The organism is Kocuria kalidii, from assembly GCF_044462225.1.
In the GTDB taxonomy this organism is placed as follows: Bacteria; Actinomycetota; Actinomycetes; order Actinomycetales; family Micrococcaceae; genus Kocuria; species Kocuria kalidii.
Genome location: NZ_JBISWJ010000098.1, coordinates 1 through 54,166 on the forward strand (window position 1 = coordinate 1; position 54,166 = coordinate 54,166).

Consider the following 54,166-nt stretch of genomic DNA (forward strand, 5'->3'; position numbering starts at 1 on the left):
GGTCCGCACGGACCGCTCGACCCGTGCCTGAGCGGTGCCCGGCCCCCGGGCCGAGGCGCAGGAGGAGAACCATGCCGATCGGATCCGACCGCACCCCCCAGGAGTCGGACACCCCCCGGGCGCAGCCCCCGCGCGTCTCGCTGCAGCCCTGGACCCGCCAGATGGACGCCTACACCGGCCCGGACACGCTGCTGGACTTCAACCAGGTCGACAACGTGTGCATCGACCTCACCGAGGCGAACGCCTCGGGCCAGGCGCAGCTGCTCATGGGCCGCCCCACCCGGCTGTCCACGATCGTGCACGACCCCGCGGCCTACGGGAACGCCTCCCGGGCCGCCCGGTCCCTGCGCACCAAGACCCACGAGCTGTCGGTCAACCACGGGCTGGACGCCGCGTACCTCGCCGCCGGCACCGCCTCCTGGCTGGCCCGGCCGAAGGGCACCGACCCGACCGGCGCCGGCCAGCGCCGCTGGATCGCCCCCGTCCTGCTCGCCCCACTCACCCTGAAGCCGCGCCCGGACCTGGACGACTTCGAGCTCCAGCTCGTCGGGCCCGCACGGCTCAACCCCGCCATGGTGCGCCGGCTGGCCGCGGACCACGGGGTGGACCTGACCTCCGGCGAGCTGGCCCGCCTCGCCTACGGCACCCGGCGGCTCGACCCGGCCCCCGCGCTCGAGGCGCTGCGCACGCTCGCGGGGACGGTGCCCGGGATGCACGTCGAGCACAAGCTGCTCGTGTCCACCTTCGCGGACCTGCACGACCGCCCCGCCGACCTGTCGGTCGTGGCCCGCACCGCGGTCGTGCGGGACCTCGCCCGGCTCAAGGACTCCGCGGTCGGGCGGATCCCCCAGGTCGAGGAGATCTCCCACGACGCGCCGCCCCTCGACGAGCGGAGCCCCGCCGACGAGCTCCTCCTGCTCGACGCCGACGGGCCGCAGCAGGAGGTCATGGACCTCGCCGCGCAGGGGCACTCGTTCGTGGTGACCGCTGCCCCGGGCACGGGTCAGCTCGACACCGCCGTGAACACGGTGGGCACCCTCGTGGCCGCCGGCCGGACCGTCCTGGTCCTGGGGGAGCGGCGCACCACGCTGGCCGCCTTCGGGCGGCGGATGGACGGGCTCGGGCTGGGCAGCGCCGTCCTCCCGCTGTCCTCCCAGCTCAGCGACGCCGACGTGGCCCAGCAGCTCGTCCGGGCCGTCGCCCGCAACGAGCGGGCCGAGCGCCCGGACCTCACCGACCTGCACGAGACGCTGCGCTCGAGCCGCGACCAGCTCGCCGAGCACGTGCGGTCGCTGCACACCGTCCGGCCGCGCTGGTCCGTCTCCCCGTACCGCGCCGTGCAGGCGCTCGCCGAACTCACCGCCCGGCGCCCGGCGCCGGACACGGCCGTGCGCTTCCCGCGCTCGGTGCTCGACGCCGTCGCCGACCGGGACGACGTCGTCGCCCGGCTCGAGCGCGCCGCCGAGCTCGGTGCCTTCGACGCCGGGACCCTGGCCGGGCCCTGGAGCGGCGCGCGCCTGGTCAACGAGGACGAGGCCCGCCAGGCCCACCGGCTCGCCCAGTCCCTGCTGCTGGAGCTCACGACCCTCGAGACCGGGATGCGGCACGTCCTGGCCACCAGCGGGCTGCGCGGCGGCACGACCGTCCCCGAGTGGGGCCGGCAGCTGCGCCTGATGCAGGAGGTGCAGGACTCCCTGACCCGCTTCACCCCGGACATCTACGACCGGCCGGTGACGGACCTGGTCGCCGCGACGGCCGGGACCGCCTGGCGGCGCGAGCACGGCGTCGAGATGACCGGACTGCAGCGCTCGCGGCTGCGCAAGGCAGCGAAGGAGTACGTCCGGCACGGCGTGCACCTCGCGGACCTGCACAGCGACCTGCTGCGCGTGCAGTCGGAGCGGGAGCGGTGGCGCGAGTGGGCCACCTCGACGAAGCACCCGCTCGTCTCCGAACGGGTCGAGGAGCTCGCGGCGGTGCAGGACCGCTTCGTGGAGGACCTCGAGGGCCTGGCCATCGCCCTGGAGGGCTCGACCACCGGCGACGGCCTCCTCGGGCTGCCGGTCGACCGGCTGCGGGAGACCCTGGACCTGCTCATCAACGACGAGGACAACCTCGCCGTCCTGCCCGAGCGCACCGTCCTGCTCGACGAGCTCCGCGGCCAGGGCCTCGGCGAGCTCGTGGACGACCTCGTCCGGCGCACCGTGCCCCGCGAGGAGGTCGCCGGGGAGTTCGACCTCGCCTGGTGGCAGTCCACGCTCGAGGCCATGATCACCGGTGACGACTTCCCGGCCATGCCCGGGGGGCAGGCCCTGCGCACGGTGGAGTCCACGTTCCGGCGCGCCGACGCCGCCCACGTGGCCTCCGGCGCCGGCCGTCTCCTGTGGGGGCTCGCCGACCGCTGGCAGCGCACCCTGCGGCGCTCCCCGCGCGCGGGGGCCGCGCTGCGCGGGATGCTCCGCGCCGGCGCCGCTCCGCTCGAGGAGGTCAGCGCCTCGGCCGGCGAACTGATCGGTTCGCTGGTGCCCGTCTGGACGGCCAGCCCGCTCGTGCTGTCCGCGGCACTGCCCGAGGACCACGACTTCGACGCCGTGGTGGTGCTCGACGCCGAGAGCAGCCCTCTCGCGGCCGTGCTGCCCGCGCTCACCCGGTGCGGGCAGGTCGTCGCGTTCGGCGACCCGCACCTGGGCCGCCCCCAGCCGTTCACGGTGGCGCCCACGGCCGTCGCCGCGCCGGGGTCCCAGCCGGTGGTCGAGGTGGACAGCGCCTTCGACGCCCTGTCCCGCGTGGTGCCGGAACGGAGCCTGCGGACCGTGTACCGGTCGATGGACGAGCAGGTCTTCCGGTACCTCAACGAGCAGTTCTACGACGGGCGCCTGAGCCGGCTCCCGCACGGCGAGTCGGTCACCGGGGCCACCCCGGTGCTCGACGTCGAGTACGTCCCGGACGGCGTGGGCGCCCTGACCGCAGGGATCGAGGGCATCCAGGCGCCTGCCGCCGAGGTCCGGCGCGTCGTGGAGCTCGTCTTCGAGCACGCCGCCCGCCACCCGCGCCGTTCCCTGGCCGTGGTGACGGCCAGCGCGGTGCACGCCGCACGGATCGCCCAGGCGGTGCGGCAGCGGATGCGCGAGGAGCCCGCGACCGCGGCGTTCTTCGCCCCCGGCCCCGAGTCCTTCCGGGTGGTCGACCTGCGCCGGGCGGCGGGCATCGTGCGGGACACCGTGATCTTCTCCCTGGGGTTCGGCAAGACGGCCAACGGTCGCACGGTGCCCTACCTCGGGGCGCTGTCCGAGCGGCACGGCCGCCAGTTCTTCGTGCTCGGCATGACCCGGGCCCGGCACACCACCCGGATCGTGACCTCCCTGCACCCGGGCGAGGTCGAGGGCAAGGGGCTCCAGCACGGTGCCCGGGACTTCGCCCGGGTGCTCGCTCTCCATCTCGGCGGGGCGGACCCGGAGGAGTCGCGCGCCCCGGACACCCACCAGGACGCCCTGGTCGTGGACCTCGCCCGCCGCCTGACGGAGCGCGGCGCCTCGGTGCGGCTGGACTGGGCGGGTGTCGTGGACCTGGTCGCCTGGGCCGCCACGGAGTCGATGTCCGCCGGAGCCGTGGTGCCGGGCCGCGCCCGCGCCGAGGGGCGTCCGCTGCGGATCCCGGTGGCCGGGCAGTCCGACGGCTCGGCGGAGGCGGCCGCCCTCTCCGTGCGGGAGCGCTCACGGCTGCGGCCCCAGCAGCTCGAGCGCACCGGCTGGAACTACCTGACGCTGTGGACGATCGAGGTCTTCACCGATCCGGACACGGTCGCCGAGCTGATCCGGCGCTACCTCGGCCTGTCCGCCGGCCCCCGGAGGGACACCCGTGCCGGCTGAGCAGGAGGGCGTGCCCGGGCAGGGGGGCGTGCCCGGGCGGGACGCCTCCCCGGACCCGCGGCCGCGCCGGCGCGGGCCGCGCCGGGCGACCGGCGGCACGTTCTCCGGGGAGGAGCCCCGCCTGCCGGATCCGGGCGGGCCGGCGCCCGGATGGGGCGAGGAGGCCGCGGAACGGGCCGGGGAGCCGGCGCACGAGGACTGGCTCAGGGCCCAGCGCCCTCCGCACTGGGGCTGACCGGCGCCGGGACGAGGACCACGGTGGTGCGCCCGGCGCCGGCGGTCCCGGCGAGCTGCGCGGCGTCCGCGTGCGGGGCCCCCACGACGAGGAGTCCCTCCTCCTCGGCGCCCCCGGGCCCCGCGAGCAGACCGCCGTCCCCGCCGGGGCCCCCGGAGGCGACCCACAGCACGGGCAGGCCGCGGCCCAGGACGTGGCGTCCGTCCGGGGCCGCGGCGTCCGGGAGGTGGACGACGTCCACGTGGTCGCCCGCCCGCACGTGCCGCAGCACGCCGGGGTCGTCGATGCGCAGGGTCACCGCCGTGACGCCGTGGTCCTGCCCGGTCAGCAGGCCCGGTCCCACGAGGGAGGTCTCCGTCAGCGGCTGCCCGGGACCGGCCGCGCCGGCCAGGACGCGCCCCGACAGCTCGGCGGGGTCGGGGACCGCGCCCTCCGGCGCCAGTCCGTGCGGGTACGCCGCCACCGCCAGCTGCTCGGGGGAGACCACCGTGCCCGCGGGCATCGCGGCCGCGGCGGTGACCACCGGCACCGTCCTGGTCCGGGGCGGGCCGAGCTGCAGGACCACCAGGCCCACGGACGCACCGAGGAGCAGGGCCGCCAGGACCCTGCGGCGCCGGGACAGCGCGGAACGCAGGTGCAGGGACAGCGGATAGCGGCGGCGGGCGGTCCGGGGTCGTCGGCTCATGGGCCGCACGCTACGGTCCGGGCGGCCCCGCGCGTGCGCGCCGCGGGCGACCGGGGACGGACCGGGGCCGCCCGCCCGCCCGGAGCGCCCCGTGCAGTCCGGACGCCGGGACGGGGCTCCGGAGTCCGGCCCCGGTCGGCGGGCCGCCTCAGTCGGAGGAACCGCCCGACGTCGCCGAGGAGGCTCCGCCCGACGTCGCCGAGGACGACGATGCGCCGGCGCCCGCCGTCGCCGGGGCCGTGTCCTTCGAGGCCGGGGCGGTCTCGGCGGGCGTGGACGTCGACGCCCCCGCCGTGTCGCCGGAGCGCGAGTCGTTGCGGTAGAAGCCGGACCCCTTGAACACCACGCCCACCGTGTTGAACTTCTTGCGCAGACCGCCCGCGCACTCGGGGCAGACGGTCAGGGCGTCCTCGCTGAACGACTGGCGGATGTCGAACGCGTGGCCGCAGTCCTTGCAGGCGTAGGCGTAGACGGGCATGGGTCCTCCTGGCAGGGGTCGACGGGTGCGCTCTCTGGCACTCGAAGGTTTCGAGTGCTGATTCTACCGTGCGCCCCGGCCCGTGCCCGCCGGTCCGTCGAGGCGCACGGGACCGTTCTCCGTCAGGGCGAGCGCCACCGGGGCGTCGAGCTCGTCGACGGGCACGCGTCCCGCGGGGAGGACCTCGTCGGCGAAGACGCACACCACGGTCCGCAGCTCCGGATGCGCCGTTGCGGGCAGCCCGGCCAGGAAGCGGTCGTAGTATCCGCCGCCGAACCCCAGCCGCGCGCCGCCGGGAGCCACGGCGAGCGCGGGCACGAGCAGGACCCCCACCGAGCGCATCACCTCGGCGCCGTGGCGGGCGCCCACGGGCTCGCGCAGTCCGCCGATCCCGCCGGTCCGCACGGGGGTGCCCGGGGACCAGCGCGCCCACGACAGCCGGCGCCCGGGTTCGCACACCGGCAACCAGATCCGGTGGCCGTGGTGGTGGGCGGTGGCGAGGGCGGGCTCGAGGGGAGGTTCGGTGGGCAGCGGCAGGTACGCCGCGACGTCGAGGTGCGGTCGGTCGGCGAGGAGCTCCGCTAGGTGCCGGTCGAACCCGACGGCCGCGTGCTCCCGGGCCGCCCGGGGTCGTCGTGCGCGGGCCGCCCGCAGCTCGCGGCGCAACCGGGCCTTCGCCTCGGCGGGGCCTCCGGGGTCGGTCATCGTGGGATCCGCTCCTGTCCGCGGCTCGGACCGGGGAGGCGCCCCGGACGCGGCGGCCCTCCCGGGGCCGGTGGTGCGAGGCTAGCCGCGGCCGCCGTGGCGGGCAACCGGGCCCGGTCGGCAATCCGCCGGCCCGGCACCCGGATCCGTTAGCCTGTGCGCATGAGTGGAAACAGCTGCCCCCGCACGGTCCGGAAGGCCGTCATTCCTGCCGCCGGGCTCGGCACCCGGTTCCTGCCCGCGACGAAGGCCATGCCCAAGGAGATGCTGCCGGTCGTGGACCGGCCGGCCATCCAGTACGTGGTGCAGGAAGCGGTCGACGCCGGTCTGCAGGACGTGCTGATGATCACGGGCCGGTCCAAGCGGGCGCTGGAGGACCACTTCGACCGGGTGCCCGCCCTGGAGCACCAGCTGGAGGAGTCCGGCAAGACGCAGCTGCTGCGGGAGGTCGAGCACGCCTCCGAGCTCGGGGAGATCCACTACCTGCGCCAGGCCGATCCCAAGGGGCTGGGCCACGCGGTGCTGCGGGCGAAGATCCACGTGGGCGAGGAGCCCTTCGCCGTGCTGCTGGGCGATGACCTCATCGATGCCCGCGACGACCTGCTCACGCAGATGATCGCGGTGCAGGAGCGCACCGGTGGGTCCGTGGTCGCGCTCATGGAGGTCCCGGCCGAGCAGATCGCGTCCTACGGCTGCGCCGACGTCACGGTCGTGGAGGGGGAGGACTTCGTGCGGGTCAACGGGCTCGTCGAGAAGCCGTCCCCGGAGGAGGCCCCGTCGAACCTGGCCATCATCGGGCGCTACGTGCTGCACCAGGACGTGTTCGCGGTGCTGGAGCGCACCGCTCCGGGGCGCGGGGGCGAGATCCAGCTCACGGATGCGCTGCAGACCCTCGCCGGTCGTGAGGGCGAGGGCGGTGGGGTCTACGGCGTGGTCTTCAAGGGCCGCCGCTACGACACCGGGGACAAGCTGAGCTATCTCAAGGCGAACATCATCCTGGCCTCGGAGCGTGCGGACCTCGGGCCCGAGCTGCGCGAGTGGCTCAGGGAGTACACCCGGTCCCTGCCGGTCGGCTGAGAGGCCGCGCTCCCGTGGCCGGACAGTCCCGGTGGCCCGTCACCGTCTCCTGGGGGGACCTCCGGCTGCGACCGCTGGTGCGGGGGGACCGCCGGGAGTGGGACGTCGTGCGCGCCCGCAACCGGGAGTGGCTCGACCCCTGGGAGGCCACGAACCCTGCACCGGGCGGGGTCCCGCCCACGTTCGGGCAGTTCGTGCGCACCCTGGACCAGCAGGCACGGCAGGGCACGGCCCTGCCCTTCCTCATCACCGAGCGGGTCCCGGGGACGGAGCGGTCCGGCCTCGTCGGCCAGCTGACGGTGTCCGGGATCGCCTGGGGATCGTTCCTGTCCGCGAGCCTCGGCTACTGGGTGGACCACGACCAGGCCGGGCGGGGCGTGGCCCCCATGGCGGTGGCCATGGCCACCGACTACTGCTTCCAGGGGCTCGGGCTGCACCGGATGGAGATCAACATCCGGCCGGAGAACACCAAGTCCCTGCGCGTGGTGGAGAAGCTCGGTTTCCGGGACGAGGGACTGCGCAAGGACTTCCTGCACATCGACGGTCGCTGGACGGACCACCGCAGCTTCGCGCTCACCGCACCCGAGGTGCCGGAGGGACTCGTGCGCCGGTTCACAGGATCGGACCGGCCCGCCGTCTGGGAGTGACCGGACCTGCCGCATCCACAGGGATACCCACAGGCCGGCCCTCGCGGTAGTAGGCTGTCGCTCACGGCCCGGACCCGGGCCCGGGCACGCCGGCGCAGCGCGCCGGCGCACCACCACGTCCGCTCGATCCCGCGAGCACGAGGAACAGGACCGCGACCATGATCTGGGTGAGCAGCTCGGCCGTGCTGGCCCTGGTGTGCGCGCTCTCCCTGTTCTGGGTCGTACCGCGACTGGAGCGCCGCCGGGAGGTCCCGGTCGAGGCGCAGGTCGAGATCGCCGGCACCGGCCTCGCCCAGGACGACGACGCTCTCCGGAGCGAGCCACCCGCCCCCGTGTCCCGCCGACGAAGGAACAGCATGGCGACCACCGACACCGTCTCCCGGCCCGCCGACCGGGCCCCCGGACACCCCGGCGACGGCGCACTGCACATCAGGCGCGACCGCGTCGGGATCCTCCTCGCAGGATGCGCGGCCCTGCTGGCCGCCCTGGTCACGGCCGTCGTCGCACCGTTCTCGGTCGCGGTGAGCTGGCCCTGGCCCGTGTTCCTGCTGCTGCTCGGCCTCGGGTCCGTGCTGGCCCTGCGCTACCTGGCCGTCCAGGACCGGGCCGCGCGCCGCGCCGCGCGTCCGGCCGTCCGGGCGACGGCCGCGGACCCGCACGCGCCGCGGGAGGACGTCGCGCTGTTCGACAACGAGCACGCGGTGGCGGAGGAGGTCCGCGAGCAGTCCCGCCGGTCCGACGAGGAGCTCGACCTGCCGGCCGAGGAGGCGCAGCCGCAGGCGCCCGCCCCGGCGGCCTTCACGGTCGAGGAGCTGCGGGCCGAGGCCCTCCGCGTGGCGCGCGAGACCGGGGGCGCCGGCACGAGCCGCACCTGGGAACCGGTGCCCGTGCCGCGGCCCACGTACGCCGAGGCCCCCGTGGTGCAGCGCCCGGAGCCCGAGCCGCTGCCCGTGCCGGAACAGCCCGCCGCCCGCTCCGCGAGCCTCAGGGACGCCGTGCGCGCGGGCGAGGAGCAGGGCCGCGCCGCCCTCGACCTCGACGACGTCCTCAAGCGCCGCCGCGCCTGACCGGGACCTCCGCGCCACCCTCCCTGCCGCGCCCTCCGCGCCGTACGGTCGGTCCGCGGGCCGGAACCGCCGCACGGCCCCGGCCGTGCGGCGGTTCCCGTTTCCGGGACCTGATCGTCCTGCCGGTATCATCGCGGCAACAGCGGGCCGTCGGAGTCGGCGGACCGCGGCCCCGACCGAGGAGGACACCCATGACCGCCGTCGCCCACCGCGAGGTCGAGCGCAAGTACGAGATGCCGGAGGGCGCCGAGGACCGCGTCGACTGGAACGGGCTGGGGGCCTTCACGGTCTCCACGGAGCCCGTGGAGCACCGCCTGGAGGCGGTCTACCACGACACCCCGGACATGGCCCTGGGCCGCCGGTTGGTGGCGCTGCGCCGTCGACGCGGCGGGGCCGACGAGGGGTGGCACGTGAAGTTCCAGGGGGCCGACGGCCGCCACGAGGTGCACGTCCCGCTGCTGCGCACGCCGGACCGGATGCCTGCGGCCGTGCGGAACCTGCTCGCCGGGCTGACCCGCGGGGAGGAGCTGCGCCCGATCGCGACCCTCCGCACCGTCCGGCGGGTGCGCACCGTGCGCGACGGCACGGGTGCCGAGGTCGCCGAGATCGCCGTCGACGTGGTCGAGGCCGTCGACGAGCGCACCGGGACCGCGCGCTCCTGGTCGGAGTGGGAGGTCGAGCTGCTCGACGGCACGGTCCCCGACGAGCAGCAGGAGCAGGTCTTCTCGGCGGTCGAGGCCGTCGTCCTCGCGGTCGGCGGGAGGCGGTCCGCCTCCCGGGCGAAGATCGCCCGTGCGCTCGGCGAGGAGGACGAGGGCACCTCGGCGGGTTCCGGGGCGGAGGGCCAACGGGCGTCGGCGGACGAGGCGACCGGCACCTCCCGGCAGGAGCTCCTCGCGGCACCGGGGAAGAAGCCCGGGAAGAAGCCCGGGAAGAAGTCGGGGAAGAAGCAGCGGAAGGCGCAGGAGAAGCAGCAGCAGGAGAAGCAGGAGAAGCAGGCACAGGAGCCGGGGAAGAAGAAGCAGGGCACGAAGGGCGGGAAGAAGCAGGGCCAGAGGTCCGAGCCGGACGTGCTGCGCGCCGTGCTGGGCGAGCTCGCCCAGCAGCTCGTGCTCTGGGACCTCCAGGTCCGCCTCGACGTGCCGGACGCGGTGCACCAGATGCGGGTGACGTCCCGCTCCCTGCGCAGCGTCCTCAAGGCGGCCGCGCCGTTCTTCGACGGCGACGCGGCGGAGGAGCTGGACGCGAGGCTGCGGGAGCTCGCGCGGTCCCTGTCCGCGGCGCGGGACGCCGAGGTGGCCGCGGACCTGCTCCCCGGGCGCGTGGCGGAGCTCGACGGCCGGGTGGGGCCGGCGGCGGCGGAGCACCTGCAGGGGACGGCCGAGGAACAGGCGCGGACCGCGGCAGGAAAGGTCCGCCGGCACGTCGTGACACAGGAGCACCTGCGGCTCCTCGCGGACGTCGAGGACTTCGCGGCCGCTCCACCCGTGACCGAGGACTGCGCCCGCCGGTCGGGGCGTGAGGTCTCGGACGCGCTGGTGCACCGGGCGCTGCAGAAGGTGATCCGGGTGGCCGAGCGCGGCGCCGAGGCGGAGCCGGGCGGCGGGACGAGCGCGGCGCCGCAGCTGGAGCAGCTGCACGACGTCCGCAAGGCGGTCAAGCGCGTGCGCTACGTCGACGCCGTCCTGGACCGGACCGGTCTGCGGCCGGGCAAGAGGCTGCGACGTGCCGCCCGGGACGCGGAGGACTACCAGGACGCGCTGGGCCGGATCATGGACGCCGCGGTCGTGGAGCGGTGGCTCGCCCGGACGGCGACGTCCCTCGAGCGCTCGACTGCGGACCGTTACGCCGTGGGCCTGCTGCACGGCGCCGAGGTCGTCCGGCTGCGCACCGGGGTCGAGGGCGGGGCCGACGTCGTGGGGGTGCTCCTGTCCCAGCTGCGCGAGGACCTCGCCTGAGGAAGTGCCGGCGAAGGTCCGGCAACGAGGCAGCACATCCCGCCGGGATGTGCCGCTGCCTCGTTCGTCGAGCCCGGGGACGCCCCCGGGTCTTTCCCGCGGGGGCCGCGGTCCCCACGACGTCCGAGGGGTGCCACGACCCGCGGCTCGGACCGGGCTCGGATCGGGCTCGGCAGGGTGCACCCGCTCCGGGCGTCCGGGGAGGGGCGCGGGCCGGGACCGTACGGGGGTGTGCGGTCCCGGCCCGGTGGTGCTGCTGAGCCGTCAGCGCAGGTGCTGGGTGATCCCGCGGTCGAGGATGCCGCCGAACTCGCCGGAACGCCCGTGTCCGACTCCGGCGGGCCAGGTGGCCTCGGTGTCGAAGCCCTGCTGGGTGTACCGGTCGTAGCCGCCGCGGGCCCCGTGGGAGGCGGTGCTGTACGCGGCGTCCGCGGTGCCGGTGTTCCAGACGAGCCGCAGGTCGTCCTTGTACGCGGCCGAGTAGTCGGCGCTGACGGCGGGTGCGCCGCCGTAGGCGATCATGACGGCGAGGTCGACGGACTGTGCCTCGCCGTGGGTGGGGAGGAACCAGCGGTGCCACTGCGCACCGGAGGAGTAGCCGCCGGTGACGATGCGCTCCTGGTCGATGGGGTACTGCCCCTTCACCCGGGTCATGAGGTCGGACGCCCACTTGGCCTTCGCCGGGGCGGCGCGGTCGTACCAGCAGTTGTCGGAGGGGCATCCGGGGGCGGGGGCCTCCGGGACGACGAGGATCATGTTGTGCTTCCGCGCCACTGCGGCGAGACCGTTGCTGCCGCCGATGAGGTAGGAGCTGCCCGGGTTGTCGAAGCCGTGGCCACCGGAGCCGTCGCCGTACATGAGGAGGCCGACCGGCTTCGAGCGGTCGATGCCTTCGGCATAGATGTGGTACCGGGAGGAGAGGCCGTTGGAGGAGAAGTTCTGGAACGTGCGGTTGGTGTAGGCCCCGCCGTCGCCTCCCGTGGTGCCGCCCGGAGCGGTCGCGCCGGGCTCCGTCGCAGCCGGAGGAGTGGGTGCGGGCGTGGGCTCGGCCTGTGACACGTCGCCGGCCGCCAGGACCTCGCCGTACTCGCGGGTCGAGCCGCCCGACTCCAGCTGCCAGAACCTCGGGTCGGTGTTGTTGAAGTCGACGACCTCGAGCCGGACCGTGCCGTCGGCGCCGGGGGTTCCCTGCACGGGGTAGCCGGCCTGTCCGGTGAGGCGGTTGGCGGACGCCCGGAAGGTCAGCTCGCCCTCGTGCCCGGTGATCCTGCCGGTGAGGACGATCCTGTTGTCGTCCGTGGCGACCACCTCGGCGTCGGTGAGCGCGGGGGCGGGGTTCGCGGTGGGCTCGGGTTCCGGCGTCGGCTCCGGTGACGGGGTCGGCTCCGGTGACGGGGTCGGCTCGGGAACCGGTGCGGGGGCTTCGCCGTGCTGCTCGGCGTGCCACAGCTCCAACCAGTCCTGCAGCTTGTCCCACATGTTGCCCTCGACCGTGTCCATGTACTCGGACAGGGACGGGGCTGCGTGGGCGGGGGAGGGGGAGAACACGAGGGCGGCGGCCAGGGCGAGGGCCGCGAGGGGGCGCGTGCGCATGGGGTTCCTTACGAAAAGGGCATGAAGAATCCACCCCGGGGAGGGCGGCTTCAGTGGTCGAGAGTGCGGTGCACCTGCTGTTGCGCAGGCGCACGGCCTTCCAGCGGTGTCGGAGCTACGCGCTCATGGGCGACCTCTTCACGGCAACCCGGCGGAGCCGGGGGAGCCGGACGGTGTCCGGCCGTCCCGGGGGCACGACGCGGCCGTCGCGAGAGGACGTCATGGCGTGACAGGCAGGCACAGGGACAGTGGAGCGCCCGTGAGGGGTGCCCATCCGAAGGGGGCGAAGGGTCGACGTCCCGCGGGGGGCGGTGGTCGGTCGCCGTCTCTGGTCCATGGATCGGAGTGTATTTGCAAATGCACATCATGCGGTGATGTGTCGTGCGGGCGGCGAGTTGCGCCGTCATCTTCCGCTCGGCCCGTCACCCGGAGCCGGGCGCGGGCGTGACCGGCTCCGGGTGACGGGCCCGCGCGGCGTCGTGCGGACGGCCGCGGCGCCCGGTCGGCCCGCCGTGCCGGAGCGGTCCGCGGTGACCGCCGGAACCGGGGACGGGGGTGGCCGTGGGGTCGGGTGGCGGGGCCCGGGCACGACGAAGGCCCCCGCTCGGCATCGTGCCGGGCGGGGGCCCTCTGTTCCGGTGGAGCTAAGGGGAATCGAACCCCTGACCTTTTCATTGCGAACGAAACGCTCTACCAACTGAGCTATAGCCCCGGAGCAACCGTTCCATCGTATACATGCCGCGCCGCTTTCGCACGTCGGGCTCCGGGCGCGCCGGGCGGGCTCCTGACGGGGTGGTCCGGGACCGGGTCCCGAGGTGGGTAGATTGGCCGCCATGGACGACGCGCCCGGACCCCAGGAACCTGCAGCCGACCTGCCCGCCGAGTCGGCGGACCTGGCCGTCGCCTTCGTCCCGGGCGTCATGCCCGGCAAGTGGTTCTTCCGGTGGCGGGACCGCAACCCCGGCCGTGTCCTCGCCGAGCGGCCCCTCGAGGCGGACGCGTGGCAGGCGGAGCTGGAGGCGGGGCGCGCGCACGCCTGCTTCGTGCGGCTGCCCGCCCACCCGCGGCCCGGGATCGACGACCTTCCCGCGCTGCGCGAGCGGTACCGGGCCGTGGAGCTCTACGCGGAGCAGCAGGTCGTGGTGCTGCCGAAGGACCACGAGCTGACCCTGCTCGAGGAGGTGCCGGTCGCGGAGCTCGTGGACGAGGTGCTGCTGCAGGAGTCCTCCGCCCTGCCCGAGCGGCACCGGCTGCGCTCCCCGGAGGCGGTCGCCGCGGACGCCGCCCCGCCCCCGGTGCGCTCCGCCCGGGACGCCGTCGAGCTCGTCGCCGCGGGGCTCGGCCTGGTGGTCGTGCCCATGTCGCTGGCGCGGCTGCACCACCGCAAGGACCTCGTCCACCGGGTGGTGCCCGATGCCGCCGCGGTGCCCGTGGCGCTGGTGTGGCCCCAGGACCTGCCGGAGGAGCAGGAGGAGCTCGTGCAGGAGTTCGTGGGCGTCGTCCGCGGCCGGGGGCCGAACAGCTCCCGCGGTGCCGGGCCGGGAGCGTCCCCGGCCCCGGAGGACGGGCCGGCGTCCGGCGGGAAGGGCGGGAAACAGGCCCGGACGTCGTCGTCGCAGCGTGGCGCCCGGCCTCCGCAGGGAGCGCGTCGGTCGGGCGCACCGCGGGGCGGAGGGCGGGGCGGGCCCCAGGGCGGGAGGCGCACCGGGGGCCGCGGCAGGCGCTGAGCGTGCGGACGGCCTACTGCCGCTCGGCGGTCTGCTCCTGCTCGACGGCGACCGTGTAGGACCACAGCTCCGACGCGGTCCCCACGGGCCGCGGCCGGGCCGCGCCCTCCTCGGCGGATCCGTGACCGTGGGACCGGGCGAAGTCCTGCGAGGACCGCCACGCGGCGTAGGACTCCTCGTCGGCCCACCGGGTGAGCACGAGCCACTGCGTGCGCCCGTCCGTCGGCCGCAGCAGCTCGAAGCCCTCGAACCCCCCGACCCCGGCCATGGACCCGCTGTGGGCGGCGAAGCGCCGGCCCAGCTCGTCGCCGGAGTCGGCCGGGACGGTGATGGCGTTGATCTTGACGATGCTCATGCGTCCGATCCTGGCACACCGCGCCGGACGGCCCGGACCTGACCCGTCTCGGGCGGACCGGGCGCAGGGGGCCCGGCGTCGGCCTGCCGGACCACGGTCTGGTTCAGCAGGGGCACGTGCAGGCCCTCGCGGTCCAGCATCTTCTTGATCCGCAGCCGCAGGGCCCGGGCCACGTCCCACTGCTTGAGGGGAACGGTGCGCACCGCCACGCGCACGGTGACGGACTCGCCGGTGACGGCCTCGACGCCCCACACCTCCGGGTCCTCGGTGATGTACTCGCCGACCTTGGGGTCGTCCCGCAGCAGAGCCGCCTCGTGCAGGATCAGCTCCGTCACCAGGTCGATGTTCGTGTCGTAGGGCACCGGCAGGTCCAGGACGCAGCGGGCCCAGCCCTGCGACTGGTTGCCGACGCGCAGGATCTCCCCGTTGCGCACGTGCCACAGGGTGCCGTTGATGTCCCGCACCTGGGTCACGCGCAGCCCCACGGACTCGACGGTCCCGCTCGCCTCGCCGAGGTCGACGACGTCGCCGATGCCGAGCTGGTCCTCCGCGACCATGAAGAGCCCGGACAGGTAGTCCTTCACGAGCGACTGCGCCCCGAAGCTCAGGGCCACGCCGGCGATCCCTGCGGAGGCCAGGACGGGACCGATGTCGTAGTCGAGCTCCGAGATGATCATCACCAGCGCGACGGCCCAGATCACCACCGTCGTCACGGACGAGAGCACCGAGCCGATGGTGTGGGCGCGCTGGGACTGGCGGGCGCCGGCCAGGCCCACGTCCTCGACCCAGCGCGGCCTGCCGCGCTCGATCCGGCGCACGATCCGCGACCGGGTGCCCTTCGCGATCCCCCCGGTGACCCGGCGGATCAGCAGACGCACCACGGCGGCCAGGAGCGTGGCGCCCAGCAGCACCAGCAGGATCCGCAGCGGCTTGTCGAGCCAGAAGTCCCACGCCGGGTCCAGGTCCGGCACGGAGAGGGACAGGGGGAGGGCTGCGGGCAGGTGCATGGGGGAAGCGTAGCGAACCGGACCCGCGGGCCGGACCGTCCCAGCGGTCCCGCAGGAGCGTCGGGCACAATGGAGGCCGCACCCCCGGGCCGCCGCACGGCCCCCGACCGCCACCGAGGACCCATGACCGCACCGCGCCCCGCCCCGACCGCCGACCCGGACCCCGCCGCCCTCGACACGGCCGCCCTCGACACGGCCGTGCCCGCCCCTGAGGACTCCGCCGCCGGAGGACTGAGCGGCGTCGCCGACTGGGCCGTGGACGTCATGGAGGCCATCGGCGCCCCGGGTGCGGGGCTGCTGGTCGCCCTCGAGAACCTCTTCCCCCCGCTGCCGTCCGAGGTGATCCTCCCGCTGGCCGGCTTCACGGCGAGCCAGGGGAACTTCACGCTCGCCGGGGCGATCTTCTGGACCACCCTCGGCGCGGTGGTCGGCGCCGTGGCCCTCTACTGGATCGGCGCCGCGCTCGGCCGCCGGCGGCTGCGTGCGATCGTGGACCGGATGCCGCTCGTCGACCTGCACGACCTCGACCGGACCGAGGCGTGGTTCGAGCGGCACGGGAAGGCCGCCGTCTTCTTCGGGCGGATGATCCCCATCTTCCGGTCGCTGATCTCGGTCCCCGCCGGCATCGAACGGATGTCCTTCGGGGCGTTCGTGCTGCTCACCACGGCGGGATCCCTCATCTGGAACAGCATCTTCGTGCTGGCCGGCTTCTACCTCGGGGAGAACTGGCACATCGCGGAGGAGTACGCCGGGGTGTTCTCCCGGATCGTGGTCGTCACCGTGGCCGCCCTCCTCGGGTGGTGGGTGCTCAAACGGGTGCTGCGCGAGCGCCGGGGCCTGTCCGACACGGCCCGCCGCGAGCGCGGCCCGCGATGAGCGAGGCCGTCACAGCCACCGTTTGAACCGGAACACGGTGTAGAGCACCACACCCGTCAGGAGCATCAGCACCAGCGCCCCGGGATAGCCCCACACCCACGACAGCTCCGGCATGTACCGGAAGTTCATCCCGTACACCGAGCCGATGATCGAGGGCGCGAACAGGATGGCCGCCCAGGACGAGATCCGCTTCATCTGCTCGTTCTGCTCGATCGCGGCCTCGTTCTGCCGAGCGGCCACCTGGGTCGAGTCCAGCATCAGGGCGTTGGTCAGGGACGACTGGAAGGCCTCGATCTTGTTGTTGACGAGGATCAGGTGGTCCAGGACGTCCCGCAGGCCGTGCCGCAGCTCCCCGGTCGTACCGTCCCCGTCGAACTCCTCGAGGAACCGCCGCAGCTCGAGCTCCAGCGGGGCGACCGCCCGGTGGAAGGCGCTGACCTCCCGGGTGAGCTGGTAGATGCGCCGCGACACGGCGCCGTCCCCGGAGCCGGAGAACAGCGTGTCCGAGATCTCGTCGATGTCGTTCTCGAGCCCCTCGACCACGGGGTAGTAGTCGTCCACGGTCTGGTCGAGGACCGCGTAGAGCACGGCCTCCGCGCCGGTCTCCAGGAGGAGGGGGTCGGACTCGACCCGGGACCGGACCCGTCCCACCCGGCCGTGCTCGGACTGCCGGACGGTGATCACGAACCCGGGTCCCGTGAAGATGTGGATCTCCCCGAAGTCCACGGTCTCGGTGGCGTCCTGGTAGGCCGCGGGGCGCAGCACGGTGAACAGCGTGGTCCCGTAGCGGTCGAGCTTGGGCCGCTGCTCGGCCTGCCGGACGTCCTCCATGGCGAGCTCGTGCAGCCCGAAGTGCTCGCCCAGGGAGTCCAGTTCGTCGTCGGAGGGCTGGTGGAGGCCGATCCAGGCGAGGACGCAGTGCTCACCGGGTTCGGTGCAGCGGGGGTCCTCGGCCTGCAGCCGGGCGAGCAGCCGGTAGGTCTCCTCGAGGCTGGCGGGGGACGCGAGGCGCTGCCCACCCCGGTAGACGGCGTTGTCGACGATGCTCACGGCGCCCATTATCCCCGTGCGGCCGGTCGCCGCCCCGGGGGTGCCCGCCGTTCCGGCGGCGCTCGGGCCCCGCGCTGTCGGCGGTCCCCTCCGGGTCTTCCTAGAATGGGCGCATGAGTTTTCCCATGGACACCCGTGTGGGTGCCTACGCCGTCATCGTCCAGGACGGGGCGGTGCTGCTCAGCCACTGGAACCCCCGCCACCCCACGCTGCGGGGTGCGTGGAGCCTGCCCGGCGGCGGCATGGAGATCGGGGAGCAGCCCGGGCAGACCGCGGTCCGCGAGGTGCTCGAGGAGACCGGCTTCACGGTGGAGCTCGACGAGCTGCTCGGCGTGCACAGCCGCCACATGGACCCCGACCAGCGGCTGGACGGCCGGGACCGCCCCTTCCACGCCCTGCGCGTGATCTACCGCGCGCACATCACGGGTGGAACGCTCACCTCGGAACTGGACGGGTCCTCGGACGAGGCCCGCTGGTTCCCCCTGTCCGCGCTGCCGCAGCTGCCCCTGGTCGGCCTCGTGCCGGTGGGCCTGGAGCTGGCCGGGCTCGTCCGGGCGGACCCTGCGGCGGCGGGGGAGGGCCGGTGAGCCGCCGTCGCACGACCGCGGGCCTGCTGGCCGTCGTCGCGCTGACCGGGTGCGGCGGCGCCCCCGAGGCCCCGGTCGCGCCCTCGCCGGTCCCGGCGGCCACGACGTCCGCCCCTGCGGGACCCGTCCGGATCGCCGCGGGCCCCACCGGCCAGACGGCCGTGCTCGCCCACGTCTACGCCGGGCGGCTGCAGGAGGCGGGCTTCGACGCCGGCGTGGTCGACGCGGGGACCAGCCGCGCCGACTACCTGGGGGCCCTCGAGCGGGGGGACGTGGACGTCGTCGCGGACTACTCGGGCAACCTCTACCTGTACCTGCGCGGCCGGGCCCCGGTCGGGCCGGCCACGACCGCGCCGTCGGACGGGGCGACCCCGGCCCCCACGTCCCCGGCGGACCCGGAGGGCGGCGGGCTCGCCGAGGACCTCTCCGAGCTCCTGGGCCTGGGCGACGAGCGGGCGGACGACGAGGACGTGCTGGCCGGGGTGCAGGACGTGCTGCCCGAGGAGCTGCGGACCCTCGAGCCGGCCCCGGCGGAGAACACGGTGGCGGTCGTGGTGACCCGCGCCACGGCCGTGGAGCACGGTCTCTCCGACCTGGAGGACCTGGGCCCGGTGTGCGGCGAGCTCGCCGTCGGCACCGACCTCGACTTCGCGGGCCGGTCCTACGGACCGGAGGGACTGGAGGACGCCTACGAGTGCGTGCCCGGCCGGTACGTGCCGTTCGGCGACCAGGACGACCTCGTGGACGCCCTGCTCGAGGACCGGGTGCAGGCCGCGGCCCTGTTCACCGCCTCGCCCGCCATCGAGGACAACGCCCTGGTGGTCCTCGCCGACCCGCTCCACAACTTCGTCCCGCAGCGCGTGGTGCCCGTGGCCGCCGAGGAGCTCCCGGACGCGGCGGTGGAGGTCGTGAACGCCGTCTCCGCGCAGATCGGCACCGACGACCTCGTGCTGATGACCCGGATGACCTCCGCGCGCGACCCCTACACCCCCGCCGAGGCCGCGCGGTACTGGCTCGAGGGCGGCGACGACACCTGAGCCGCGCCCGGGACGGCGACCCGCCCGGGGGTAGGGTGTACCGCATGTCAGTGGTGAAGCAGTCCGACAAGCTCAAGAACGTCCTCTACGACATCCGCGGTCCCGTGCTGGAGCAGGCGGAGCACATGGAGGCGGAGGGGCACCGGATCCTGAAGCTCAACATCGGCAACCCCGCACCGTTCGGCTTCGAGGCCCCGGACGCGATCCTCGTCGACATGATCAAGAACCTGCCCAACGCGCAGGGCTACTCGGACTCCCGCGGGATCTACTCGGCGCGCACCGCCGTGGTGCAGTACTACCAGACCCGCGGGATCATGAACCTCGACACCGACGACGTCTACCTCGGCAACGGCGTCTCCGAGCTGATCACCATGACGCTGCAGGCGCTGTGCAACCCCGGGGACGAGATCCTCATCCCGTCCCCGGACTACCCGCTGTGGACCGCCTCCGTGGCCCTGTCCGGCGGCACGCCCGTGCACTACCGGTGCGACGAGGACGACGCCTGGAACCCCGATCTCGAGGACCTCGCGGCCAGGATCACGCCGAACACCAAGGGCATCGTGGTCATCAACCCGAACAACCCCACCGGCGCCGTGTACTCCCGCGAGGTCCTGCAGTCCATCGTGGACCTCGCCGAGGAGCACGGGCTGATCCTGTTCTCGGACGAGATCTACGAGAAGATCACCTACGACGCCGCCGAGATGGTCAACACCGCGACCCTCACCGGCGAGGACGTGCTGTGCCTGACCTTCTCCGGGCTGTCCAAGGCGTACCGGGTGGCCGGGTACCGCGCCGGCTGGCTGGCCATCACCGGGCCCAACTGGAAGGCCGAGAGCTTCATCGAGGGCATCAAGCTGCTGGCCAACATGCGCATGTGCGCCAACGTCCCCGCCCAGCACGCGATCCAGACCGCCCTGGGCGGCTACCAGTCGATCAACGACCTGATCCTGCCCGGCGGGCGGCTCAAGGCCCAGCGCGACCTCGCCCACCGGCGGCTCAACGAGATCGACGGCGTGTCCTGCCAGCAGGCCGACGGCGCGCTGTACCTGTTCCCCAAGCTCGACGTGGAGAAGTTCCACATCGTCGACGACGAGCGGTTCGCCCTCGACCTGCTCAAGGAGCAGAAGATCCTCATCAGCCACGGCCGGGCGTTCAACTGGCCGGAGCCCGACCACTTCCGGCTCGTGACGCTGCCGTCCGTGGAGATGCTGGCCACGGCGCTGGACCGGATCGAGGAGTTCCTCGGCAGCTACCGCCAGTGATCCGGCGGGCCGCGCACCGCGGCCCGCCCGTCATCCCCAGGAGTGTCCGCATGAGCGCAGACGACCACCGCCCCGGCACCGGCTTCGAGCGGGACGTGCGACCGCTGCTGCGCGCCCGTCCGGGGATGTCCCTGACGGCCGTGGACACCGGCTCCACCCCCGGGTTCGCGGGGTCCAAGAAGGTCGGCAACGCGCTGCGGGCCGCCCGGGACGGACAGCTCTCCGAGCTGCAGCGGCAGATCTACGCCAACGCCACGGTGGGGGCCCGGCACCGGGTGCTCCTCGTGCTGCAGGGGATGGACACCTCCGGGAAAGGGGGAGTCATCCAGCACGTCCTGGGCGGGCTCAGCCCGCACGGCGTGCGCACCCACGGCTTCGGCCGGCCCACCGAGGAGGAGGCCTCCCAGCACTTCCTCCAGCGGATCCGGCACCAGCTGCCCCGCCCCGGGGTGATCGGCGCGTTCGACCGCTCCCACTACGAGGACGTCCTCGTGCCCGTGGTGCACGACGTGCTCGACGACCGGCAGCTCGAGCGGCGCTACACCGAGATCCGCCACTTCGAGCAGGAGCTCGCCGACGACGGCGTGGTCATCCTCAAGGTCTTCCTGCACCTCGGCCTGGACGAGCAGCGCGAGAACCTCAGAGCCCGCATGGGCGACCGGACCAAGCAGTGGAAGTTCGACCCCTCGGACCTCGAGGCCCGCAGCCGGTGGGACACCTACATGGCCGCCTACGAGCGGGCCATCGACGCGACGGACGCCGACCACGCGCCCTGGTACGTCGTGCCCACCGACCGGAAGTGGTACGCCCGCGTCGTGGTCCAGGACCTGCTGATCTCCGCGCTCGCAGGGCTGCGGCTCGACTGGCCGAGCCCGGGCTACGACGTCGAGGACATGCGCCGGCGGCTCGCCGAGCTCTGAGCCCCGCCGCGGTCGCCCGGACCACGGCGGTCCCGCGCCCGGCGGCGCAGGACCCGGCGCCCCGGTGCGGTCCCGGGGCGGGCCCGGAGCGGCTCAGTCGTCCCCGGGGTCCTCGTCGTCGGCGTCCGCGCGGCGGGCCCGGGCCGCGTCCAGCCGTTCCCGGGCCCCGTCGAGCCACTGCTCGCACCGGGTGGCCAGGGCCTCACCGCGCTCCCAGAGGGCGAGGGACTCCTCGAGGGACGTGCCCCCGGCCTCGAGCCGGGAGACGACCTGCACGAGCTCCTCGCGGGCCTGCTCGTAGCCCAGGCCGGGGACGTCTGACAGGTCGGGTGCTGCGGGGTGGTCGGTGCTCGCCATGGGTGGCGCCTCTCGTTCGGGACGGTCGGGGTGTCGGTGCGGGGTGTCGTAGCGGACTGTCGGTGCGGGACCCGGCGGGGAACAGGGACCGGTCAGGAGGTGCCCGGCCGCTCGCCCGGGCGCCGGGCGGAGACGCTCTCGGTGCGCACGCCGAGCTCGCCGGCGGCCAGGCGCACCCCCAGCGGGTCCCCGGCGCGCACGGCGGCGGCGTCGGTGACCACGGCGCCGGACGCGTCCAGGACCACGGCGTAGCCGCGCTGCAGCGTCTCCCGGGGCGACAGCGCGCGCACCCGGGCGCGCAGGGAGCGCACGGCGTCGCGCTCCCGCAGCGTGCGCGCGTCCACGGCGGCCAGCGCCCGGGTGCGCCACCGGTCCACGTCCTCCTCCCGGAGCAGGATCATGTCCTCCGGCTGGGCCAGGACGGGCCGGGAGCGCACGGCCGCGAGCCCGGCGGACTCCCGGTCCAGGAAGCCCCGGACGGCGCGGTCCAGGCCGGCCCGCGCCCGGGCCACCCCGGCGCGCTCCTCGACGACGTCGGGGACGATCCGCTTGCCGGCGTCCGTGGGGGTCGAGGCCCGCAGGTCCGCGACCCAGTCCAGCAGGGGCTGGTCGTTCTCGTGCCCGATGGCGCTGACCACCGGGGTCCGGGCGGCGGCCACGGCGCGGATCAGGGACTCGTCGCTGAAGGCCAGGAGGTCCTCGAACGAGCCGCCGCCGCGGGCGACCACGATGACGTCCACCTCGGGCATGCCGTCGAGCTCGTGCAGCGCCCGGGTCACCGCGCGCACCGCGCCGGCGCCCTGCACGGCCACCTCGCGCACCTCGAAGCGCACGGCCGGCCAGCGCAGGGACGCGTTGCGGATGACGTCCTTCTCGGCGTCGGAGTTGCGGCCCGTCACGAGGCCGACCCGGCGGGGGAGCAGCGGCAGCGGCTGCTTCCGGGCGGCGTCGAAGAGCCCCTCCTCCGCGAGGGCCCGCCGCAGCCGCTCGAGCCGCTCCAGCAGGTCCCCGAGGCCCACCGGCCGGATCCCGCGGCCCAGCATGGACAGCCGGCCGGTCTTGGCCCAGAAGTCCGGCTTGAGCTGGGCGACCACCCGCATCCCCTTCTCCAGCGGGCGGTCCAGGTGGGCGGTCTCGTTGGCGAACAGGGTCACGGGCACGGAGACCTCGGCGTCGACGTCCCGCAGCGTCACGTAGGTGACGCGGGCCCGCCGGTTGAGCTCGATGATCTGCCCCTCGACCCACGTGGGCGCGCAGCGGGCGATGTAGGCGTGCAAGTTCTCCGAGAGCATCCGCAGCGGCCACGGGTTCTCCGGGGTGGTGCGGTCCGCCCGCGGGGGCAGCTCCCGCTCGCCACCGGCCGGCACGTCCTGCTGCGGCTCGAGATGCGTCATGACTCATGCTTACCACCCGACGGCGACAGCCGTGCGCGGACACCGTGCGCGCACACCGGGCGTGCGTACAGTGGTGCCGTGAGCCCCTCAGCACCCCCCGCGTCCGGACACCGTTCCCGGCGCCGTGCCGTGACCGTCCTGCGCACCGGCCTCGGCACCGTCCTCGGCCTGGCCACCGCGTCCCTCGTGGCGCTGCTCGTGCCGCTGCACTGGGCCGAGGACACGGTCGTGTCCCGGGACGGGTTCACCCGCGTGGTGGGCACCCTCGCCGAGGACCGGTCGTTCCAGGAGGAGCTGGCGCGCACGGCCGTGGGGCAGGCGACGGACCGGTTCCTGGGGGAGCGGGCCACCGGGGTGCCCTTCCTGGACCGGGCCCTGGAGGGCTTGACGCGCCGCGCGACGGACATCGCCGTCGACCTGACGTCCGACCCCGCCTACCAGCGCGCGTGGACGCAGAGCCTGGCCCGCACCCATGCGGCGAACGTCCCCGTCGAGGGCGGCGTGGACGAGGCGCCCCGCGACCTCGTGCTCGACCTCGGCCCGATGCTCCGGGAGGTCGACGCGGCCCTGGAGCGGACCGCGGGCGTGGACGTCGGTCTCGCCGAGCGCGACAGCACGCTGACCGTCCCGGGCTCGCGCACCGGGCCCCTGATCGAGAACGCCGTCCGGCTGACGGACCTGGCCGTCCCGCTCACCTGGGCCGCCGGGGTGCTCGGGGTGCTCGCGCTGCTCGTGACCCGGCACCGGTTCGCCACGCTCGCCGTGCTGGGACTCGGCACGCTCGCCGGCCTGGGCGGCGTGTGGCTGCTCGTGGAGCACGGCGTGGAGCGGGCGACCGGCGTCCTGGGCGCGGACCCGGTGGTCCGGCTCACCGTGGACCGGGTCGCCGTCCTGCTCACCGGGTCCCTCGGCGAGCAGATGGTCACCGCCGCCTGGGCGGCGGGGATCACGGGCGTGGTGGGTCTCGTGGGGGCGATCCTGGTGTCGGGCGGATCACGGCGCGGACGGCGCCCCACCACGTAGCATGGAGGCCATGCCGACCACCGTTGCGCTCTCCATGCCCACCGTCCCCCGTTCCCGGCGCTCCCCCGAGGAGGTGGCCGCCGCCGCTCCCGTGGCCGGGCCCAAGAAGGTCCTGCTCGCGTCCCCCCGCGGCTACTGCGCCGGCGTGGACCGTGCGGTCATCGCGGTGGAGAAGGCGCTCGAGCACTACGGCGCCCCGGTGTACGTCCGCAAGGAGATCGTGCACAACAAGTTCGTGGTGAGCACCCTCGAGGAGCAGGGCGCCGTGTTCGTCGAGGAGACCGACGAGGTCCCGGAGGGATCCCTGCTGATCTTCTCCGCCCACGGCGTCTCGCCGGCCGTGGTGGAGTCCGCGAGGTCCCGCGACCTGCACACCATCGACGCCACGTGCCCGCTGGTGACCAAGGTGCACCGCGAGGCCGTGCGCTTCGCGAAGAGCGACTACGACATCCTGCTGATCGGCCACGACGGCCACGAGGAGGTCGAGGGCACCTCCGGCGAGGCCCCCGAGCACATCCAGGTGGTGAACAGCCCCGACGAGGTCGACCAGGTCGTGGTCCGCGACCCGGACAAGGTCGTGTGGCTCTCCCAGACCACCCTCAGCGTGGACGAGACCCTGGAGACCGTGCAGAAGCTGCGCGAGCGCTTCCCCTCCCTGCAGGACCCGCCCAGCGACGACATCTGCTACGCGACCTCCAACCGGCAGACCGCGATCAAGAAGATCGCCCCGGACGCCGATCTCGTGGTCGTCGTGGGCTCGGCGAACTCCTCGAACTCCGTGCGGCTCAAGGAGGTCGCCCTCGAGTACGGCGCCCGCCGGGCCGAGCGGGTGGACTTCGCCAACCAGGTGGACGAGTCCTGGTTCGAGGGCGTCGCCACCGTGGGCGTCACGTCCGGCGCCTCCGTGCCGGAGGTGCTCGTCCAGGACGTGCTGCGCCTGCTCGCCGACTACGGCTACGGCGAGGTGGAGCAGGTCGTGACCGCCGAGGAGGACGTGCTGTTCTCCCTGCCCAAGGAGCTGCGCGCCCGGCTCACCGCAGCCGGGGACACCTCCCACCGGCTCGGCGGCCGCGGGGCGCGCCCCGCCCGCTGAGCCGCGGGCGGGCCGCGCCCGGTCAGCCCGCCGCGCGCTCGTCGAGGGGCTCCGGCGCCCCGCCCGAGCCGACGGGATCCGGGCGATCCACCGGCTCCGCCCGCCGGTCCGCCCGGGGCAGCTGCCCCGGTTCCGGCAGCAGCGGGGCCTCCGGCAGCTGTCCGGCCGCGGTGAACTCCGGTGCCGTGAGGGGGCGCGGCGCCACCACGAGCGGCCGGGTGCTCAGCCGCTCGTCCTCGGCGAGCGTGGGGTCGAGGTCGTTGATCCGCCGGGCCGTGGGGAACACCCGGGTCTCCACGGAACCGGCGAGCCGGTTGTAGGTCTCGACCGACTTCTGCAGCGACCGGCCCATGTCGTCGAGGTGCTTGCCGACCGTGCCCAGCCGTTCGTAGAGCTGACGGGAGAGGTCGAAGAGCTCCTTGGCGTTCTCCGTGAGCCCGTTCTGCCGCCACGTGAAGGCGACCGCCTTGAGCGAGGCCAGCAGCGAGACCGGCGACACGAGCGCCACGTTGCGGCCCGCGGCGTGGTCCAGCAGCGTCGGGTCCGCGTCCAGCGCCGCGGACAGCGCCGACTCGGCGGGCAGGAAGCACAGCACCAGCTCCGGCGAGGCGTCCCGCGCCTCCCAGTACTTCTTGCCGGCCAGCGCGTCCACGTGCCCGCGCACGGCCTTGGCGTGACCGGCCAGCTGCGCCCGGCGGGCGTCGTCGTCCGGTGCGTCCTGGGCGCGCAGGTAGGCGGTCATGGGCGCCTTGGCGTCCAGGACGATGTCACGGCCCCCGGGCAGGTGCACGACCATGTCGGGGCGGACGGCGCTGCGCTCGCCGTCCGCGGTGGTGCCGTTCGAGGAGACCTGCTCCCGGAAGTCGACGTGCGCCGTCATCCCCGCGGCCTCGACCACCCGGCGCAGCTGGACCTCGCCCCACGTGCCCCGCGCCGAGCCCGAGCGCAGGGCCGAGGACAGGGACGTGGTCGCGGTGCGCAGGTGGTCGCCGACCTCACGGGTGTGGGCGAGGGCCTGGGTGATGCCCCCGTACTGCTCGGCCCGGTCCCGCTCGAGCGCGCTCACGTGCTCCTCGACCGAGCGCAGCTGGTGGGCCACCGGCGCCAGCGCCCGCAGCACGTTGTTGTCCTGCACGGAGCGGGCGTCGGCGTCCCGCAGCCGGTCCTCGAGCTGGGCGCGCGCCTCGACGGCCGCCGCCCGCTCGGCGGCGAGGTCCACGAGCCGGTCGTGGACGGCGGCGAGCTCGGCCTGGAGCCCGGCGCGCTCCTGCTCCGCGGCCCGCACCTCCCGGGCGGAACGTGCCCGGGCCACCGCGACGCCCAGGAGGGCGCCCACGAGGAGGGCGAGGAGGACGAGGACGACGACGAGGCTGACGGTCATGCCCAGCAGTGTGGCACGCCACCCGGACACCGCACGGCGGCGGCGCTCACGGCCGCGGTACTCACGGCCGCGGTGCTCACGGCCGCCCGCACCCGGGCGCCGCCCGTCGGGTGGTCACCGCCGCACCGTGGTCCGGCGGACCGCCAGCAGCACCACGGCCGCGAAGACCGCCGTCCAGATGCCGGCGTTGAGCAGCAGCGCCCACAGGGGGTCGGACTCCACGGGCGGTCCGCTGGTGGCCACGACGTCGCCCTCGACCAGCGGGTACCGGGCCAGCCCGGCCAGGCCGTAGAGCGGGGTGAACCGTGCGATGTCGAGCATGACACCGGTGAGCGGGACGAAGAGGTTGCCGAAGAAGCTGAGCACCACCAGCAGCCCCGAGGCGGCGCCGACCGCGGACTCGGAGCGGAACAGCAGCCCCGCCGCCAGCCCGTAGAGGGCGAACATGGAGGAGCCGGCCACGACGAGGACCGCGGTGGCGGGCCAGCGCCAGCCGCCCAGCTCGGCGCCGGTCAGGGCGCCCACGGCGTAGACCACGACGACGGGCAGGACAGCCATGGCCAGGGCCACGGCCACCTTGGCCAGCACGTACCCGTGCCGCGGCGCGGGCGTCAGCCCGATCTGGCGGCCCCACCCCCGGGCCTGCTCCACGGCGGCGGAGCCGGCGATCGAGGTCGTCGCGACGACCGCCCCGTACACCGCCATCGAGATCATGTTGTACCCGCCCGCGTTGCCGTGGCCCACCGGCAGGTCGGAGAAGTCCCCCAGCGCCGTGAACATCACGTACAGCACGGCGGGCAGGACCACCACGAAGAAGGTGTTCTCGACCATGCGCACGTTGCGGCGCAGGTCGTGGGCGGCGTAGGCGATGCTCATGCTGCTGGTCCTTCCGGCGGCGGGGACGGGTGTCGGGGGCAGGGCTCGGGGGCGCGGTCAGTCGGCGGTGAGGCCCAGGAAGGCCTCCTCGAGCCCGGCGTGGGTGATCTCGAGCTCCCGCGCGCCCGTGGCCGTGAGCAGGTGCCGGGCGATGGCGTCCGTGTCCGGGCCCGTGAGCCGCCGGCGCCCGCCGACGGGCTCCAGCGGGGTCGCCCCCGGGACGACGACGGGCCCGGGCCCCTCCCAGCGGAAGCTGACCACCCGGTGGCCCGCCAGGGCCTGGACCTCGGCGGTGGGGGCGTCCGCCACCACCCGTCCGCCCTTGAGCACCACGGTGCGCGCGGCGAACTCCTCGGCCTCGTCCAGGTAGTGGGTCGCGAACACGACCGTCCGGCCGCGCTCCGCCTCGGCGTGCATCGACGCCCAGAACTCCCGCCGGGCGTTGACGTCCATCCCCGCGGTCGGCTCGTCGAGGACCAGCAGGTCCGGCTCGGGCAGCAGGGCCAGCGCGAAGCGCAGCCGCTGCTGCTCGCCGCCCGAGCACTTGGAGACCTTCCGCCGCGCGAACCCGGACGCCCCGGCACGGGCCAGCGCCTCGTCCACGGGCAGGGGGTCGCGGTGCAGGGTCGCGACCATGGCCACCGTCTCCCGCACGGACAGGTCGTCGAGCAGCCCCCCGGTCTGGAGCACCGCACCGATCCGCCCGGCCCGCACGCTCGCGCGCGGTGCGGCACCCAGGGTGCGCACGGTGCCGTCGTCGGGGTCCGTGAAGCCCAGCACCATGTCCAGGAGGGTGGTCTTGCCGGCGCCGTTGGGCCCGAGCAGCGCGACCACCTCCCCGCGCTCCACGCGCAGGCTCACGCCGTCCACGGCCCGGACGCGGCGCTCGCCGCGCCCGAAGCCCTTCCGGACACCGGTGACGTCGAGGGCCGGGGAGCCCGCGGCGCTCGCGGGCGGCGCGGTGCTGGATGCCGGGGAGGATCTCATGCCCTGAACTCTGCCCCTCTCGGCGCCGTGCCGGAAGGCCCGGACGCCGCGACACGCCCATGACGTCGGTCACGGGCTCCGGAGCCGGCGGGGCGTGCCGGCCCGGCGGCCGGTAGGATGGTCTCCCGTGGCTCTTACTATCGGAATCGTCGGACTGCCCAACGTCGGCAAGTCCACCCTGTTCAACGCGCTGACCCGCAACACCGTCCTGGCGGCGAACTACCCGTTCGCGACCATCGAGCCGAACATCGGCGTGGTCAACCTGCCGGACCCGCGGCTGGACCGGCTCGCGGAGATCCACGGCTCCGCGCGGATCCTGCCCGCGACCGTGTCCTTCGTGGACATCGCCGGCATCGTCAAGGGCGCGTCCGAGGGGGAGGGCCTCGGCAACCAGTTCCTGGCCAACATCCGCGAGGCCCAGGCCATCGCGCAGGTGGTCCGCGCCTTCGACGACCCGGACGTCATCCACGTGGACGGCGAGATCGACCCGGCCTCCGACATGGAGACCATCAACACCGAGCTGATCCTCGCCGACCTGCAGACCCTCGAGAACGCGATCCCGCGCCTCGAGAAGCAGGTCAAGATCAAGAAGGCCGATCCCGCCAAGCTCGCCGCCATGCAGCAGGCGCAGACGATCCTCGAGCGCGGGGACACCGTCTTCGGGGCGGCGGAGCAGGAGAAGCTCGACGTCGACCAGCTGCGCGACCTGAGCCTGCTCACCGCCAAGCCGTTCATCTACGTCTTCAACGCCGACGACGGGGTGCTCGGCGACGAGGCGAAGCAGCAGGAGCTGCGCGAGCTCGTGGCACCCGCCGACGCCGTGTTCCTCGACGCGAAGCTCGAGGCGGAGCTCGTGGAGCTCGACGAGGACGAGGCGAAGGAGATGCTGGAGATGTCCGGGCAGGAGGAGGCCGGCCTCGACAAGCTCGCCCGCACGGGCTTCTCCACCCTCGGTCTGCAGACCTATCTCACCGCCGGGCCCAAGGAGTCGCGCGCGTGGACCGTGCCCGTGGGCGCCACCGCCCCGCAGGCGGCCGGTGTCATCCACACCGACTTCGAGCGCGGCTTCATCAAGGCCGAGGTCGTCTCCTTCGAGGACCTCGACGCCGCCGGGTCCATGGCCGAGGCCAAGGCCGCCGGCAAGGTTCGCATCGAGGGCAAGGACTACGTCATGCGCGACGGCGACGTGGTGGAGTTCCGCTTCAACGTGTGAGCGGGGCCGTCGCCCCTGGTCCCGCGGGGACCAGGCCCAGGCCGTCCGCACGGAGTCCGCAGGGGATCCGAGGGAGGACTCGAAAAGGGCCTGGGCGGGCTGCCCGCGTGCCGTCCTCCGCCGCCGGCCGCACGTGACCGTGCGTGCTCAGCGCCTCGCTTCGTACCGGGTCAGGACCACCCCGCCGGGAAACGTCCGCGTCTCCACCAGGTTCAGCCGCACCCGGCCGTCCAGGGCGGTGAAGAACGGCGTGCCGCCGCCCACCAGGACCGGATGGGTCACGATCGTGTACTCGTCGATCAGCCCGGCCCGCAGGGCCGCCCCGGCGAGCGCTGCACCACCGACCCGCATCGGCTCGCCGTCCTCAGCCTGGAGCCGGGCGATCTCCGCGACCGCGTCGCCGGTGACCAGGCGGGTGTTCCGGTCGACCTGCTCCATCGTCGCCTTGTCCGTCGTCGAGGAGAGCACCACCTTCGGCGTGTCCCGCCAGTTCCGCGCGAACTCGATCTCCGCCGGGGTGGCACCGGGCTGCTGGTCGCCGGTCGGCCAGTAGGAACCCATGGTCTCCCAGAGCCTGCGCCCGTACAGCAGGAGGCCGATCGCCCGCTCCTGATCGAGCCACCACCGGAACAGCTCGTCGCTCGGCGCACTCCACGCGAGGTCGTCGCCGGGCGCGGCGACGTAGCCGTCCAGCGTCGGGTTCATGCCGTAGATCGGTTTCCGCATCGCGCCGTGCCGTCCGTCGGCCGGTCCCGGGAGCCCGGACCGGAGGCATGGGAGAACTGCTCGACCAGCTCTCCCGCCGGCACCCTGAGGCCGCGGGGCGAGCCGGGGCCCGGGGGTACGTGCAGATCGTCCACCCGTCGATTGTGTCGCACCTTCGACGTCGTCGCCGCAGTCGGGAGGATCCCGGGCCCGGCTCCTTCCCCGAGGCACTGCGGCGCGCCCGGGAGGCGGGGGGCGGGCCCCGTGCTCCGGGCCGGGCCGTCCCGGCCGGTCAGCTCGCCGGCTGGTGCGACGTCTGCGTCCCCGGTGCCGGGGACGGGCCGCCGGCCACGATCCGCAGGTCGGTGAGGTCCGCGCCCTCGAGCTGCGCCAGCACCTGGTGGGCCAGCAGGGACAGGGCCGTGCCGTACGCCGCGGTCCTCGTCTCGGCCTCCACGGCCAGCCGGAGGGAGACGCCCTGCGCCCCGCTGCTCCGCGCCACGCAGCGCGCCGCCGTGACGGTCCGGCCCAGGTCCTCGACCGCGGAGTCGTCCAGCCGGCGGCTCGTCCTGACCGTCGCCTCGGCGGTCCACGTGCTCACGGGGCGACTCCGCGCCGGAGGTCCTCCGACCGGTGCTCCCGGGGACAGGACCGGTGCTCCCGGGGACGGGCCGGCGCGGTGATCTGCACCGGGCCGGTGACCGGCTGCACCTCCTCGAGGCTCCAGCGCAGGAGCTCCACGGCCGCGGGCTCCGCCTCGTGCGCCTGGAGCAGGTCCACGGTGAGGTCCGAGTCGGGGAACAGCGCCCGGGCGCGGACGGCCAGCGGCGCCAGTGCCTGCTGGTTCGTCCCGGTCAGCAGGCCCGTGACGGCCAGGGCCACGTGCTGTCCGTCCAGATCGATCCGGACGAGCACCGAGAGCTTGGGCGCTCCCGACGGTCCCCCCGGTGCGGTGGGCGCGCTCAGCCCCGCCCCCGCCGTCATGTCGCTCATCGTGCGTCTCCCCCCAGTCGGTGCAGCTGCGGCAGGGGACCTGTCCCACGCCCTGGGGCCGCGGCGTCCCCGACGTCGCGGCGGTCCACCCCGCCCGATCCATGGTGAGCACGCGGAAGCCCGACCACCAGGGGGTGCGCCGGACGAGTGCGTTTTCCGGCTCGGCGGTGCTCTGCGCGTCACCCGGGGACGCGGGGGCCGGGGCGCGCGGGGACCAGGGGCCGGGGCGCGCGGGGAGCAGGGGCCGGTGCGGTGCCGCGGAGCCGGCGGCCCACCCGTGCCTACGGCTGGTGGCCGGTGCCGTCCTCCGGTGAGAGCTCGGCCTCGCTGTACTCCTCGATGTCCACGAGCACGGCAGGGCCCGACTGCGCCACCTGCAGCGCGACGGCCAGGCTCGCCACGTCACCCTCGTCGAGGGGCTGGTCGGGCAGGTCCACGGCGTAGCGGGCCTCGCCGTCGACGAGCACCGGGGTGATGTGGGCGGAACCCGTGGTGAGGTCCACCACGGTGGCGGGGGCGATCGCCTCGCCGTCCTCGGAGGCGGGGAGGTCGCTGGGGGGTGCGGAAGTGGTCATGGGGTCCGTCCTGTCGCTCGGGGTGCTGTCAGGCTACTGCGTGTTCCCGTGCGCGCCGCGGAGCGACCTACCGTGACGGGCCGACCTACCATGGGCGGCATGACCCATCCGCTCGTGTTCGACCGCGACGACCCGGTCCTGGCCCGCGTGCGGGAGATCTGCCTGGCGCTGCCCGGCGCCCGGGAGAAGGTGTCCCACGGCCGCCCGTGGTTCTGCACGAGGACCGGTTTTGCGGTGTACGGCGGCACGCTGCGGGGGGACTCGGCCACGTCCTTCGGGACGTCGCTGCTGGTGCGGGCCGACCCGCAGGAGCGGCCCGCCCTGCTGGCCGGCCCGCAGTTCTTCGAGCCGGCGTACCTGTGGCCCTCGGGCTGGGTGGGGCTGGACCTGTCCCCGGCGGGCACCGACTGGACCGAGGCCGCCGAGCTCGTCGAGACGTCCTACCGGCTCACGGCTCCGCGCCGCCTGGTGCAGGAGCTCGACACCCGCCGCTGACGGAGCCGACCGGAGGCCGCGGAGCCGTTCCCGCGGTCAGCCCAGGGCGCGCTTGATGTCGGCGCGCTCCTTCTCGAGGCGGCGCACCCGGTGGCCCAGCTTGAAGAGGCGGACGGAGCCGACGAGCCCCATGATCAGGGCACCGGCGACCGCCGCGAGCAGCATCGCGACGCCGAGGGGGAGGCTGAAGGCCCAGCCCAGGTAGTTGAACTCCGCCGGGACGTTGTTCTGCAGGATGAAGACCAGCAGCAGGACGAGGATCAGCAGGCCCAGGAGCAGGGCGGTCCACATGGCCCCCGAGATGCCGCGGCCCTGTTGCTCGTCCAGGTCGGGGTCCGTGCCCGCCTGCCGCCGGGGAGCGGGCTGCCGCCCGGTCGCCGGACGGTCCGCCGACGACGAGGACGCGTCCGCAGCGGCGGGCTCCCGGTCGTTCCCGGGGGTGAGGTCGCGCCGGTGCGCGTCGGCGGGGTCTGGTGTGCGGGCCATGACGGTTCTCTCCCTGGTCGCGCGGACGGGCCGCGGTGTCGCTGTGGTGCTCACCGTAGTCCTGGTGGGCGCGTTGCTGAAACCCGGCCGGAGCTCAGCGGGTCGGCACGCTGCGCCGGAGGAAGGGGCCCACCGCGGCGGCGAGCAGGGCCAGCGCAGCCTCCTGGTCCACGGGCCCGGACCGGCCGACCGCCATGGCGTGGTCCGCACCCCCGACCGGCAGGACCTCGACCGCCGGTGCGCCCGCCGCGGCGGCCGTGATCTCGTCCGCCGTGCCGAAGGCGTCCCGCGTCCCCTGCGCCACGAGCACGGGGACCGTGGGGCGCAGCAGCTCCTCGGCCCGCGACCGCTCCGGCCGGCCCGGCGGGTGCAGGGGGAAGGCCAGGCAGACGACGGCGGCAGCGCCGACCGCGGCGGCCGTCCGGCACGCCACGCGCGCCCCGGCGCTGCGGCCGCCGACGGCCACGGGCACGCCTGCGGCCAGCTCGGCCACGGCCGGCGCGGCGGCCAGCCAGCCGGCGTCGAGGACCGCCGGACGCGGGGCGATCCTCCGGCCGGCGAGCACCCACGGCTGCTCGTGGCGCACCACGGTGACGCCGTGGCGGGGGAGCGTCTCGGCGAGGGCGACGAGGTCCCGGGCACCCGCGCCCCCGCCCGCGCCGTGGCCCAGCCACAGCAGCGCCGCGGGGTGCTCGGCGGGGGAGACCAGCAGCCGTCCCGGTCCGGTCTCGGTGGGCACGGTGAGCTCGCTCGGTCGGGGCATGGTCCCCACGGTAGCCGGGCGGCTCCCGGCCACGGGCCCGTGCCGCCGGCGGGCGGGGCCCGGCCTAGCATGGGGCGCATGGCATCCCCGAACCCGGCGCCCGCCGCCCGTCCGAGCCGCGCCGACCTCGAGGCCGCCCGGGACACGACCCTGCCCGACCTGCTCGGACCGGACGTGCGGCTGCTGGTCTGCGGCATCAATCCGAGCCTGTGGGCCGCCGCCACCCAGGCGCACTTCGCCCGGCCGGGCAACCGGTTCTGGCCGGCGCTGCACGACGCCGGGCTCACCGGCCGGCTCGTGGACTGCTCCGCCGGGATGAGCGCGGCGGACCGCGAGCACGTCCTGGGGTGCGGCCTCGGCATCACGAACCTCGTGCAGCGGGCCACGGCCCGGGCGGACGAGCTGGACCCCTCCGAGTTCGTGGCCGGCCGGGGGCGGCTGGCCGAGCTCGTCGCCGGGCTGCGCCCCGCCGTGGTCGCGGTCGCCGGCGTCACCGCCTACCGGCACGCCTTCGCCCATCCGGGGGCCGCCCTCGGGCGGCAGGACCGGGAGCTGGCCGGGGCGCAGCTGTGGGCGCTGCCCAGCCCGAGCGGGCTCAACGCCCACGCTTCCCGGGCGGGCCTCGCCGCCGCCTTCGCCGAGGCCGGCCGGGCGGCGGGGCTCCCGCCGGCCGGCACGCCCCGGTGACCGCGCGGACCCGTGCCGGCCGGGTCCGGGCCCCGGCCGGGGGACTCACACGAACAGGAGCAGGCTCACGGCCATGACCGCCATCCCGGCCACCAGCCCGTAGACCGACAGGTGGTGCTCGCCGTACTCCTGGGCCGTGGGCAGCAGCTTGTCCAGGGAGATGAAGACCATGATCCCGGCCACGCCCGCGAACACGACGCCGAAGAGGACGTCGTCGAGGAACGGGAACAGGACGAGGTACCCGAGCACCCCGCCCACGGGCTCCGCCAGGCCCGAGAGGAACGCCCAGCGGAAGGCCCTCCGGCGGTCGCCCGTGGCGTGGTGGATCGGCACCGCCACGGAGATCCCCTCGGGGATGTTGTGCAGCGCGATGGCCACGACCACCGGGATCGCCACGGACGGCTCCTGCATGGCCGCCACGAAGGTCGCGAAGCCCTCGGGGAAGTTGTGGATGGCGATCGCCACCGCGGTCATCGTCCCCATCCGCAGGAGCCGTCGCTGCCGCCCGGCGTCGTCGTGCGGGTACTCGTGCGGGTTGACGCGGGAGGGCACGAGCCGGTCGATCACCGCGATCAGGGCGATCCCCGCGAAGAACCCCCCGGCCGTGGCCCACGCACCGGAGCGCTCCCCGAGCTCGGCCACCAGGGCGACCTGCGCCTTGACGAAGATCTCGATCATGGAGACGTAGATCATCACCCCGGCCGAGAAGCCGAGACTCACCGCCAGGAACTTGGCGTCGGTGCGCCGGGTGACGAGAGCCAGGAACGCGCCCACCCCCGTGGCCAGCCCCGCGAACAGCGTCAGGCCGAAGGCGATGAGCAGCTCGTACACGGGCGGGTCGGTTCCCTTCCTGGCCGGGGTGGGGCGCTCGCAGTCTAGCGAACGGCGGGGAGCGCCCCGGCGGTGCACCGCGGTGCACCAGAATGGTCCGATGACGACCTCTTCCGGCAGTGCCCCGGGACCGGACGCCGCGGCCGGTGACCGGTCCGGCCTCGCCGCGCGGTACACGTCCGCGTGGGAGCTGGTCCCCGACGGACGGGCGCGGGACGACGGCGGGGCCCTGGTCCTGCCGGTGCGCACCCGCGCCGGGGAGCCCGCCGTGCTGCGGCTCTCCCCGCCGCGCTCCGGCGCCGAGCACGAGCACCTGGCGCTGCGCCTGTGGGGCGGGCGCGGGGCCGTGCGGCTGCTCCGGGCGGAGCCGGCCGACCGGGCGCTGCTGCTCGAGCGCACCGCCGACCACGACCTGCACGCCCTGCCCGTGCTCGAGGCCTGCCGCGTGCTCGGCGAACTGACCCGCGCCCTCGCGCGCCCGCCCCGGCCCCCGTTCCCGCGGCTGTCCGCGGCGGCCCGGCGGTGGCGGGAGGACCTGGCCGGGGCCACGGAGCTGGACGCCCGGTTCCCGCGGCGCTTCCGGCTGCAGGCGGTCAAGAACCTGGAGCGGCTGCTCCGCGGCGAGCTGGACACCGCGCTCGTGCACCAGGACCTGCACCACGGCGCCGTGCGGGCCGCACAGCGCTCCCCGTGGCTGGCCACCGGCGCGGACCCGGTGCTCGGCACCCCGGAGTTCGCGCTGGTCCCCGCCCTCTGGCGCCGCACGGAGCAGGCCGGCCGGGGCGGTGCCCTGGCCGCGGCCCTGGAGGACCGGATCGAGGCCCTGTCCCTCGCGGCGGGGGCCGACCCCGAACGCCTCCGGGCGTGGGCGCTCGTGCGGTTCGCCGTCGCAGCCCGGGCCGGGACGGCCCGGCCCACGGGTGCCCCGCACGGGGAGCTCAGCCGGCTGGTCCAGTTGTGCAAGGCCGTGCAGCGGGGCGCCTGAGCTCGTGGCCGCGCCCTGCCCCGCGCCGGTGCGGTCCCGGCGGCGCCGTCAGTCGGGCCGGCGGCCGAGGGCCTCGACGGTCTCCGCGGCGAGGGCGATCCCGGCCCCGCTGTAGAGGTTGAACACCGTCCGCACCCCGTGCCCGCGCAGCTCCTGCACCTCGTCGTCGTACTGCGCCACGGCGGCCACGGCCCCCGCGAACCCCGACTCCGTGAGCTGGCGCAGCGCCACGAGGTTGGAGCCGTGAAAGGGCATGGCCAGCACCGCGATCCGCACGTGCCCGGTGGCGATGACCCGCTCCCAGAACTCCTGGTCGGTCGCGTCCTCGTTCTGCACGTCGAAGCCCTCCCCGCGGAGGCGCTCGGCGCGGTCCGTGGAGTTCTCGATGCCCAGCACGGTGAACCCGTGCTCGTCGGAGAACTCCCGGTAGGCGGCCTGTCCCACCCGGCCCATGCCGAGCACCAGGACGTCGGCGTGGCCGATGTCGATGGGCCGGTCCTCCGGGTGCAGCCGGTGCTCCGGGTGCTCCGGCAGCCGTCGCGCCAGGGCGCTGATCAGGGGCGAGCCGCGGCGGTTGACCACTGCGGAGACCACGAAGCTCGCCGCGACCGTCACGGAGAGCACCACGAGCCAGCGCTCCGCGAGCATCCCGGCGGAGACCCCGATGGCACCCACGATCAGGGCGAACTCCGAGTGGTTGGCCAGGGCCAGCCCGCTGCGCAGCGAGGTCCGGCGGCGCAGCCCGAACAGCCACAGCAGGAGCACGTACAGCACCGCCTGCACCGGCACGAGCAGCAGCAGCAGCAGTCCCAGGAGCACCGTCATGGTGTCCGGCATGCCGTTGAACCCGATCGAGACGAAGAACGCCACGAGCAGCAGGTCCTTGAAGGTGAACAGGGTGCGGGACAGCTCGCCCGCGTTCGCGTGCGAGGCCAGGAGCATGCCCACCACCAGTGCGCCGAGATCCCCCTTGAGCCCCACCGCGGAGAAGGCGATGTAGCCGGGGACCAGGGCCATGACCACCCCGAACAGGGCCTGCATCTCCCCGTGCCCGATCCGGGCCCAGATCCGGCGGAACACCCAGGCGCCGGGCACCAGCAGCACCAGCGCGAACGCCCAGGGGCTCGGCGGGTGCTCGTTCGTGGCGGTGATGAACGCGACGGCCGCGAGGTCCTGCATGATCAGGATGCCGATCGCCACGCGGCCGTAGAGGGAGGTGGTCTCGCTGCGCTCCTCGAGCACCTTGAAGACCAGCACGGTGCTGGAGAAGGACAGCGCGAAGCCCACCAGGGCAAGGGTGGGCAGGTCCGCCTCGGGCAGCGCGAGGCCGGCCAGCATGAACAGGGCCAGGAAACCGGCGCCCAGCGCCGTGCTCACCACCATGTGCACCCCGGCGGTGCCCCACACCTCGCGGCGGAGCAGGGACCGCGCATCCAGCTTGAGCCCGATCCCGAACAGCATCAGGGTGACGCCGATGTCGGCGAGCTCGTCCACGATCTCCAGCCGCTCCGCGCCCAGGCCGTTGAGCACGAAGCCCGCGGCCAGGAAGCCGACCAGGGGCGGCAGCCGGAGCAGGACGGCGAGGGCGCCGGCGCCGAAGGCGACGACCAGGTACACGGCGACCGTTGTCACAGGAGGCTCCCTCGCCGGGCCGGTGGGTGGGGACCCTTCCAGTCTAGGGGCGCAGCCGGTCCCGGACGGGGCCGGGGCCGGCTGCGCCCGGCCACATGTGCCCCGCACCGTCCGCTCCGCCGAGCGCCTACAGTGGTCGCAGCACCGCGCCGCACCGCGCGGCACCGCGCCGAGGGGAAGGACCCGAGCATGCAGGACAGCCCGCGGCCCGACCGCACCCGGTCCGCGCTGACGCGCTCGCAGCGGCTGGACCGGCTGCCGTTCACCACCGAGCACCGGAAGCTGCTCGTCGGCTCCGGCGTCGGCTGGGCCCTGGACGCCATGGACGTGGGGCTGATCTCGTTCGTGATGGCCGCGCTGGCCCAGCAGTGGGGTCTGGGCACCGGGGAGCTGTCCCTGCTCGCCTCGATCGGGTTCGTGGGCATGGCCGTGGGCGCCAGCCTCGGCGGGCTCCTGGCCGACCGGCTCGGCCGGCGCCAGGTCTTCGCCCTGACCCTGCTGGTCTACGGCCTGGCCACCGGGGCGTCCGCGCTCGTCGGCTCGCTGGCGGCGCTCGTCGTCCTGCGCTTCGTGGTGGGCCTCGGTCTCGGGGCGGAGCTGCCGGTCGCCTCCACCCTCGTCTCCGAGTACGCCCCCCGCCGGATCCGCGGCCGGGTCGTGGTGGTCCTCGAGTCCTTCTGGGCCGTCGGCTGGATCCTCGCCGCGCTCGTGGGGTACTTGGTGGTGCCGTCCTCCCCGGACGGCTGGCGCTGGGCGCTGCTCGTGGGCCTCGTGCCGGCCCTCTACGCCGTGGTCGTGCGCCGCGCCCTGCCGGAGTCCGTGCGCTTCCTGGAGAGCCGGGGCCGGACGGAGGAGGCCGAGGCCGCGGTGCGCGGGTTCGAGGACGCCCGGCCGCTGGGCGGCTCCCGGGCCGAGACCGACGAGCAAGCACGGGCCGCCGCGGCGGACGCCCCGCTCCCGGGCGACGGGGCGCAGGGCATCTGGGCCCCGGTCCTGCGGCGGCGCACGGCGGCGCTGTGGGTGATCTGGTTCTGCATCAACTTCGCCTACTACGGGGCGTTCACCTGGCTGCCCACGCTCCTGCTCCAGCAGGGACTCACGCTGACGACCTCCTTCGGCTACGTCCTGATCATCACGCTCGCCCAGCTCCCCGGCTACGCCGTGGCCGCCTGGCTCATCGAGACCTGGGGCCGGCGGATCACGCTGGCCGTGTTCCTCGGGGGCTCCGCGCTGAGCGCCGTGCTGTTCGGGATCGTGTCGACGGGCAGCGTCGTGCTGCCGTGGCAGGTGATCGGCTCCGGCATGGCCCTGTCCTTCTTCAACCTGGGCGCGTGGGGTGCGCTGTACGCGATCGGACCCGAGCTCTATCCCACCGCGCTGCGCGGGACGGGGACCGGCGCGGCCGCCGGGTTCGGCCGGATCGCCTCGATCCTGGCCCCGCTCGCCGTGCCCGTGCTGCTGGGGCTCGGCGGGGAGCGCTACGACATCGTCGTGGTCTTCGCCGTCTTCGGCCTCGCCTTCCTCGTGGCCGCGCTGGCCGCGTTCGTCCTGCCCGAGCAGCGGGGACGGGCCCTGCAGTGACGTCCTCCGACCCCGCGTCCTCCCCGACGCCCCCGGCCGTCCTGACCGACCGCGAGATCGGCCTCGCCCGGCTCGCGGCCCACGGGCTGGTGCGCCCGGCGGACATGGCCCCCGAGGAGGTCGTGCGCGCCCTCGGGGCCGTCCAGGCGCAGGACCTGCCCGGCGCCCTCGTCTCCGTCGGCCTCCGCCGGGCCGCCGGGCCCGGCGGCCTGCGCGAGGCCTTCGACGACGGCCGGATCGTGCGCACGTGGCCCATGCGCGGGACCCTGCACCTGGTGCCCGCCGAGGAGCTTCGGGCGTGGCTGGCGGTCCTCGGCCCCCGCACCGTCTCCTCGACGGCCGCCCGGCGGCGCGAGCTGGGCATCGACGAGCGCCTGGACGCCGCCCGGGAGACCGCGCTGGCGGCGTTGCGCCACGGCCCGCAGCCCCGCGAGCGGCTGCACGCCGCGTGGGACGAGGCCGGGCTGCTCGGCGCCCCCGGGCGGGCCTACCACCTCATGCTCGCCCTGCACCTGGACGCGAGCCTGTGCATGGGACCCCTGAGCGGGAACGCACGGGACCAGCTCGTGGTCCCCGTCGCGGACTGGGTCCCGGGCCCGGCGGACGAGCCCGGGCACGCCCCGGCGGGTCCCGGCGTGCCGCCCGTCGTCGTGCGCTGGGTGCGCCGGTACCTGCGCAGCCACGGCCCCGCCTCCGTCGCGGACGCCGCCCGTTGGGCGGCGCTGCCGCGCTCCACGGTGCGTACCGCGGTGGGCGTGCTCGACGACGTCGTGGCCGTGCGCGACCGCGCCGGGCAGGAGCTGTGGTGCGCCCCGGAGGTCCTCGAGAACGCGGCGCGCACCGGCCGCCGGGCCGCCGGGGTGCACCTGCTGCCGCCGTTCGACGAGTACGTCCTGGGCTACGGCGACCGCTCGCACGTCCTGGCCCGGCAGCACGCGGCGCGCATCGTCCCCGGCGCGAACGGCGTGTTCAGGCCCACCGTCGTGGCCGGCGGGCGGATCGTGGGGACCTGGGGGCGCAGCCGGGGCGCCGCGTCCCCGGGTCCCGTGCTGGAGCCCTTCGAGGAGCTCTCGGCCACCCGCCGGCAGGACGCCGAGCGCGCGTTCGCGCGGCTGCCGGTCCTCTGAGCCGAGCGCGGGAGGGGCGCCGCCCGTGGACCCGAGCGGAGACGTCCCCGGGCCGCGGACGGCGTCCCGCCCCTCCGGCGGTGGCCCGGGTCACAGGGGGCTGGATAGGGTGGGCGCATGAGTGAACCCACCCGCCTGTCCTCGGACCTGTCCCGGCTCGAGCGCGAGACCGACAGCTTCCTCGCCACCGTCGAGTCCCTCTCCGACGAGGAGCTGGCCGCGCCCTCGCTGTGCGGGGGCTGGACCCGCGCCCACGTCGTCGCCCACCTCGCCTCCAACGGCCGGGCCCTCGTGAAGCTCGTCGACTGGGCGGTCACGGGCGAGGAGCAGCGCCCCTACGCGTCCCCCGAGGCCCGCAACCGGGAGATCGACGAGTTCGCCGCCCTGCCCCGCGAGGAGCTGGTGCGCCGGGCGCGCGAGAGCGCGGCCTACTTCGCCGAGCAGTCCCGGCGGCTGGGCGGCGAGCTCGCCGTCGAGGAGGTGCACATGCACGGCAAGCGGATCCCCGCCCCGGCCGTCGTGGCGCTGCGCAACTCGGAGATCGTCGTCCACCACCACGACCTCGACACGGACTGGACCCTCCAGCGGGCCGAGCCCGACTCGCTGCTCGACGCCCTCGAGGCGGCGGTGCGCACCATGCGGGCCAAGGACGCCCCCGGGATGACGCTGGTCAGCGAGGAGGGCGACGAGTGGGTGGTCGGCGACGGCGCCTCCCGGGTCCGCTCCGACCGCGCCGGTCTGCTCGCGTGGCTGGCGCGCGGGGAGACGGGGCGCGTCGCGGCGGACGGGCCGCTGCCGGCGCTGCCCACCTGGTGAGGTCCGGTCCGGTGCGCAGCCGGTGGGTCGCCGCGCCGGTCCTGCTCGCGGCGGGCGCCGCCGCCGTGGGGCGGCTCGGGCACGGTGCGCCGGGGGAGGCCCTGGTCCGCGGCGCCCTGCGCTGAGCGGCGGACCCGGGCGCACCTCCCGGGCGCCGGTCGCCGGGGACCCGGCGTCGGTGGCGGTGGGCCCGGCACCGCACGGACGGGGGAGTCGGCGGGGTCACAGCCCCCCGGGGTGCCGCCGGGGCGGCCGAGCGGGGTAGAATGGTCGATGGCCCGCTGAGCGGGCGCCCCCGCCCGGGTCCCTCCGGGTGCGCGGTGGCGCCCCGGCCGCACCCACCGGGAGGGCTGCACCTCCCCCCGCATCTCCACCCGAAGAGAGACCTACGCGTATGCCTGTCACCTCCACCACCGCCCAGCGCGCCGACCTCCGCAACGTGGCCATCGTGGCCCACGTCGACCACGGCAAGACCACCATCGTGGACGCGATGCTGCAGCAGACGCACGCGTTCGCCTCCCACGGTGAGGTCGCGGAGCGCGTCATGGACTCCGGTGACCTGGAGCGCGAGAAGGGGATCACGATCCTCGCCAAGAACACCACGGTGTTCTACGACGGCCCCTCCGCCGAGGGGGAGACCATCACCATCAACGTCATCGACACCCCCGGCCACGCCGACTTCGGGGGCGAGGTCGAGCGCGGCCTGTCCATGGTCGACGGCGTCGTGCTGCTCGTGGACGCCTCCGAGGGCCCGCTGCCGCAGACCCGCTTCGTGCTCCGCAAGGCCCTCGAGGCGAAGCTGCCCGTGATCCTCGTGGTCAACAAGGTCGACCGCCCGGACGCCCGCATCGAGGAGGTCGTGCACGAGTCCATGGACCTGCTGCTGGGCCTGGCCTCCGACATCTCCGAGGACGAGCCGGAGCTCGACCTGGACGCCGTCCTGGACGTGCCCGTGGTCTACGCCGCGGGCCGTGACGGCCGCGCGTCCCTCGAGCAGCCCGAGAACGGGACCCTGCCGGAGAACGAGGACCTCGAGCCGCTGTTCCGGACCATCATCGAGCACGTCCCCGCGCCCTCCTACGACCCCGAGGGCGTCCTGCAGGCGCACGTGACCAACCTGGACGCCTCTCCGTTCCTGGGCCGCCTGGCCCTGCTGCGCATCTTCAACGGCACCCTCAAGAAGGGCCAGACCGTGGCCTGGGCGCGGGCGAACGGCGAGCTCAAGAACGTGCGGATCTCCGAGCTCCTGGCCACCAAGGGCCTGGACCGCGTGCCTGCCGAGTCCGCCGGCCCCGGCGAGATCGTCGCCGTCGCCGGGATCGAGGAGATCACCATCGGCGAGACCCTCACCGACGCCGAGAACCCGCAGCCCCTGCCCCTGATCACGGTGGACGACCCCGCGATCTCCATGACCATCGGCATCAACACGTCCCCGCTGGCCGGCCGCGCCAAGGGCACGAAGGTCACGGCCCGCCAGGTCAAGGACCGGCTCGACAAGGAGCTCGTCGGCAACGTCTCGCTCAAGGTGCTCCCGACCCAGCGTCCCGACGCCTGGGAGGTCCAGGGCCGCGGCGAGCTGGCGCTGGCGATCCTCGTGGAGCAGATGCGCCGCGAGGGTTTCGAGCTGACCGCGGGCAAGCCCCAGGTCGTGACCAGGACCGTGGACGGCAAGGTGCACGAGCCCTACGAGCACATGACCATCGACGTGCCCGACGAGTTCCTCGGCGCGGTGACCCAGCTGATGGCCGGACGGAAGGGCCGCATGGAGGCCATGGCCAACCACGGCACCGGCTGGGTGCGGATGGAGTTCAAGGTCCCCGCCCGCGGCCTGATCGGGTTCCGCACCAGGTTCCTCACCGAGACCCGCGGCGCGGGCATCGCGTCCTCCTACGCCGACGGCTACGAGCCGTGGGCCGGGGACATCGAGTACCGCACCAACGGCTCGATGGTCGCCGACCGGGCCGGCGTGGTCACCCCCTTCGCGATGATCAACCTCCAGGAGCGCGGCTCGTTCTTCGTGGAGCCCACCTCCGAGGTCTACCAGGGCATGATCGTGGGCGAGAACTCCCGGGCCGACGACATGGACGTGAACATCACGAAGGAGAAGAAGCTCACCAACATGCGTGCGGCCTCCTCCGACACCTTCGAGAACCTCACGCCCCCGCGCAAGCTGACCCTCGAGGAGTCCCTCGAGTTCGCCCGCGAGGACGAGTGCGTGGAGGTCACCCCGGACGCCATCCGCATCCGCAAGGTGGTCCTCGACGCCAACGAGCGGATGAAGGTCAACCGGGCCCGGGCGCGCGCCTGACCCCGGACCTCGGCGAATCAGCGCAGCAGGCCCGGCCGTGACCCAGCAGCCCGTCCCGCAGTACCCCGAGCAGGGCGTCCTCGTGCGCGAGGACGCCCTGCTCGGTCTGCTGCCGCCGGGCCTGCGCCCGGAGGACGCCCGCCTCCTGTTCGTGCACGCCCACCCCGACGACGAGTCCATCGCCACGGGAGCCACGATGGGCCGGTACGCCGAGCTCGGGGCGCAGGTCGTCCTGCTGACCATGACCCGCGGCGAGCGGGGCGAGGTGATCCCCGAGGAGCTCCGCGCGCTCGAGGCCGGCCGTCCGGAGTGCGCCGACGACGGCACCGCTCTCGGCCTGTACCGGGTCGGCGAGCTCGACGACGCCGCCGCGCGCCTGGGCGTGGCCGACCGCTTCTTCGCGGGGGAGCCCCCCGCCCTCGACGCGGCCGTGGGCTTCGCCGGCGGCACCTCCCACTACACCGACTCCGGGATGTCCTGGGGCGCCGACGGACGAGCGGCCCCGGCCGCGGACTCCTCGCCGCGCAGCCTCACGGCGGCCACGACCGACGAGGCCGCCGCGCACGTGGCCGCGGCGATCCGCGCCGTCCGGCCGCACGTGCTGGTGACCTACGACGACGACGGGGGGTACGGCCACCCGGACCACGTCCGCACCTCCGCCGTCGCCGTGCGCGGCGCCGAGTTCGCCGCCCGCTCCGGGGCCGGCCCCGGTGCCGGCGTCGCCGCGGACGCGCCGGGCGCCGACGGGACGGACGCGGACCCCTGGGACGTGCCCCTCGTGTGGGCCGTCGAGGGCGAGGCCCGGCCCGAGGACCCGCGGCGGCAGGCCGCGGTGCACGGCTCGGCCGAGCGGAAGCGGGCCGCCATGGCCGCCCATGCGACGCAGGTCGTGCTGGCCGGGGACGGCGCGCGCTTCGCGCTGTCCAACGGGGTGTGGCAGCCCTTCAGCGCGCTCGAGACCTACCGCCTGCTGGCCGGGGACCCGGACGCGCTCGTCGCGGAGGACGCGCCCGGACGCGCCCCGGTCGTCCGGGCCTCCGTGCCCTCGACCCTCGTGACGTCCGTGGCCGCCGGTGCGGTCGGGGCGTGCGTGGCCACCGTGCTGCACGGCGCCGTCTGGTACTCGGCCGCGGGCTGGTGGCTCCCGTGGGGACTGCTGTTCGCGACCGCGCTGCTGCTCAGCGTCTCCCTGTGGGTCGGCACCGCGACCCGCCGGGTGTGGGCCGCCGCCGTGCCGGGCCTGATCGGCTATCTCGTCTCGTGGCTGTTCGCCTACGGCGGGGACGGCTCCGTGATCGTCGCGACGAACCCCGAGACGTCAGCCGGTGTGCTGGGCCTCGCCTGGTTCGGGCTCGTCTTCGTCGTGACCATCGTCTCCGTGCTCGTCACGGCGGCCTGGCTGCGCGCTCGGCGCCGGGGGGCCGGCGCGGCCTGAGGGCCCCGCGGAGCTCAGCCCCGCCGCGGCCGGCGGCGCGGCGGCGCGGGCGGGACCACCCGTGCGGCCCGCAGCGCCGCGGTGCCGATCCGCACGTCCCCGCGGCGGGTGCGCACCGTGACCGTCCCGGCGGCCCCCCCGGCGTCCGTGCCGGTGTCCACGCCGACGAGCTCGCCCAGGGCGTCGGTGAGCGGCAGCCCCGAGGCGTCGCCGGCGGGCAGGGCGTAGCGCACGCTCACGCGGGTGCCGGCGGGCAGTCCGGCGAGCAGGCCGAGGGCCGAGGACGACGCCCCGGACGGCGACGTCGGGCCGGAAGTCGGATGCTCCATGCCTGTCATCGTAGTCAGGACGCCGTGGCTAGACTGGTCGGAGCATCCCACGAGAAAGGTATGAAACGTCGTGACCTACGTCATCGCCCAGCCCTGTGTCGACGTGAAGGACAAGGCCTGCGTCGAGGAGTGTCCCGTCGACTGCATCTACGAGGGGGAGCGCTCGCTCTACATCCACCCCGACGAGTGCGTGGACTGCGGCGCGTGCGAGCCGGTCTGCCCCGTCGAGGCCATCTACTACGAGGACGACACCCCCGACGAGTGGGCCGACTACTACAAGGCGAACGTCGAGTTCTTCGACGACCTCGGCTCGCCCGGCGGCGCCGCGAAGCTCGGCAACACGCACACCGACCACCCCATGATCGCCGCGCTGCCCCCGCAGAACCAGGACGTCGCCCTGTGACGAAGGCCGACCGGTCCTTCGGCCTCGACCTGCCCGACTACCCCTGGGACACGATGGCCCCGTACCGGGCCGTCGCCGCCGAGCACCCCGGCGGGGTCGTGGACCTGTCCATCGGCACGCCCGTGGACCCCACCCCGCTGGTCGTCCAGGACGCGCTGGCCGCGGCCGCCGACGCCCACGGCTACCCGACCACCCACGGCACCCCCGCCCTGCGCGAGGCCGTCGTCGCGTGGTACGCCCGGCGGCGCGGCGTGCCCGGCCTGGACCCCGCCGCGGTCATGCCCACGGTCGGCTCCAAGGAGCTGGTCGCGTGGCTGCCCCTGCTGCTCGGCCTCCGCGCGGGCGACGTGCTCGTGCGCCCCACGGTGGCCTACCCCACCTACGACATCGGGGCCGAGCTGGCCGGGGCCGAGGCCGTGGCGGCCGACGACCTCGACGAGCTCGACGACGACGTGCGCTCGCGTGTGCGCATGGTCTGGCTGAACTCGCCCGCCAACCCCACCGGCATCGTCCGGGACGCGGCCTCGCTGCGGCGCGTGGTCGACCAGGCGCGGGCGCTGGGGGCCGTGGTCGCCTCCGACGAGTGCTACGCCGAGCTCGGCTGGGGCGACTGGGACGTCCAGCAGGGCGGCACCCCGGTGCCGTCGGTGCTCGACCCCCGGGTCAGCGGCGGGGACCACTCCCTGCTGCTCTCGGCCTACTCGCTGTCGAAGCAGTCGAACGCGGCCGGCTACCGGGCGGCGTTCCTCGCGGGCGACGCCCGGCTGATGGCCGGCCTGGTCAACTCGCGCAAGCACGCCGGGATGATCGTGCCCGCCCCCGTCCAGGAGGCCATGCGGGCAGCCCTGGAGGACGACGCCCACGTCGCCGCGCAGAAGGCGCTCTACCGGGCCCGCCGCGAGCGTCTCGTCCCGGCGGCCGAGGCCTTCGGGCTGCGCATCGAGCAGTCGGAGGCCGGGCTGTACCTCTGGTGCACGGCGGGGGAGGACACGTGGACCACGGTGCAGCGCTTCGCCGAGCGCGGCGTCGTGGTGGGTCCCGGGGTGTTCTACGGGACGGCCGGCAAGGGGTATGTGCGCCTCGCCCTCACCGCCACGGACGAGCGCATCGACGCCGCCGCGGGGCGGCTCGGCCGCCGCTGACACGGCCCGCCCCGGCGCCGGGATTGGTCCCGGCGCGGACGGAGCGGGTAGGTTGGACCCTGACGATCGCTGTGTCCCGAGACACGCCCGGGCCGCGCCACCGGCGGCGCCCGGCACGGCGACCACGGGCACCGGACACCGAAATCCACTTGCGGAGGACGAACATGACTGAGTCTGCACAGAAGACCGACACCGCCCAGCTCGACTACGGCAACGGCGGCCGACTCGAGCTGCCCGTCCAGGACGCCACCGAGGGCAACCGCGGGTATGCGATCTCGAACCTGCTCAAGGAGACCGGCAACGTCGTCTTCGACCCGGGGTTCATGAACACCGCCAACGCGCGCTCGGCCGTGACCTACATCGACGGCACCAACGGCATCCTCCGCTACCGCGGCTACCCGATCGAGGAGCTCGCCCAGCACTCGACCTTCACCGAGACCGCCTACCTCCTCATCTACGGCGAGTTGCCGACCCCGAGCCAGCTCGAGGACTTCGACTGCCGCATGCGCCGGCACACCATGGTCCACGAGGACCTCAAGAGCTTCTTCAACGGCTTCCCGCGCAATGCGCACCCCATGCCGGTGCTGTCCTCGGCCGTCTCGGCGCTGTCCACGTTCTACCCGGACTCCCTCGACCCGTTCGACCAGGAGCAGGTGGAGATCTCCACCATCCGCCTGCTGGCCAAGGTCCCCACCCTGGCGGCGTATGCGTTCAAGAAGTCCAAGGGCGAGCCGATGCTCTACCCGCAGAACGACCTCAGCTACACGGAGAACTTCCTCCGCATGTGCTTCGGCGTGCCCGCCGAGGACTACGAGATCGATCCGGCGATGGCCAAGGCCCTGGACATCCTGCTCATGCTGCACGCCGACCACGAGCAGAACTGCTCCACCTCCACCGTCCGGCTCGTCGGCTCCTCGCACGCCAACATGTTCGCCTCGGTCTCCGCGGGCATCAACGCCCTCTACGGCCCGCTGCACGGCGGCGCGAACGAGGCCGTCCTCGCGATGCTCACCCGGATCCAGACGGAGGGCGTCAAGCCCGAGGACTTCATGGAGCAGGTGAAGAACAAGGAGTCCGGCGCCCGGCTCATGGGCTTCGGCCACCGGGTCTACAAGAACTACGACCCGCGGGCGCGCATCGTGAAGGACTACGCCCACGAGATCCTCGAGAAGCTGGGCGGCAACGACCAGCAGCTCGAGATCGCGATGCGGCTCGAGGAGAAGGCCCTGGCCGACGACTACTTCGTGGAGCGCAAGCTCTACCCCAACGTCGACTTCTACACCGGACTGATCTACAAGGCGATGGGCTTCCCGGAGAAGATGTTCACCGTCCTCTTCGCGATCGGCCGGCTGCCCGGCTGGATCGCCCAGTGGCGCGAGATGATCGAGGACCCCGAGACCAAGATCGGCCGACCGCGCCAGCTCTACGTGGGCGAGGCCGAGCGGCACTACCCGCAGCGCTGAGCCACCCCCGGCACCGCAGACCGCCGGGCCCGCCCCCTTCCGGGGCGCGGGCCCGGCGGTCCGTCGTTCCCCGACCATCGTCCCGCCGGTAGCGTGGAGGCATGAGCGAGCAGCGGCACACCCCCGACCGGATCACCGAGCTCGGCCCGGACGACGTCTTCGTGTTCGGGTCCAACGCCCGGGGCGCCCACGGGGCGGGCGCGGCGCGCACCGCCGTCGAGCGCTTCGGCGCCGTGCCGGGGCAGGGGCACGGACTGCAGGGGCGCTCGTACGCGATCGACAGCATGAGCGGGTTCGCGGAGCTCGAGCGGGAGGCGGCGGCGTTCGTCGACTTCGCCCGGGCGCACCCGGAGCTGACGTTCTGGCTCACCCGGGTGGGCACCGGCATCGCCGGCCACGACGAGCGGCGGGTGGCGGCGCTGTTCGCCGCCGCGCCGCCCAACGTGGTCAGGCCCGAGGGCTGGTGAGCCCCCGCACCGGGCCCGGTGCTCAGGCGCCGGTGCCGTAGCCCTCGGGGTTGCTGCGCTGCCAGTTCCAGTGGTCCCGGCACATCGTGTCGATGTCGCGGTCGGCCGACCAGCCGAGCTCGGCCAGCGCCGTCGACGGATCCGCGTAGGAGACCGCGGCGTCGCCGGGCCGGCGGGCCACGACCTCGTAGGGAATGCTCCGCCCGGAGGCCCGCTCGAACGCGGCGTGCACCTCGAGCACGGAGTAGCCCTTGCCGGTGCCGAGGTTCCACGTGTGCACCCCGCCGTGCCCGGCGAGGTGGTCGAGCGCCCGGAGGTGTCCGTCGGCGAGGTCCACCACGTGGATGTAGTCGCGCACGCCCGTGCCGTCCGCGGTGGGGTAGTCGTCGCCGAACACCCGCAGCCTCTCGCGCCGGCCCACGGCGACCTGGGCGATGAACGGCAGCAGGTTGTTCGGCACCCCCGTGGGGTCCTCACCGATCCGGCCGGACTCGTGGGCGCCCACCGGGTTGAAGTAGCGCAGCAGGGCGACATTCCACGACGGGTCCGACGCGGCGAGGTCCACGAGCATGTCCTCGATGTGCTCCTTGGTCCGGCCGTACGGGTTCTGCGCGTCCATGGGCTGCTTCTCGGTCAGCGGCATCTCCTCCGGGGCGCCGTAGACCGTGGCCGACGACGAGAACACCACGGACCGGCAGCCGTGGTCCTCCATGGCGTGCAGCAGGTTGAGGGTCCCCGCCACGTTGGTGCGGTAGTACCAGAGAGGCTTCTCGGCCGACTCGCCCACGGCCTTGAGCCCGGCGAAGTGGATCACGGCCTCGGGCCGGTGCTCCGCGAACAGGGCGTCGAGCCCGGCGGGGTCGAGGAGGTCGACCTCGGCGAAGGCCTCGACCGTGCGCCCCGCGAGCTCCTCGACGCGGTCCAGGGAGGTCCTGGACGAGTTGGCGAGGTTGTCCATCACGACGACGTCGTGGCCCGCCTCCAGCAGGGCCAGGACGGTGTGCGAGCCGATGTAGCCGGTTCCCCCGGTCACGAGAATCTTCATGGTCCCAGCGTATCGGCCGGGCCCGGGCGACCCGGTCAGCGGCTCGCGAGGACCACCACGACGTCGTCGGCCGGCGGCGCGCCGTCCGGGTGCGCCCCGGTCCCGGGCACCCAGCCCGGGGCGGGGGCGAAGCGGGTGGTGCGCTGGTCCGCCCGGACCCAGGTGCGACCGTCGAAGCTCACCTGCGCGATGCCCAGCTCCGCGGCGTTCGCGACCGCCCAGTGCGCCACGGCCCATCCTGCGGGCTCTCCGGGCGCGGGCACCACCACCTGCTCGCCGTCGACGACGGGGGCCGGTGCGGTCCCGCCGAAGGCGCCGCCGAGGGCCTCGGCCGCCGCACCCGGGTCCCCCGGCCGGTCGGGGGCGGCGAGGACGCAGTTGAGGGAGCCCTCGGTGCGGCCGGTGAGGCTCGTGGCGAAGGCCCGGGCCATGTCCTCGTGCTCGGCGTACGCGTCCGGGTACGCGGAGCGCTGGACCGCCTGGGCGGCATCCGTCACCGACATCGACGCGTAGTCGATCTCGGCCAGTCCGTCGTAGAAGGCGGCAGTGGCGTACGCCGGATCCATGATCTGCTCGACCGTTCCCCAGCCCTGGGACGGGCGCTGCTGGAAGAGTCCCACGGAGTCCCGGTCCCCGTAGTCGATGTTGACCAGCTGGGACTCCTGCATCGCGGTCGCGAGGGCCACGACCGCCGCGTAGGTGCCCGTGCCGCGCTCCACGGCCTCCGCGGTGATCAGGGCGGCGTTGGCCGACTGCTCGGCGGAGAGGGTGTGCCGCCGGCGGTCACCGCTCTCGTCCGTGCTCGAGACCACGCACCGGGGCTCTCCCGCCGAGGGGCGGCCCGCGCGGAGCTCGACCGCCACGAGGGCCCCCGCGGTGAGCAGGGCGGCGACCAGCAGCAGGACGAACAGGGGCAGCAGGAGGGACCGGGCGCGGCGGTCGGCGGCGGGGGAGGACACGGGCGCTCCTGGGCGGGCGGGAGGTTCAGGCGGGACGGAGGAGGGGAGGACCGGGCGGGGGACCGGGCAGGAGGCCGGGGGAGAGGACGAGGACGGGGAGGGGAGGACGGGGCCCGGGGCCGGGCACCGTCCTCCCCGGCCGGCGGCGGGAGGACCCCGCGGGGGTCAGTTGGCGTGCAGCGCGGCGTTGAGCTCCACGGTCCCGCCGGCGCGCGGCAGGACCTCGACCGCGCCGGTGAGGGAGTTGCGGCGGAAGAGCAGGTTGGACAGGCCGGAGAGCTCCGAGGCCTTGGCCGTGGACCGCTCCCCGTCGGCGTGCACGCTCACGCGGGTGCCGGCCGTGACGTAGAGCCCGGCCTCCACCACGCAGTCGTCGCCGAGGGAGATCCCGACACCGGAGTTCGCGCCGAGCAGCACCCGCTCGCCCACGGTGATCCGCTCCTTGCCGCCCCCGGAGAGGGTGCCCATGATGGAGGCGCCGCCCCCGACGTCCGTGGCGTCCCCCACGACGACGCCGGCGCTGATCCGGCCCTCGACCATCGACTGCCCGAGCGTGCCGGCGTTGAAGTTGACGAAGCCCTCGTGCATCACCGTGGTGCCCTCGGCCAGGTGGGCGCCGAGCCGGATCCGGTTGGCGTCGCCGATCCGCACCCCGGCGGGGACCACGTAGTCCACCATCCGCGGGAACTTGTCGACGCTGTGCACGGTCACGTGCCCACCGGAGGCCTTCATGCGCAGCAGCGCGAGGGTCAGCTCCTCGGCGGGAACGGGCCCGCGGTCCGTCCAGGCGACGTTGGCGAGCAGTCCGAACACGCCGTCGAGGTTCAGGGTGTTGGGCCGCACGAGGCGGTGGGAGAGCAGGTGCAGGCGCAGGTACGCGTCGGCGGCGTCGGCGGGCGCGGTGTCCAGGTCGATCACCGTCTCGACGATCTCGCTGCGGACGTTGCGGTCGGGGTCGGCGGTGGCCGCGAGCCGCAGGTCCGCGTCGAGGGAGGTGTCGACCGCGTCGGAGAGGGACGGGGCCGGGTACCAGACGTCGAGGACGGTGCCCTCCTTGGGGCCCGAGGCCACGACGGTGGCCAGGCCGAGGCCGGAGGCGGGACGAGAGGTGGAAGCAGTCATGGCCTCCATCCTAGAGGGGACGCCCGGGCCGGGGGGACGACCGTCGCCCCGATATGCTGGCAGCCATGAGCGCACCGGAGCTGGACCTCGCCGCGGACCCCGCCGACCTGACGGCGGCCCTCATCGACATGCCGTCCGTCTCGGGCGCCGAGGGTCCCGTGGCCGACGCGGTCGAGGCCGCGTTGCGGCGGCTGCCGCACGTCACGGTGCACCGGGACGGGGACGCCGTGGTCGCGCGCACCGACCTGGGCCGCGACGAGCGGGTCGTGCTCGCCGGCCACCTCGACACCGTGCCCCTGCCGACCGCGCCCGGCGCCCGGGGGACCGTCCCGTCCTCGTGGGCGGGGACGGAGGGCGCCCGGGTGCTCTACGGCCGGGGCGCGACCGACATGAAGGGCGGCGTGGCCGTCCAGCTGGCCCTCGCCGCCGCCCTGACCGCACCGGACCGGGACGTGACCTACGTCTTCTACGACCACGAGGAGGTCGACGCCGCCGCGAGCGGACTCGCCCGGCTCCAGCGCAACTCACCCGGTCTGCTCGAGGCGGACTTCGCGGTGCTGCTCGAACCCACCGACGGGACCGTGGAGGGCGGGTGCAACGGCACGATGCGCTTCCGCATCACCACCACGGGCCGTGCCGCCCACTCGGGCCGGTCCTGGATCGGGGAGAACGCGATCCACAAGCAGGCCGACGTCCTGGCCCGGCTGGCGGCGTACGAGCCGCGGACCGTGACGGTCGAGGGGCTCGACTACCGGGAGGGGCTCAACGCGATCCGGATCGGCGGGGGCGTGGCCGGCAACGTCGTCCCGGACAGCGCCCAGGTGGAGATCAACTACCGGTTCGCCCCGGACAAGAGCCCGGAGGAGGCCGTGGCGCACGTGCGGGACGTCTTCGCCGGCCACGAGCTCGAGCTGACGGACCTCTCCCCGGCGGCGCGGCCGGGCCTGGACCGCCCCGCCGCCGCGGCGTTCGTGGCCGCCGTGGGCCAGGAGCCCAAGCCCAAGTACGGCTGGACCGACGTGGCCCGCTTCTCGCAGATGGGCGTTCCCGCCGTGAACTTCGGGCCCGGGGACGCCCTGCTCGCCCACACCGACGACGAGCACGTCAGCGCCGACGCGGTCCGGGAGTGCTACCGGGCCCTCGCCGCCTGGCTGGGCGCCTGAAGCCCTCCCGGACCGGGCCGGTCAGGGGAGGGCCTTCTCCTCCGCGGCGAGGGGCCCCTCGGCGACCTTGGCGCCGCCCGAGGTGCGGAAGCTGAGGAACCGGGACAGCCACGCGGCCAGCACCGTCAGCAGGTAGTTGATGAGCACGAAGACCAGCGCCACCACGAACAGGGTCTGCAGGATGTTGCCGTCACCCGAACCCAGCCGCCGGCCGCTCGCGAGCAGCTCCGGGTAGGTGATGATGTAGCCCAGGGCCGTGTCCTTGAGGATCACCACGAACTGGCTGACCAGCGAGGGCAGCATCGCGGTCAGCGCCTGCGGGAGCTCGATCATCCGCAGGGACCGGGAGGGCGTGAGCCCGATGACCAGGCCGGCCTCCCGCTGCCCCTTGGGCAGCTGGTGCACGCCCGAGCGGATGAGCTCCGCGATCACCGAGCCGTTGTAGAACATCAGCCCGAGCACCACGGCCCAGAACGGGACGTTCGCCGGCTCGACGAGGCCGGCCTGGCCGATGCCGAGGTAGAAGAAGATCATCATGACCAGCACGGGCACCGCGCGGAAGAACTCCACCACCACGGTCGAGACCCACCGCACCGGAGCCGCCTGCGAGAGCCGGCCCAGCCCGAAGACCAGACCGAAGACGACGGAGAGCAGGACGGCCAGCAGCGCGGCGCGCAGCGTGTCCCACAGACCGGGGAGCAGGAAGTTCTCCCACGCGCGGGCGGTGAACAGCGGGGTCCACCGGTCGGCGTCGAGCTGGCCCTGCTCGGCGAGCGCGCCCAGCACGATCCAGGCCAGTCCGGCGGCGAGGAGCACCCCCAGCACGTTCAGCGCCGCGCTGATCCGCCGGCCGCGGGGGCCTTGGACGTCGAAGAGGACGTTCTGGGTCTTGGCCATCAGCGCTTCACCGCCAGTTTCCGGGAGGCCCAGGTGGTGAGCAGACCCACCGGGACCACGATGAGGACGAAGCCGAGGGCCACCACCAGGAAGACCGCGATGATCACGTCCGGGCGGAACTCGATCATGGTCTTCATGAGCGAGGAGATCTCGGTCACGGACGCGGCCGCGGCCACCGTGGTGTTCTTCGTCAGGGCGATCAGGGTGTTGCCGAGCGGGGTGATCGCCCCGCGCAGGGCCTGGGGGAAGATGACCAGCCGCGCCGCCGGCAGGAAGGACAGCCCGATCGCGCGGGCGGCCT

The 54,166-nt window shown here is 74.6% G+C and carries 54 protein-coding genes, 1 tRNA gene and 1 pseudogene (1 of these 56 cut by a window edge); 28 read left to right on the forward strand and 28 right to left on the reverse strand.

Going from position 1 to position 54,166, the window contains the following annotated elements:
- Positions 1 to 71: 71 nt before the first annotated feature.
- Both ACH9D3_RS14365 and ACH9D3_RS14370 read left to right on the forward strand, forming a co-directional pair.
- Complete coding sequence (locus tag ACH9D3_RS14365) at positions 72 to 3,866, forward strand: hypothetical protein (protein ID WP_396411456.1); 3,795 nt, start codon at positions 72 to 74, stop codon at positions 3,864 to 3,866.
- Complete coding sequence (locus tag ACH9D3_RS14370) at positions 3,856 to 4,101, forward strand: hypothetical protein (RefSeq protein WP_396411457.1); 246 nt, start codon at positions 3,856 to 3,858, stop codon at positions 4,099 to 4,101. Before ACH9D3_RS14365 ends, ACH9D3_RS14370 begins: the two co-directional genes overlap by 11 nt.
- Here the strand turns inward: ACH9D3_RS14370 and ACH9D3_RS14375 are convergent.
- From ACH9D3_RS14375 to ACH9D3_RS14385, 3 genes are all read right to left on the reverse strand, one after another.
- Complete coding sequence (locus tag ACH9D3_RS14375) at positions 4,070 to 4,786, reverse strand: SAF domain-containing protein (protein WP_396411458.1); 717 nt, start codon at positions 4,784 to 4,786, stop codon at positions 4,070 to 4,072. The genes ACH9D3_RS14370 and ACH9D3_RS14375 overlap by 32 nt on opposite strands.
- A gap of 148 nt (positions 4,787 to 4,934) precedes the next feature.
- Positions 4,935 to 5,264 carry an FmdB family zinc ribbon protein gene (locus ACH9D3_RS14380; RefSeq protein WP_396401240.1) on the reverse strand — a complete coding sequence of 110 codons (330 nt, stop codon included), beginning with the start codon at positions 5,262 to 5,264 and terminating at the stop codon, positions 4,935 to 4,937.
- A 63-nt stretch (positions 5,265 to 5,327) separates the two neighbouring features.
- The gene (locus tag ACH9D3_RS14385; RefSeq protein ID WP_396411459.1) at positions 5,328 to 5,969 is read right to left on the reverse strand and encodes a 5-formyltetrahydrofolate cyclo-ligase; all 642 of its coding nucleotides are present in this window, start codon (positions 5,967 to 5,969) and stop codon (positions 5,328 to 5,330) included.
- A gap of 162 nt (positions 5,970 to 6,131) precedes the next feature.
- Between ACH9D3_RS14385 and galU the strand changes: the two genes are divergently transcribed.
- From galU to ACH9D3_RS14405, 4 genes are all read left to right on the forward strand, one after another.
- Positions 6,132 to 7,046 (forward strand): UTP--glucose-1-phosphate uridylyltransferase GalU, encoded by a 915-nt coding sequence (gene galU / locus ACH9D3_RS14390; protein ID WP_396411460.1) that lies wholly within the window; start codon positions 6,132 to 6,134, stop codon positions 7,044 to 7,046.
- 14 nt (positions 7,047 to 7,060) lie between these two features.
- Positions 7,061 to 7,693 carry a GNAT family N-acetyltransferase gene (locus ACH9D3_RS14395; protein ID WP_396401108.1) on the forward strand — a complete coding sequence of 211 codons (633 nt, stop codon included), beginning with the start codon at positions 7,061 to 7,063 and terminating at the stop codon, positions 7,691 to 7,693.
- 158 nt (positions 7,694 to 7,851) lie between these two features.
- Positions 7,852 to 8,760, forward strand: a complete 909-nt coding sequence (locus ACH9D3_RS14400) for a hypothetical protein (RefSeq protein WP_396411461.1) — start codon at positions 7,852 to 7,854, stop codon at positions 8,758 to 8,760.
- A 191-nt stretch (positions 8,761 to 8,951) separates the two neighbouring features.
- A complete protein-coding gene (locus ACH9D3_RS14405) occupies positions 8,952 to 10,718 on the forward strand; it encodes a CYTH and CHAD domain-containing protein (RefSeq protein ID WP_396411462.1) in 1,767 nt (588 codons plus the stop codon).
- Between the two features lie 264 nt (positions 10,719 to 10,982).
- Here ACH9D3_RS14405 and ACH9D3_RS14410 read toward each other — a convergent pair whose 3' ends face one another.
- Both ACH9D3_RS14410 and ACH9D3_RS14415 read right to left on the reverse strand, forming a co-directional pair.
- Positions 10,983 to 12,311 (reverse strand): hypothetical protein, encoded by a 1,329-nt coding sequence (locus ACH9D3_RS14410; protein WP_396411463.1) that lies wholly within the window; start codon positions 12,309 to 12,311, stop codon positions 10,983 to 10,985.
- A gap of 639 nt (positions 12,312 to 12,950) precedes the next feature.
- A tRNA-Ala gene (locus tag ACH9D3_RS14415) sits at positions 12,951 to 13,023 on the reverse strand.
- Between the two features lie 121 nt (positions 13,024 to 13,144).
- On the opposite strand from ACH9D3_RS14415, the gene ACH9D3_RS14420 reads away from it, so the two are divergent.
- Positions 13,145 to 14,038: a LysR substrate-binding domain-containing protein gene (locus tag ACH9D3_RS14420; protein ID WP_396411464.1), complete on the forward strand. Its 894-nt coding sequence runs from the start codon at positions 13,145 to 13,147 to the stop codon at positions 14,036 to 14,038.
- Positions 14,039 to 14,051: 13 nt separating this feature from the next.
- Here the strand turns inward: ACH9D3_RS14420 and ACH9D3_RS14425 are convergent, their stop codons facing one another.
- Both ACH9D3_RS14425 and ACH9D3_RS14430 read right to left on the reverse strand, forming a co-directional pair.
- Positions 14,052 to 14,393, reverse strand: coding sequence for an antibiotic biosynthesis monooxygenase (locus ACH9D3_RS14425; RefSeq protein WP_396411465.1), 342 nt, complete (start codon positions 14,391 to 14,393; stop codon positions 14,052 to 14,054).
- On the reverse strand, positions 14,390 to 15,400 hold the full coding sequence (locus ACH9D3_RS14430; RefSeq protein ID WP_396401114.1) for a mechanosensitive ion channel family protein: 1,011 nt from the start codon (positions 15,398 to 15,400) through the stop codon (positions 14,390 to 14,392). The genes ACH9D3_RS14425 and ACH9D3_RS14430 overlap by 4 nt, the downstream gene beginning before the upstream one ends.
- A gap of 123 nt (positions 15,401 to 15,523) precedes the next feature.
- On the opposite strand from ACH9D3_RS14430, the gene ACH9D3_RS14435 reads away from it, so the two are divergent.
- Entirely contained in the window at positions 15,524 to 16,276 is a 753-nt protein-coding gene (locus ACH9D3_RS14435; RefSeq protein ID WP_396411466.1) for a VTT domain-containing protein, read from the forward strand.
- Between the two features lie 9 nt (positions 16,277 to 16,285).
- Here ACH9D3_RS14435 and ACH9D3_RS14440 read toward each other — a convergent pair whose 3' ends face one another.
- Positions 16,286 to 17,326: a magnesium and cobalt transport protein CorA gene (locus ACH9D3_RS14440; protein ID WP_396411467.1), complete on the reverse strand. Its 1,041-nt coding sequence runs from the start codon at positions 17,324 to 17,326 to the stop codon at positions 16,286 to 16,288.
- 113 nt (positions 17,327 to 17,439) lie between these two features.
- On the opposite strand from ACH9D3_RS14440, the gene ACH9D3_RS14445 reads away from it, so the two are divergent.
- The 4 genes from ACH9D3_RS14445 to ACH9D3_RS14460 are packed head-to-tail and all read left to right on the forward strand — an operon-like array spanning position 17,440 to position 21,132.
- The gene (locus tag ACH9D3_RS14445; RefSeq protein WP_396411468.1) at positions 17,440 to 17,913 is read left to right on the forward strand and encodes an NUDIX domain-containing protein; all 474 of its coding nucleotides are present in this window, start codon (positions 17,440 to 17,442) and stop codon (positions 17,911 to 17,913) included.
- A complete protein-coding gene (locus ACH9D3_RS14450) occupies positions 17,910 to 18,950 on the forward strand; it encodes a glycine betaine ABC transporter substrate-binding protein (RefSeq protein ID WP_396411469.1) in 1,041 nt (346 codons plus the stop codon). Before ACH9D3_RS14445 ends, ACH9D3_RS14450 begins: the two co-directional genes overlap by 4 nt.
- A gap of 44 nt (positions 18,951 to 18,994) precedes the next feature.
- Positions 18,995 to 20,212 (forward strand): pyridoxal phosphate-dependent aminotransferase, encoded by a 1,218-nt coding sequence (locus ACH9D3_RS14455; protein WP_396401119.1) that lies wholly within the window; start codon positions 18,995 to 18,997, stop codon positions 20,210 to 20,212.
- Between the two features lie 50 nt (positions 20,213 to 20,262).
- The gene (locus ACH9D3_RS14460) at positions 20,263 to 21,132 is read left to right on the forward strand and encodes a PPK2 family polyphosphate kinase (protein WP_396411470.1); all 870 of its coding nucleotides are present in this window, start codon (positions 20,263 to 20,265) and stop codon (positions 21,130 to 21,132) included.
- A 93-nt stretch (positions 21,133 to 21,225) separates the two neighbouring features.
- Here the strand turns inward: ACH9D3_RS14460 and ACH9D3_RS14465 are convergent, their stop codons facing one another.
- Both ACH9D3_RS14465 and xseA read right to left on the reverse strand, forming a co-directional pair.
- Entirely contained in the window at positions 21,226 to 21,489 is a 264-nt protein-coding gene (locus ACH9D3_RS14465; protein ID WP_396401121.1) for an exodeoxyribonuclease VII small subunit, read from the reverse strand.
- A gap of 92 nt (positions 21,490 to 21,581) precedes the next feature.
- Entirely contained in the window at positions 21,582 to 22,883 is a 1,302-nt protein-coding gene (xseA, locus tag ACH9D3_RS14470; protein WP_396411471.1) for an exodeoxyribonuclease VII large subunit, read from the reverse strand.
- Positions 22,884 to 22,961: 78 nt separating this feature from the next.
- Here xseA and ACH9D3_RS14475 point away from each other — a divergent pair, with 78 nt between their 5' ends.
- Positions 22,962 to 23,906: a hypothetical protein gene (locus tag ACH9D3_RS14475; RefSeq protein ID WP_396411472.1), complete on the forward strand. Its 945-nt coding sequence runs from the start codon at positions 22,962 to 22,964 to the stop codon at positions 23,904 to 23,906.
- A 10-nt stretch (positions 23,907 to 23,916) separates the two neighbouring features.
- Positions 23,917 to 24,999 carry a 4-hydroxy-3-methylbut-2-enyl diphosphate reductase gene (locus tag ACH9D3_RS14480; RefSeq protein WP_396411473.1) on the forward strand — a complete coding sequence of 361 codons (1,083 nt, stop codon included), beginning with the start codon at positions 23,917 to 23,919 and terminating at the stop codon, positions 24,997 to 24,999.
- Positions 25,000 to 25,021: 22 nt separating this feature from the next.
- On the opposite strand, the gene ACH9D3_RS14485 is transcribed toward ACH9D3_RS14480, so the two are convergent.
- The 3 genes from ACH9D3_RS14485 to ACH9D3_RS14495 form a co-directional block, all read right to left on the reverse strand.
- The gene (locus tag ACH9D3_RS14485) at positions 25,022 to 26,380 is read right to left on the reverse strand and encodes a DNA recombination protein RmuC (RefSeq protein WP_396411474.1); all 1,359 of its coding nucleotides are present in this window, start codon (positions 26,378 to 26,380) and stop codon (positions 25,022 to 25,024) included.
- A gap of 114 nt (positions 26,381 to 26,494) precedes the next feature.
- A complete protein-coding gene (locus ACH9D3_RS14490) occupies positions 26,495 to 27,256 on the reverse strand; it encodes an ABC transporter permease (RefSeq protein ID WP_396401126.1) in 762 nt (253 codons plus the stop codon).
- A gap of 57 nt (positions 27,257 to 27,313) precedes the next feature.
- Complete coding sequence (locus ACH9D3_RS14495; protein WP_396411475.1) at positions 27,314 to 28,243, reverse strand: ATP-binding cassette domain-containing protein; 930 nt, start codon at positions 28,241 to 28,243, stop codon at positions 27,314 to 27,316.
- A gap of 127 nt (positions 28,244 to 28,370) precedes the next feature.
- Here ACH9D3_RS14495 and ychF point away from each other — a divergent pair, with 127 nt between their 5' ends.
- Positions 28,371 to 29,456, forward strand: a complete 1,086-nt coding sequence (gene ychF / locus ACH9D3_RS14500; protein WP_396411476.1) for a redox-regulated ATPase YchF — start codon at positions 28,371 to 28,373, stop codon at positions 29,454 to 29,456.
- Positions 29,457 to 29,603: 147 nt separating this feature from the next.
- Here the strand turns inward: ychF and ACH9D3_RS14505 are convergent, their stop codons facing one another.
- The 5 genes and pseudogenes from ACH9D3_RS14505 to ACH9D3_RS14520 all read right to left on the reverse strand — a co-directional run bounded on the left by ACH9D3_RS14505 (position 29,604) and on the right by ACH9D3_RS14520 (position 31,729).
- Positions 29,604 to 30,182 (reverse strand): dihydrofolate reductase family protein, encoded by a 579-nt coding sequence (locus ACH9D3_RS14505; protein WP_396411477.1) that lies wholly within the window; start codon positions 30,180 to 30,182, stop codon positions 29,604 to 29,606.
- 26 nt (positions 30,183 to 30,208) lie between these two features.
- Positions 30,209 to 30,316 (reverse strand): annotated as a pseudogene (locus ACH9D3_RS17350) (aminoacyl-tRNA hydrolase); the annotation flags it as partial.
- 137 nt (positions 30,317 to 30,453) lie between these two features.
- On the reverse strand, positions 30,454 to 30,762 hold the full coding sequence (locus ACH9D3_RS14510) for a hypothetical protein (protein WP_396401130.1): 309 nt from the start codon (positions 30,760 to 30,762) through the stop codon (positions 30,454 to 30,456).
- Entirely contained in the window at positions 30,759 to 31,154 is a 396-nt protein-coding gene (locus tag ACH9D3_RS14515; RefSeq protein WP_396411478.1) for a hypothetical protein, read from the reverse strand. Before ACH9D3_RS14515 ends, ACH9D3_RS14510 begins: the two co-directional genes overlap by 4 nt.
- Before the next feature lie 281 nt (positions 31,155 to 31,435).
- On the reverse strand, positions 31,436 to 31,729 hold the full coding sequence (locus tag ACH9D3_RS14520; protein WP_396401132.1) for a hypothetical protein: 294 nt from the start codon (positions 31,727 to 31,729) through the stop codon (positions 31,436 to 31,438).
- Between the two features lie 99 nt (positions 31,730 to 31,828).
- Between ACH9D3_RS14520 and ACH9D3_RS14525 the strand changes: the two genes are divergently transcribed.
- A complete protein-coding gene (locus ACH9D3_RS14525; protein ID WP_396411479.1) occupies positions 31,829 to 32,224 on the forward strand; it encodes an MmcQ/YjbR family DNA-binding protein in 396 nt (131 codons plus the stop codon).
- Positions 32,225 to 32,260: 36 nt separating this feature from the next.
- Here the strand turns inward: ACH9D3_RS14525 and ACH9D3_RS14530 are convergent, their stop codons facing one another.
- On the reverse strand, positions 32,261 to 32,710 hold the full coding sequence (locus ACH9D3_RS14530; protein ID WP_396411480.1) for a lipopolysaccharide assembly protein LapA domain-containing protein: 450 nt from the start codon (positions 32,708 to 32,710) through the stop codon (positions 32,261 to 32,263).
- A 94-nt stretch (positions 32,711 to 32,804) separates the two neighbouring features.
- Positions 32,805 to 33,473 (reverse strand): alpha/beta hydrolase family protein, encoded by a 669-nt coding sequence (locus ACH9D3_RS14535; protein WP_396411481.1) that lies wholly within the window; start codon positions 33,471 to 33,473, stop codon positions 32,805 to 32,807.
- Positions 33,474 to 33,551: 78 nt separating this feature from the next.
- Here ACH9D3_RS14535 and ACH9D3_RS14540 point away from each other — a divergent pair, with 78 nt between their 5' ends.
- Positions 33,552 to 34,160 carry a uracil-DNA glycosylase family protein gene (locus ACH9D3_RS14540; protein ID WP_396411482.1) on the forward strand — a complete coding sequence of 203 codons (609 nt, stop codon included), beginning with the start codon at positions 33,552 to 33,554 and terminating at the stop codon, positions 34,158 to 34,160.
- A 45-nt stretch (positions 34,161 to 34,205) separates the two neighbouring features.
- Here ACH9D3_RS14540 and zupT read toward each other — a convergent pair whose 3' ends face one another.
- Complete coding sequence (gene zupT, locus ACH9D3_RS14545; RefSeq protein WP_396411483.1) at positions 34,206 to 34,991, reverse strand: zinc transporter ZupT; 786 nt, start codon at positions 34,989 to 34,991, stop codon at positions 34,206 to 34,208.
- A gap of 100 nt (positions 34,992 to 35,091) precedes the next feature.
- Between zupT and ACH9D3_RS14550 the strand changes: the two genes are divergently transcribed.
- Positions 35,092 to 35,976 carry an aminoglycoside phosphotransferase family protein gene (locus tag ACH9D3_RS14550; protein WP_396411484.1) on the forward strand — a complete coding sequence of 295 codons (885 nt, stop codon included), beginning with the start codon at positions 35,092 to 35,094 and terminating at the stop codon, positions 35,974 to 35,976.
- Between the two features lie 48 nt (positions 35,977 to 36,024).
- Here ACH9D3_RS14550 and ACH9D3_RS14555 read toward each other — a convergent pair whose 3' ends face one another.
- Positions 36,025 to 37,608: a cation:proton antiporter domain-containing protein gene (locus tag ACH9D3_RS14555; RefSeq protein WP_396411485.1), complete on the reverse strand. Its 1,584-nt coding sequence runs from the start codon at positions 37,606 to 37,608 to the stop codon at positions 36,025 to 36,027.
- A gap of 189 nt (positions 37,609 to 37,797) precedes the next feature.
- Here ACH9D3_RS14555 and ACH9D3_RS14560 point away from each other — a divergent pair, with 189 nt between their 5' ends.
- From ACH9D3_RS14560 to ACH9D3_RS14580, 5 genes are all read left to right on the forward strand, one after another.
- Positions 37,798 to 39,189: an MFS transporter gene (locus ACH9D3_RS14560; protein WP_396411486.1), complete on the forward strand. Its 1,392-nt coding sequence runs from the start codon at positions 37,798 to 37,800 to the stop codon at positions 39,187 to 39,189.
- Positions 39,186 to 40,316 (forward strand): DNA glycosylase AlkZ-like family protein, encoded by a 1,131-nt coding sequence (locus tag ACH9D3_RS14565; protein WP_396411487.1) that lies wholly within the window; start codon positions 39,186 to 39,188, stop codon positions 40,314 to 40,316. Before ACH9D3_RS14560 ends, ACH9D3_RS14565 begins: the two co-directional genes overlap by 4 nt.
- A gap of 117 nt (positions 40,317 to 40,433) precedes the next feature.
- Complete coding sequence (locus ACH9D3_RS14570) at positions 40,434 to 41,132, forward strand: maleylpyruvate isomerase family mycothiol-dependent enzyme (protein WP_396411488.1); 699 nt, start codon at positions 40,434 to 40,436, stop codon at positions 41,130 to 41,132.
- 394 nt (positions 41,133 to 41,526) lie between these two features.
- Entirely contained in the window at positions 41,527 to 43,440 is a 1,914-nt protein-coding gene (gene typA, locus ACH9D3_RS14575; protein WP_396411489.1) for a translational GTPase TypA, read from the forward strand.
- A 37-nt stretch (positions 43,441 to 43,477) separates the two neighbouring features.
- Complete coding sequence (locus ACH9D3_RS14580) at positions 43,478 to 44,875, forward strand: PIG-L family deacetylase (protein ID WP_396411490.1); 1,398 nt, start codon at positions 43,478 to 43,480, stop codon at positions 44,873 to 44,875.
- A gap of 14 nt (positions 44,876 to 44,889) precedes the next feature.
- Here the strand turns inward: ACH9D3_RS14580 and ACH9D3_RS14585 are convergent, their stop codons facing one another.
- On the reverse strand, positions 44,890 to 45,204 hold the full coding sequence (locus tag ACH9D3_RS14585) for a putative acetyltransferase (RefSeq protein ID WP_396411491.1): 315 nt from the start codon (positions 45,202 to 45,204) through the stop codon (positions 44,890 to 44,892).
- Positions 45,205 to 45,274: 70 nt separating this feature from the next.
- Between ACH9D3_RS14585 and fdxA the strand changes: the two genes are divergently transcribed.
- The 4 genes from fdxA (at position 45,275) to ACH9D3_RS14605 (ending at position 48,679) form a co-directional block, all read left to right on the forward strand.
- Entirely contained in the window at positions 45,275 to 45,607 is a 333-nt protein-coding gene (gene fdxA / locus ACH9D3_RS14590; protein WP_058872613.1) for a ferredoxin, read from the forward strand.
- Positions 45,604 to 46,749, forward strand: coding sequence for a succinyldiaminopimelate transaminase (dapC, locus tag ACH9D3_RS14595; protein ID WP_396411492.1), 1,146 nt, complete (start codon positions 45,604 to 45,606; stop codon positions 46,747 to 46,749). Before fdxA ends, dapC begins: the two co-directional genes overlap by 4 nt.
- Before the next feature lie 164 nt (positions 46,750 to 46,913).
- Positions 46,914 to 48,212: a citrate synthase gene (locus tag ACH9D3_RS14600; protein WP_396401147.1), complete on the forward strand. Its 1,299-nt coding sequence runs from the start codon at positions 46,914 to 46,916 to the stop codon at positions 48,210 to 48,212.
- A gap of 101 nt (positions 48,213 to 48,313) precedes the next feature.
- Positions 48,314 to 48,679, forward strand: a complete 366-nt coding sequence (locus tag ACH9D3_RS14605; RefSeq protein ID WP_396401148.1) for an A1S_2505 family phage non-structural protein — start codon at positions 48,314 to 48,316, stop codon at positions 48,677 to 48,679.
- 22 nt (positions 48,680 to 48,701) lie between these two features.
- Here the strand turns inward: ACH9D3_RS14605 and galE are convergent, their stop codons facing one another.
- The 3 genes from galE to dapD form a co-directional block, all read right to left on the reverse strand.
- A complete protein-coding gene (gene galE, locus ACH9D3_RS14610; RefSeq protein WP_396411493.1) occupies positions 48,702 to 49,724 on the reverse strand; it encodes a UDP-glucose 4-epimerase GalE in 1,023 nt (340 codons plus the stop codon).
- Positions 49,725 to 49,759: 35 nt separating this feature from the next.
- Positions 49,760 to 50,683 (reverse strand): hypothetical protein, encoded by a 924-nt coding sequence (locus ACH9D3_RS14615; RefSeq protein ID WP_396411494.1) that lies wholly within the window; start codon positions 50,681 to 50,683, stop codon positions 49,760 to 49,762.
- Between the two features lie 165 nt (positions 50,684 to 50,848).
- Positions 50,849 to 51,814, reverse strand: a complete 966-nt coding sequence (gene dapD / locus ACH9D3_RS14620) for a 2,3,4,5-tetrahydropyridine-2,6-dicarboxylate N-succinyltransferase (RefSeq protein ID WP_396401151.1) — start codon at positions 51,812 to 51,814, stop codon at positions 50,849 to 50,851.
- Between the two features lie 44 nt (positions 51,815 to 51,858).
- Between dapD and dapE the strand changes: the two genes are divergently transcribed.
- On the forward strand, positions 51,859 to 52,968 hold the full coding sequence (dapE, locus tag ACH9D3_RS14625; protein ID WP_396411495.1) for a succinyl-diaminopimelate desuccinylase: 1,110 nt from the start codon (positions 51,859 to 51,861) through the stop codon (positions 52,966 to 52,968).
- 21 nt (positions 52,969 to 52,989) lie between these two features.
- Here dapE and ACH9D3_RS14630 read toward each other — a convergent pair whose 3' ends face one another.
- On the reverse strand, positions 52,990 to 53,865 hold the full coding sequence (locus ACH9D3_RS14630; protein ID WP_396411496.1) for an ABC transporter permease subunit: 876 nt from the start codon (positions 53,863 to 53,865) through the stop codon (positions 52,990 to 52,992).
- Positions 53,865 to 54,166, reverse strand: the 3' end of a protein-coding gene (locus tag ACH9D3_RS14635; RefSeq protein ID WP_396401154.1) for an amino acid ABC transporter permease. Its footprint extends 385 nt past the window's final position; 302 of the gene's 687 nt are visible here — the last part of the coding sequence; the start codon falls outside the window, past its right edge; the stop codon is at positions 53,865 to 53,867. Before ACH9D3_RS14635 ends, ACH9D3_RS14630 begins: the two co-directional genes overlap by 1 nt.

What these genes read in the sequence shown, in the direction of transcription:
- ACH9D3_RS14465 (WP_396401121.1), bottom strand. Translation starts at nt 21,489, where the DNA reads ATGGCGAGCACCGACCACCCCGCAGCACCCGACCTGTCAGACGTCCCC.
- ACH9D3_RS14490 (WP_396401126.1), bottom strand. Translation starts at nt 27,256, where the DNA reads ATGAGCATCGCCTACGCCGCCCACGACCTGCGCCGCAACGTGCGCATG.
- ACH9D3_RS14410 (WP_396411463.1), bottom strand. Translation starts at nt 12,311, where the DNA reads ATGCGCACGCGCCCCCTCGCGGCCCTCGCCCTGGCCGCCGCCCTCGTG.
- galU (WP_396411460.1), top strand. Translation starts at nt 6,132, where the DNA reads ATGAGTGGAAACAGCTGCCCCCGCACGGTCCGGAAGGCCGTCATTCCT.
- ACH9D3_RS14495 (WP_396411475.1), bottom strand. Translation starts at nt 28,243, where the DNA reads ATGAGATCCTCCCCGGCATCCAGCACCGCGCCGCCCGCGAGCGCCGCG.
- ACH9D3_RS14560 (WP_396411486.1), top strand. Translation starts at nt 37,798, where the DNA reads ATGCAGGACAGCCCGCGGCCCGACCGCACCCGGTCCGCGCTGACGCGC.
- ACH9D3_RS14535 (WP_396411481.1), bottom strand. Translation starts at nt 33,473, where the DNA reads ATGCCCCGACCGAGCGAGCTCACCGTGCCCACCGAGACCGGACCGGGA.
- xseA (WP_396411471.1), bottom strand. Translation starts at nt 22,883, where the DNA reads ATGACGCATCTCGAGCCGCAGCAGGACGTGCCGGCCGGTGGCGAGCGG.
- ACH9D3_RS14550 (WP_396411484.1), top strand. Translation starts at nt 35,092, where the DNA reads ATGACGACCTCTTCCGGCAGTGCCCCGGGACCGGACGCCGCGGCCGGT.
- ACH9D3_RS14515 (WP_396411478.1), bottom strand. Translation starts at nt 31,154, where the DNA reads ATGAGCGACATGACGGCGGGGGCGGGGCTGAGCGCGCCCACCGCACCG.
- ACH9D3_RS14400 (WP_396411461.1), top strand. Translation starts at nt 7,852, where the DNA reads ATGATCTGGGTGAGCAGCTCGGCCGTGCTGGCCCTGGTGTGCGCGCTC.
- galE (WP_396411493.1), bottom strand. Translation starts at nt 49,724, where the DNA reads ATGAAGATTCTCGTGACCGGGGGAACCGGCTACATCGGCTCGCACACC.
- dapD (WP_396401151.1), bottom strand. Translation starts at nt 51,814, where the DNA reads ATGGAGGCCATGACTGCTTCCACCTCTCGTCCCGCCTCCGGCCTCGGC.
- ACH9D3_RS14385 (WP_396411459.1), bottom strand. Translation starts at nt 5,969, where the DNA reads ATGACCGACCCCGGAGGCCCCGCCGAGGCGAAGGCCCGGTTGCGCCGC.
- typA (WP_396411489.1), top strand. Translation starts at nt 41,527, where the DNA reads ATGCCTGTCACCTCCACCACCGCCCAGCGCGCCGACCTCCGCAACGTG.
- ACH9D3_RS14420 (WP_396411464.1), top strand. Translation starts at nt 13,145, where the DNA reads ATGGACGACGCGCCCGGACCCCAGGAACCTGCAGCCGACCTGCCCGCC.
- ACH9D3_RS14365 (WP_396411456.1), top strand. Translation starts at nt 72, where the DNA reads ATGCCGATCGGATCCGACCGCACCCCCCAGGAGTCGGACACCCCCCGG.
- ACH9D3_RS14530 (WP_396411480.1), bottom strand. Translation starts at nt 32,710, where the DNA reads ATGGCCCGCACACCAGACCCCGCCGACGCGCACCGGCGCGACCTCACC.
- ACH9D3_RS14570 (WP_396411488.1), top strand. Translation starts at nt 40,434, where the DNA reads ATGAGTGAACCCACCCGCCTGTCCTCGGACCTGTCCCGGCTCGAGCGC.
- ACH9D3_RS14600 (WP_396401147.1), top strand. Translation starts at nt 46,914, where the DNA reads ATGACTGAGTCTGCACAGAAGACCGACACCGCCCAGCTCGACTACGGC.
- ACH9D3_RS14585 (WP_396411491.1), bottom strand. Translation starts at nt 45,204, where the DNA reads ATGGAGCATCCGACTTCCGGCCCGACGTCGCCGTCCGGGGCGTCGTCC.
- ACH9D3_RS14485 (WP_396411474.1), bottom strand. Translation starts at nt 26,380, where the DNA reads ATGACCGTCAGCCTCGTCGTCGTCCTCGTCCTCCTCGCCCTCCTCGTG.
- ACH9D3_RS14505 (WP_396411477.1), bottom strand. Translation starts at nt 30,182, where the DNA reads ATGCGGAAACCGATCTACGGCATGAACCCGACGCTGGACGGCTACGTC.
- ACH9D3_RS14435 (WP_396411466.1), top strand. Translation starts at nt 15,524, where the DNA reads ATGACCGCACCGCGCCCCGCCCCGACCGCCGACCCGGACCCCGCCGCC.
- ACH9D3_RS14460 (WP_396411470.1), top strand. Translation starts at nt 20,263, where the DNA reads ATGAGCGCAGACGACCACCGCCCCGGCACCGGCTTCGAGCGGGACGTG.
- ACH9D3_RS14630 (WP_396411496.1), bottom strand. Translation starts at nt 53,865, where the DNA reads ATGGCCAAGACCCAGAACGTCCTCTTCGACGTCCAAGGCCCCCGCGGC.
- ACH9D3_RS14520 (WP_396401132.1), bottom strand. Translation starts at nt 31,729, where the DNA reads ATGACCACTTCCGCACCCCCCAGCGACCTCCCCGCCTCCGAGGACGGC.
- ACH9D3_RS14480 (WP_396411473.1), top strand. Translation starts at nt 23,917, where the DNA reads ATGCCGACCACCGTTGCGCTCTCCATGCCCACCGTCCCCCGTTCCCGG.
- ACH9D3_RS14375 (WP_396411458.1), bottom strand. Translation starts at nt 4,786, where the DNA reads ATGAGCCGACGACCCCGGACCGCCCGCCGCCGCTATCCGCTGTCCCTG.
- ACH9D3_RS14525 (WP_396411479.1), top strand. Translation starts at nt 31,829, where the DNA reads ATGACCCATCCGCTCGTGTTCGACCGCGACGACCCGGTCCTGGCCCGC.
- ACH9D3_RS14425 (WP_396411465.1), bottom strand. Translation starts at nt 14,393, where the DNA reads ATGAGCATCGTCAAGATCAACGCCATCACCGTCCCGGCCGACTCCGGC.
- ACH9D3_RS14380 (WP_396401240.1), bottom strand. Translation starts at nt 5,264, where the DNA reads ATGCCCGTCTACGCCTACGCCTGCAAGGACTGCGGCCACGCGTTCGAC.
- ACH9D3_RS14605 (WP_396401148.1), top strand. Translation starts at nt 48,314, where the DNA reads ATGAGCGAGCAGCGGCACACCCCCGACCGGATCACCGAGCTCGGCCCG.
- ACH9D3_RS14405 (WP_396411462.1), top strand. Translation starts at nt 8,952, where the DNA reads ATGACCGCCGTCGCCCACCGCGAGGTCGAGCGCAAGTACGAGATGCCG.
- ACH9D3_RS14445 (WP_396411468.1), top strand. Translation starts at nt 17,440, where the DNA reads ATGAGTTTTCCCATGGACACCCGTGTGGGTGCCTACGCCGTCATCGTC.
- ACH9D3_RS14540 (WP_396411482.1), top strand. Translation starts at nt 33,552, where the DNA reads ATGGCATCCCCGAACCCGGCGCCCGCCGCCCGTCCGAGCCGCGCCGAC.
- ACH9D3_RS14455 (WP_396401119.1), top strand. Translation starts at nt 18,995, where the DNA reads ATGTCAGTGGTGAAGCAGTCCGACAAGCTCAAGAACGTCCTCTACGAC.
- dapE (WP_396411495.1), top strand. Translation starts at nt 51,859, where the DNA reads ATGCTGGCAGCCATGAGCGCACCGGAGCTGGACCTCGCCGCGGACCCC.
- ACH9D3_RS14430 (WP_396401114.1), bottom strand. Translation starts at nt 15,400, where the DNA reads ATGCACCTGCCCGCAGCCCTCCCCCTGTCCCTCTCCGTGCCGGACCTG.